Source organism: Duganella sp. HH101 (assembly GCF_001758795.1).
Lineage (GTDB): Bacteria > Pseudomonadota > Gammaproteobacteria > Burkholderiales > Burkholderiaceae_D > Rugamonas > Rugamonas rivuli.
Window position 1 is genome coordinate 1 of record NZ_LRON01000004.1, and the last position, 55902, is coordinate 55902.

The 55902-nt window shown below is 66.2% G+C and carries 52 protein-coding genes and 1 pseudogene (1 of these 53 only partly in view); 41 read left to right on the top strand and 12 right to left on the bottom strand.

What is annotated here, in order from left to right:
- Positions 1-137: 137 nt before the first annotated feature.
- Together DUGA2_RS07535 and DUGA2_RS07540 are read right to left on the bottom strand one after the other, a co-directional pair.
- Positions 138-731 (bottom strand): hypothetical protein, encoded by a 594-nt coding sequence (locus DUGA2_RS07535; RefSeq protein WP_070268405.1) that lies wholly within the window; start codon positions 729-731, stop codon positions 138-140.
- Positions 721-2145, bottom strand: a complete 1425-nt coding sequence (locus tag DUGA2_RS07540; protein ID WP_070268407.1) for a sensor histidine kinase KdpD — start codon at positions 2143-2145, stop codon at positions 721-723. The genes DUGA2_RS07535 and DUGA2_RS07540 overlap by 11 nt, the downstream gene beginning before the upstream one ends.
- A gap of 178 nt (positions 2146-2323) precedes the next feature.
- On the opposite strand from DUGA2_RS07540, the gene DUGA2_RS07545 reads away from it, so the two are divergent.
- Positions 2324-4234: a methyl-accepting chemotaxis protein gene (locus tag DUGA2_RS07545; protein WP_070268408.1), complete on the top strand. Its 1911-nt coding sequence runs from the start codon at positions 2324-2326 to the stop codon at positions 4232-4234.
- Here DUGA2_RS07545 and clpP read toward each other — a convergent pair.
- Positions 4231-4857: an ATP-dependent Clp endopeptidase proteolytic subunit ClpP gene (clpP, locus tag DUGA2_RS07550; protein WP_070268410.1), complete on the bottom strand. Its 627-nt coding sequence runs from the start codon at positions 4855-4857 to the stop codon at positions 4231-4233. The two genes, DUGA2_RS07545 and clpP, sit on opposite strands and share 4 nt — an antisense overlap.
- Before the next feature lie 145 nt (positions 4858-5002).
- Here clpP and DUGA2_RS07555 point away from each other — a divergent pair, with 145 nt between their 5' ends.
- The 3 genes from DUGA2_RS07555 to DUGA2_RS07565 all read left to right on the top strand — a co-directional run bounded on the left by DUGA2_RS07555 (position 5003) and on the right by DUGA2_RS07565 (position 7550).
- Positions 5003-5677, top strand: coding sequence for a sigma-70 family RNA polymerase sigma factor (locus DUGA2_RS07555; protein ID WP_070268412.1), 675 nt, complete (start codon positions 5003-5005; stop codon positions 5675-5677).
- A 155-nt stretch (positions 5678-5832) separates the two neighbouring features.
- Positions 5833-7080, top strand: a complete 1248-nt coding sequence (locus DUGA2_RS07560; protein ID WP_229214626.1) for an alpha/beta fold hydrolase — start codon at positions 5833-5835, stop codon at positions 7078-7080.
- Positions 7081-7136: 56 nt separating this feature from the next.
- The gene (locus tag DUGA2_RS07565; protein WP_168167772.1) at positions 7137-7550 is read left to right on the top strand and encodes a CPBP family glutamic-type intramembrane protease; all 414 of its coding nucleotides are present in this window, start codon (positions 7137-7139) and stop codon (positions 7548-7550) included.
- A 24-nt stretch (positions 7551-7574) separates the two neighbouring features.
- Here DUGA2_RS07565 and DUGA2_RS07570 read toward each other — a convergent pair whose 3' ends face one another.
- From DUGA2_RS07570 to DUGA2_RS07580, 3 genes are all read right to left on the bottom strand, one after another.
- A complete protein-coding gene (locus DUGA2_RS07570) occupies positions 7575-7916 on the bottom strand; it encodes a ribonuclease E inhibitor RraB (protein ID WP_070268419.1) in 342 nt (113 codons plus the stop codon).
- 137 nt (positions 7917-8053) lie between these two features.
- A complete protein-coding gene (locus DUGA2_RS07575) occupies positions 8054-9553 on the bottom strand; it encodes a sensor histidine kinase (RefSeq protein ID WP_070269060.1) in 1500 nt (499 codons plus the stop codon).
- Between the two features lie 23 nt (positions 9554-9576).
- Positions 9577-10308 carry a response regulator gene (locus DUGA2_RS07580; protein WP_070268422.1) on the bottom strand — a complete coding sequence of 244 codons (732 nt, stop codon included), beginning with the start codon at positions 10306-10308 and terminating at the stop codon, positions 9577-9579.
- 217 nt (positions 10309-10525) lie between these two features.
- Here DUGA2_RS07580 and DUGA2_RS07585 point away from each other — a divergent pair, with 217 nt between their 5' ends.
- The 26 genes and pseudogenes from DUGA2_RS07585 to DUGA2_RS07710 all read left to right on the top strand — a co-directional run bounded on the left by DUGA2_RS07585 (position 10526) and on the right by DUGA2_RS07710 (position 35123).
- On the top strand, positions 10526-11593 hold the full coding sequence (locus DUGA2_RS07585) for a porin (protein WP_070268424.1): 1068 nt from the start codon (positions 10526-10528) through the stop codon (positions 11591-11593).
- An 87-nt stretch (positions 11594-11680) separates the two neighbouring features.
- Positions 11681-12653, top strand: a pseudogene (locus DUGA2_RS07590) (Bug family tripartite tricarboxylate transporter substrate binding protein).
- Between the two features lie 32 nt (positions 12654-12685).
- Positions 12686-13774, top strand: coding sequence for an ABC transporter substrate-binding protein (locus tag DUGA2_RS07595; RefSeq protein ID WP_070268426.1), 1089 nt, complete (start codon positions 12686-12688; stop codon positions 13772-13774).
- Positions 13775-13859: 85 nt separating this feature from the next.
- Positions 13860-15635, top strand: coding sequence for an iron ABC transporter permease (locus DUGA2_RS07600; RefSeq protein WP_070268428.1), 1776 nt, complete (start codon positions 13860-13862; stop codon positions 15633-15635).
- Between the two features lie 26 nt (positions 15636-15661).
- Positions 15662-16732: an ABC transporter ATP-binding protein gene (locus DUGA2_RS07605; RefSeq protein ID WP_070268430.1), complete on the top strand. Its 1071-nt coding sequence runs from the start codon at positions 15662-15664 to the stop codon at positions 16730-16732.
- A gap of 338 nt (positions 16733-17070) precedes the next feature.
- Entirely contained in the window at positions 17071-17802 is a 732-nt protein-coding gene (locus tag DUGA2_RS07610; RefSeq protein ID WP_070268432.1) for a beta-ketoacyl synthase chain length factor, read from the top strand.
- Entirely contained in the window at positions 17795-18580 is a 786-nt protein-coding gene (locus DUGA2_RS07615) for a 1-acyl-sn-glycerol-3-phosphate acyltransferase (RefSeq protein ID WP_070268433.1), read from the top strand. The genes DUGA2_RS07610 and DUGA2_RS07615 overlap by 8 nt, the downstream gene beginning before the upstream one ends.
- Positions 18573-18827 (top strand): phosphopantetheine-binding protein, encoded by a 255-nt coding sequence (locus DUGA2_RS07620; protein ID WP_043481206.1) that lies wholly within the window; start codon positions 18573-18575, stop codon positions 18825-18827. Before DUGA2_RS07615 ends, DUGA2_RS07620 begins: the two co-directional genes overlap by 8 nt.
- A gap of 11 nt (positions 18828-18838) precedes the next feature.
- Positions 18839-19108, top strand: coding sequence for an acyl carrier protein (locus DUGA2_RS07625; protein ID WP_070268435.1), 270 nt, complete (start codon positions 18839-18841; stop codon positions 19106-19108).
- A 5-nt stretch (positions 19109-19113) separates the two neighbouring features.
- The gene (locus tag DUGA2_RS07630) at positions 19114-19659 is read left to right on the top strand and encodes a hypothetical protein (protein WP_070268437.1); all 546 of its coding nucleotides are present in this window, start codon (positions 19114-19116) and stop codon (positions 19657-19659) included.
- The gene (locus tag DUGA2_RS07635) at positions 19652-21400 is read left to right on the top strand and encodes an AMP-binding protein (protein ID WP_070268439.1); all 1749 of its coding nucleotides are present in this window, start codon (positions 19652-19654) and stop codon (positions 21398-21400) included. The genes DUGA2_RS07630 and DUGA2_RS07635 overlap by 8 nt, the downstream gene beginning before the upstream one ends.
- Positions 21393-22142 carry a glycosyltransferase family 2 protein gene (locus DUGA2_RS07640; protein ID WP_070268440.1) on the top strand — a complete coding sequence of 250 codons (750 nt, stop codon included), beginning with the start codon at positions 21393-21395 and terminating at the stop codon, positions 22140-22142. The genes DUGA2_RS07635 and DUGA2_RS07640 overlap by 8 nt, the downstream gene beginning before the upstream one ends.
- Positions 22139-23086, top strand: a complete 948-nt coding sequence (locus DUGA2_RS07645) for an acyltransferase (protein ID WP_141753212.1) — start codon at positions 22139-22141, stop codon at positions 23084-23086. The genes DUGA2_RS07640 and DUGA2_RS07645 overlap by 4 nt, the downstream gene beginning before the upstream one ends.
- A complete protein-coding gene (hutH, locus tag DUGA2_RS07650; protein ID WP_070268444.1) occupies positions 23073-24644 on the top strand; it encodes a histidine ammonia-lyase in 1572 nt (523 codons plus the stop codon). The genes DUGA2_RS07645 and hutH overlap by 14 nt, the downstream gene beginning before the upstream one ends.
- Positions 24631-25065 carry a thioesterase family protein gene (locus DUGA2_RS07655; RefSeq protein ID WP_070268446.1) on the top strand — a complete coding sequence of 145 codons (435 nt, stop codon included), beginning with the start codon at positions 24631-24633 and terminating at the stop codon, positions 25063-25065. Before hutH ends, DUGA2_RS07655 begins: the two co-directional genes overlap by 14 nt.
- The gene (locus DUGA2_RS07660; RefSeq protein ID WP_070268448.1) at positions 25062-25670 is read left to right on the top strand and encodes an outer membrane lipoprotein carrier protein LolA; all 609 of its coding nucleotides are present in this window, start codon (positions 25062-25064) and stop codon (positions 25668-25670) included. Before DUGA2_RS07655 ends, DUGA2_RS07660 begins: the two co-directional genes overlap by 4 nt.
- The gene (locus DUGA2_RS07665; protein ID WP_070268450.1) at positions 25667-28018 is read left to right on the top strand and encodes an MMPL family transporter; all 2352 of its coding nucleotides are present in this window, start codon (positions 25667-25669) and stop codon (positions 28016-28018) included. The genes DUGA2_RS07660 and DUGA2_RS07665 overlap by 4 nt, the downstream gene beginning before the upstream one ends.
- Positions 28019-28022: 4 nt before the next feature.
- Positions 28023-29261, top strand: coding sequence for an NAD(P)/FAD-dependent oxidoreductase (locus DUGA2_RS07670; protein WP_070268452.1), 1239 nt, complete (start codon positions 28023-28025; stop codon positions 29259-29261).
- On the top strand, positions 29246-29815 hold the full coding sequence (locus DUGA2_RS07675; protein ID WP_083296246.1) for a DUF3261 domain-containing protein: 570 nt from the start codon (positions 29246-29248) through the stop codon (positions 29813-29815). Before DUGA2_RS07670 ends, DUGA2_RS07675 begins: the two co-directional genes overlap by 16 nt.
- 9 nt (positions 29816-29824) lie before the next feature.
- Positions 29825-31009 carry a beta-ketoacyl-ACP synthase gene (locus DUGA2_RS07680; RefSeq protein WP_083296247.1) on the top strand — a complete coding sequence of 395 codons (1185 nt, stop codon included), beginning with the start codon at positions 29825-29827 and terminating at the stop codon, positions 31007-31009.
- The gene (locus tag DUGA2_RS07685; protein WP_070268453.1) at positions 31006-31467 is read left to right on the top strand and encodes a hotdog family protein; all 462 of its coding nucleotides are present in this window, start codon (positions 31006-31008) and stop codon (positions 31465-31467) included. Before DUGA2_RS07680 ends, DUGA2_RS07685 begins: the two co-directional genes overlap by 4 nt.
- Complete coding sequence (fabG, locus tag DUGA2_RS07690) at positions 31464-32201, top strand: 3-oxoacyl-ACP reductase FabG (protein WP_008450808.1); 738 nt, start codon at positions 31464-31466, stop codon at positions 32199-32201. The genes DUGA2_RS07685 and fabG overlap by 4 nt, the downstream gene beginning before the upstream one ends.
- Positions 32198-33430, top strand: a complete 1233-nt coding sequence (locus tag DUGA2_RS07695) for a beta-ketoacyl-ACP synthase (RefSeq protein WP_070268455.1) — start codon at positions 32198-32200, stop codon at positions 33428-33430. The genes fabG and DUGA2_RS07695 overlap by 4 nt, the downstream gene beginning before the upstream one ends.
- 10 nt (positions 33431-33440) lie before the next feature.
- Complete coding sequence (locus DUGA2_RS07700) at positions 33441-33884, top strand: excinuclease ATPase subunit (protein ID WP_070269065.1); 444 nt, start codon at positions 33441-33443, stop codon at positions 33882-33884.
- A gap of 34 nt (positions 33885-33918) precedes the next feature.
- Complete coding sequence (locus tag DUGA2_RS07705; RefSeq protein ID WP_070268456.1) at positions 33919-34506, top strand: hypothetical protein; 588 nt, start codon at positions 33919-33921, stop codon at positions 34504-34506.
- Positions 34503-35123 (top strand): 4'-phosphopantetheinyl transferase superfamily protein, encoded by a 621-nt coding sequence (locus tag DUGA2_RS07710; RefSeq protein WP_070268458.1) that lies wholly within the window; start codon positions 34503-34505, stop codon positions 35121-35123. Before DUGA2_RS07705 ends, DUGA2_RS07710 begins: the two co-directional genes overlap by 4 nt.
- On the opposite strand, the gene DUGA2_RS07715 is transcribed toward DUGA2_RS07710, so the two are convergent.
- A complete protein-coding gene (locus DUGA2_RS07715; RefSeq protein ID WP_070268460.1) occupies positions 35124-35981 on the bottom strand; it encodes a polysaccharide deacetylase family protein in 858 nt (285 codons plus the stop codon). It abuts the gene before it with no gap.
- A 104-nt stretch (positions 35982-36085) separates the two neighbouring features.
- Between DUGA2_RS07715 and DUGA2_RS07720 the strand changes: the two genes are divergently transcribed.
- Positions 36086-36814: a class I SAM-dependent methyltransferase gene (locus DUGA2_RS07720; RefSeq protein ID WP_070268461.1), complete on the top strand. Its 729-nt coding sequence runs from the start codon at positions 36086-36088 to the stop codon at positions 36812-36814.
- A gap of 81 nt (positions 36815-36895) precedes the next feature.
- Here the strand turns inward: DUGA2_RS07720 and DUGA2_RS07725 are convergent, their stop codons facing one another.
- Together DUGA2_RS07725 and DUGA2_RS07730 are read right to left on the bottom strand one after the other, a co-directional pair.
- Positions 36896-37453 (bottom strand): outer membrane beta-barrel protein, encoded by a 558-nt coding sequence (locus tag DUGA2_RS07725; protein ID WP_070268463.1) that lies wholly within the window; start codon positions 37451-37453, stop codon positions 36896-36898.
- Between the two features lie 135 nt (positions 37454-37588).
- Positions 37589-38221, bottom strand: coding sequence for an energy transducer TonB (locus tag DUGA2_RS07730; protein WP_229214628.1), 633 nt, complete (start codon positions 38219-38221; stop codon positions 37589-37591).
- Between the two features lie 152 nt (positions 38222-38373).
- Here DUGA2_RS07730 and DUGA2_RS07735 point away from each other — a divergent pair, with 152 nt between their 5' ends.
- The 6 genes from DUGA2_RS07735 to DUGA2_RS07760 all read left to right on the top strand — a co-directional run bounded on the left by DUGA2_RS07735 (position 38374) and on the right by DUGA2_RS07760 (position 44002).
- Entirely contained in the window at positions 38374-39012 is a 639-nt protein-coding gene (locus tag DUGA2_RS07735) for a response regulator transcription factor (RefSeq protein ID WP_083296248.1), read from the top strand.
- Positions 39013-39016: 4 nt separating this feature from the next.
- On the top strand, positions 39017-40303 hold the full coding sequence (locus tag DUGA2_RS07740) for an ATP-binding protein (protein ID WP_070268469.1): 1287 nt from the start codon (positions 39017-39019) through the stop codon (positions 40301-40303).
- A gap of 42 nt (positions 40304-40345) precedes the next feature.
- The gene (locus tag DUGA2_RS07745) at positions 40346-40573 is read left to right on the top strand and encodes a hypothetical protein (RefSeq protein WP_070268471.1); all 228 of its coding nucleotides are present in this window, start codon (positions 40346-40348) and stop codon (positions 40571-40573) included.
- Positions 40570-41139: a hypothetical protein gene (locus DUGA2_RS07750; RefSeq protein ID WP_070268472.1), complete on the top strand. Its 570-nt coding sequence runs from the start codon at positions 40570-40572 to the stop codon at positions 41137-41139. The genes DUGA2_RS07745 and DUGA2_RS07750 overlap by 4 nt, the downstream gene beginning before the upstream one ends.
- A 104-nt stretch (positions 41140-41243) precedes the next feature.
- Positions 41244-43157, top strand: a complete 1914-nt coding sequence (locus DUGA2_RS07755; protein ID WP_070269067.1) for an MFS transporter — start codon at positions 41244-41246, stop codon at positions 43155-43157.
- Positions 43158-43258: 101 nt separating this feature from the next.
- On the top strand, positions 43259-44002 hold the full coding sequence (locus DUGA2_RS07760; protein WP_229214629.1) for a hypothetical protein: 744 nt from the start codon (positions 43259-43261) through the stop codon (positions 44000-44002).
- Between the two features lie 13 nt (positions 44003-44015).
- Here DUGA2_RS07760 and DUGA2_RS07765 read toward each other — a convergent pair whose 3' ends face one another.
- From DUGA2_RS07765 to DUGA2_RS07775, 3 genes are all read right to left on the bottom strand, one after another.
- On the bottom strand, positions 44016-45542 hold the full coding sequence (locus tag DUGA2_RS07765) for a response regulator (protein ID WP_070269071.1): 1527 nt from the start codon (positions 45540-45542) through the stop codon (positions 44016-44018).
- Between the two features lie 5 nt (positions 45543-45547).
- Positions 45548-47038 (bottom strand): ATPase domain-containing protein, encoded by a 1491-nt coding sequence (locus DUGA2_RS07770; RefSeq protein WP_070268474.1) that lies wholly within the window; start codon positions 47036-47038, stop codon positions 45548-45550.
- 140 nt (positions 47039-47178) lie between these two features.
- Entirely contained in the window at positions 47179-49332 is a 2154-nt protein-coding gene (locus DUGA2_RS07775) for a diguanylate cyclase domain-containing protein (protein ID WP_070268475.1), read from the bottom strand.
- A gap of 198 nt (positions 49333-49530) precedes the next feature.
- Here DUGA2_RS07775 and DUGA2_RS07780 point away from each other — a divergent pair, with 198 nt between their 5' ends.
- The 4 genes from DUGA2_RS07780 to DUGA2_RS07795 all read left to right on the top strand — a co-directional run.
- The gene (locus tag DUGA2_RS07780; RefSeq protein ID WP_070268477.1) at positions 49531-50724 is read left to right on the top strand and encodes an efflux RND transporter periplasmic adaptor subunit; all 1194 of its coding nucleotides are present in this window, start codon (positions 49531-49533) and stop codon (positions 50722-50724) included.
- 12 nt (positions 50725-50736) lie between these two features.
- Entirely contained in the window at positions 50737-53871 is a 3135-nt protein-coding gene (locus tag DUGA2_RS07785; RefSeq protein WP_070268478.1) for an efflux RND transporter permease subunit, read from the top strand.
- Positions 53872-53885: 14 nt separating this feature from the next.
- Positions 53886-55307, top strand: a complete 1422-nt coding sequence (adeC, locus tag DUGA2_RS07790) for an AdeC/AdeK/OprM family multidrug efflux complex outer membrane factor (RefSeq protein ID WP_070268480.1) — start codon at positions 53886-53888, stop codon at positions 55305-55307.
- 119 nt (positions 55308-55426) lie between these two features.
- Positions 55427-55902: the 5' portion of a TetR/AcrR family transcriptional regulator gene (locus tag DUGA2_RS07795; RefSeq protein ID WP_070268482.1), read on the top strand. The gene runs 142 nt beyond the window's last position; the window shows 476 of its 618 coding nt (coding positions 1-476); the start codon lies at positions 55427-55429; its stop codon lies beyond the right edge, outside the window.

Here is a 55902-nt window from a genome sequence, read left to right on the forward strand (position 1 = left end):
CAGCAGGTGGGCGCCCCGGCCGGCGTCGGCGCTGCGCGGGGCGCCGCTGTCGCGCTCGCGGGTCAGCGAGCCCGGCTCGCGCCGCTGGCCGCCCGCCGCCGGATCGGCGCCGGTCGCCATGTCATCGGCGCGGGCGCTCATTTGATCACCGCCTGCGGCCCGACCGCCGGACGGGCCGGCAGCGTGCGCTCGATGGTCTTCAAGCCTTCCAGCATCTCGTTGAGCTGGTCGATGCGGCGCTGGCTGTCCTTTTGCTGCAAGGCCAGCTTGTCGGCATGCTCGGCCAGCCGCCGCGTCTCGGCACAATTGCTGGACAATAGTTGCGCCAGCGCCTTGAACGGCTGCGCCTCGGTCTCGGTGGCGGTGGCCACGCTGTCGAGCAGCGCCTGGGCGCGCGCCAGGTCGCCGCTGCCGCGCGTCAGCATCAGCACCATGCCCATCTGGATCGCCACGCGCGGGCTGCGCTGTTGCAGGCCCAGGCCGCTCAACTCTTTCAGCATATCGCCCTGCGTCATCTTGCGCAGTTGCAGGTGATAGCTGAGCAGCGGCCCGACCTCGTCCGGCGGCGGTGGCGGCGGCAGTTCGACGATGACCGGTGGCGGCGGCAGCGTCACCTCGGCCGGCGTGGGCAGCGTGGGGCGGGGCGTGGTCAGCGTGCAGGCGGCCAGCGACAGGCTGAGCATCAGCAGCAGCCAGCGGCGCCCGGCATGGGGAGTGAAATCACAGGTCATAAGGCAATTCGATTCGGAAATGCGCGCCTCGTTCGGAGGACAGCAGTTGCAGGGCGCCGCCATGGGCGGCGACGTATTCGTACACGATGGACAGGCCGATGCCGTTGCCCCGGCGCGCACCGGGCGGCTGGCGCGCGCCCTGGTAAAACGGTTCGAAGATGCGGGCCGCGTCGTCCGGCGCCACGCCCGGCCCCTGGTCGAGGCAGTCGATGCGCAGCTTGCCGCCGGCCTCGGCGAGATGGAAGGCCACCTGTCCGCCGTGCGGACTGAAGCGCACCGCGTTCGACAACAGGTTGCCGACCGCGACCGCCAGCTTCTCGGCGTCGACGGCGATCGGCGCGGCCGTGCCCTCGATGGCGACGCTCAGCCCGGCGGCCTGCCATTGCAGGCGCTGGGTGGCGACGGTTTGCGTCACCAGCGCCGCCATGTCGGTCGGTTCGCGCTGCAGATGGTGGGCGTCGAAGGTGGCCGCGTTGTAGCGCAGCAGCGCTTCGATCTGCGATTGCAGCGCCGCCGTGTTCTGGTTGAGGATGCCGGCGATCTCGCGCTGGTTGGGCGACAGCGCGCCGGCCACGCCGTCCTCCAGCAAGGCCACGCCTTCGCGCAGCGCCGCCAGCGGCGTTTTCAGCTCGTGCGAGATGTGGCGCAGGAAGCGCGCCTTGTCCGCCTCCAGGTCCGACAGCCGCTGGCGCAGCCAGTTCAGCTGCTGGCCCACGCGCTGCAAGTCGCTGGGGCCGCGCACGGCGATGGGCTGGTCGTAGCGGTTCTCGCCCAGGCGGTCGATGGCGGACTCGATCTGCGCCAGCGGACGCGACAGCCACAGCCCGAAGCCGCCCGCCAGCAGCGCCGCCAGCACGATGGACGCCATCACTTGCCCCTTGAGCACGCCGCGACGCTGGTCCAGCTCGCTCAACAGCACGCTGTTGCGGCGCTCCACTTCCAGCTTGACCTCGTCGGCCAGCTCGGCGTTCACCGACGGCAGCGGCGCCAGCACTTTTTCCAGCGCCTGCTGGCGCGCGCTGGAACGCGGCCGGGCGGGCGCCTGCAGGATGGCCCAGGCCTGCTCGCCGGCACGGCGCCAACGGTCGAAGGTGGCGGGCGGCGTGTAGGGCAGGGCGGCGGCCACCGCGTCCAGCGCCGCGCGCGCCTCGCGCCAGGCGTCGGCGTAGCGCGTGCGGAAGGCGGGATCGTCCAGCACCAGGAACTGGCGCGCGCTGCGCGCCATCGCGACGCTGCGCTCGGCAAGTTGTTGGGTGTTTTCGGTCAGTGCCAGGGCGTGGCGTCCGCTGTCGCGGCTGTGGGCGGCGAGCCGGTCCAGTGTCCACAACGCGTGCAGCGAGGCCGCGCTCAGCAGCACGGCGATCAGCAGGAAGACGCCCAGCAGCAGCTGGCGAAACGAAAGTTTCGTTAGCATCGTCGTTAATTAGTCTCTATATGGTCTGAATGATAAGGTGAAAGCGGCCTTACGGCCTGTTCGATTGGTTGCGTTGTTGTTCGGCACGGAAGCGGAATATTATGTTGCGCATGGCAACACTATTCGATTACGCTGATTTACAAATGTAGTTGTGCCGATTTAACCTTTGGGGAGTGTCATGGCTAGTCTTCTGCGGCGTTTGTCGATCCAGCAAAAACTGATGCTCAGCATGGCGGCCTGCCTGCTGCTGTTCCTGGCGATCTCTGCCACGCTGAGCGTGGTCATGACGGGCAACAGCATCCGCGAGCGGGTGGTCAACCAGGAGCTGCCGGCCGAGGTGGGCGAGATCCGCAACGACATCCTGCGCCAGATCGGCGAACCGCTGGCGGCCACCATGTCGGTCAGCGGCAATACCTTCCTGCTGGACTGGGAAAAGGCGGGCTTGCCGGACAGCGGCGTGCCGGCCTGGATCGCCTATTCGGCCAACATCCGCAAGACCATGAAGGCGGCCGCCGTCTCGTGGGTCTCCGGCAGCACCGGCAAGTATTTCGACGACAAGGGCTATAACCGCACGCTGGACAAGGGCGCGGCGGCCGACCAGTGGTTCTACGGCTTCCTGGCCAGCGGCAAGCCGTATTCGCTGAACCTGGACAAGGAGCCGGGCGCGACCACCTACAACGTCTTCATCAACACCCGCTTCGATACCGGCGACGGCAAGATCGGCGTCGCCAGCCTGGGGCTGTCGGTCAACAAGCTGGCCGAGAACATCCGCAGCTACAAGGTCGGCGAGTCCGGCTTCGTCTACCTGGTGCGGCCGAACGGCATGCTGATCGTGCACCGCGAGACCGCGCTGGCGGACGGCCAGCACTTCATGAAGGATCTGCCGGGCTTCAATGCCGAGCTCAGCACCAAGCTGCTGGGCGGCCAGACCTACGCCAGCGCCAGTTATTCGGCGCCGGGCGGCAAGCGCCTGGTGGCCTCGTCCTTCGTGCCGGAGTTGAACATGTATGTGATCGCCGAAGTGCCGGAGTCCGAAGTGCTGGGCGCGGTGACGCGCTCGGTGACGATCTCGGCGCTGGTGGGCGGCCTGGTGGGCGGCGGCATCGGCCTGTTCGTGGTGTTCCTGGTCAGCCGCGCGATCGCCGCGCCGGTGGCGCGCGCCGCGCAGATGCTGGGCGAGATCGCCGACGGCAATGGCGACTTGAGCCGCCGCATGCCGGTCGAGAGCGAGGACGAGGTGGGCGCGCTGGCCGATGGCTTCAACCGTTTCGTATCATCGCTGAACGCGACGATACGCAAGGTGCGCGACAGTACGGAAACCATCGCCACGGCATCGAGCGAGATCGCCAGCGGCAACCTGGATCTGTCGTCGCGGACCGAGGCGCAGGCCTCCAGCCTGGAGGAGACGGCCTCGGCGATGGAAGAGCTGACCGCGACCGTGACGCAGAACGCGGAAAGCGCCAAGCACGCCAACCAGCTGGTGCAGTCGGCGTCCGGCTATGCGACCGAGGGCGGCGAGGTGGTGGGCCGCGTGGTGCAGACCATGGTGTCGATCAAGGATAGTTCGCGCAAGATCGTCGACATCATCGCCGTCATCGACGGCATCGCCTTCCAGACCAATATCCTGGCCTTGAACGCGGCGGTGGAAGCGGCGCGCGCCGGCGAGCAGGGGCGTGGCTTCGCGGTGGTGGCGTCCGAGGTGCGCAACCTGGCGCAGCGCTCGGCCAGCGCGGCCAAGGAAATCAAGGAACTGATCAGCGATTCGGTGGTGAAGGTCGATGCGGGCAGCGTGCTGGTGGACGAGGCCGGCGTCACGATGAGCAAGATCGTCTCGTCGGTGGAGCAAGTGACCAGCATCATGGGCGAGATCGTCGCCGCCAGCCACGAGCAGAGCGAAGGCATCGCCCAGGTCAACCTGGCGGTGACGGAAATCGACAGCACCACGCAGCAGAACGCCGCGCTGGTGGAGGAGGCAGCGGCGGCGGCGGGCTCCTTGCAGGATCAGGCCGCCAACCTGGCGGAAGTGGTCAGCGTGTTCAAGCTGGAAGAGGCGCCGCGCGCCGCGTCATCGCGGCTGGCGCTGCGCTAGGTAGCGTTCCAGGCCTGGTCGCGGGACGTCAGCACGCGGTCGATCAGGCCGTATTCGGCGCCCTGCTGGGCCGACATGTAGTGGTCGCGGTCTGAATCCTTTTCGATCCGCGCCAGCGACTGGCCGGTGCGTTCGGCGTAGATGGTGTTGAGGCGGTGGCGCTGGTACAGCACTTCGCGCGCCTGGATCTCGATGTCGGACGCCACGCCCTGCGATCCGCCGTGCGGCTGGTGCATCATGATGCGGGCGTTGGGCAAGGCGTAGCGCTTGCCGATGGCGCCCGCCGCCAGCAGGAAGGAACCCATGCTGGCGGCGAAGCCCGTGCACAGCGTCGACACGTCCGGCTTGATGAACTGCATCGTGTCGTACACCGCCATACCGGCGTACACCGAGCCGCCCGGCGAATTGATGTACAGCGAAATATCCTTGCCGGGATCGTCCGATTCCAGGAACAGCAGTTGCGCGACGATCAGGTTGGCCGATTGCTCGGTTACTTCTCCCACCAGGAAGATCACGCGCTCCTTCAGCAGGCGTGAATAGATGTCGAACGCGCGCTCGCCGCGTGCCGTGTGTTCGATGACGGTGGGTACCAGGCCGAGCGCCAGCGGAGTATGCGAAGTCATGATGGTCCTTTTGCGATAGAGTTGGGTATCGCTTGACGTTTGCCGGCCGGCGCCGTGTGACAATAAAAAAAATATATCGCCGGCGTGTCACACTTGGGCCCTGCCGGGCGTCAAGTGGCACCAGCCCCATACAAGGAGATTCCCCATGTTCAGCATTGCCGACACCGATGGCGCCATGTTCGAGCGGCTGCGTCCGCGCCTGAAGGCGATCAGCTGCCGCATCGTCGGCAGCGAGGCGGAAGCCGAGGACATCGTGCAGGATTGTTTTCTCAAATGGCGGCTCGCCGAGCAGCGCGCGCTGGCGACGCCGGCCGCCTGGCTGACCACCGTCGTACAGCATCAATCGATCGACCGGCTGCGCAAGCGCGCGCGGGATGCCGCGACGGCGCACGCGGCCATGGAGCTGGCGGCCGGTGCGGCGGCCGAGACGCCCGAAGAGGGCTTGCTGCGGCGCGCCGAACTGGGCGAGGCGCTGGCCCGTTTGCTGGCCTGCCTGTCGCCGTCCGAGCGGCTGGCGGTGGTGCTGCACGATGTATTCGAATGCGAACATGCCGAGATTGCGGCCAGGCTCGGCATCAAGACGGCGAGCGCCCGCCAGCATCTTGCGCGGGCCCGCAGGCGCTTGCGCGAGGACGAGGCGCCGCCGGGCGAAAAACTGTGCCGCGAACTGCTGCGCCGCTTCCAGGCCGCGATCAACGGCCTGGACGTGCCGTCGATGATCATGCTGCTCGGCGACGAGCAGCCGGTGTCGGTGCTGGCCCCGCGCCGCGTGCAGACATGCGCCAACGATGCGTCATACGCGCTGATGCTGGCGGCTTAGACTACCTGAGCAGAAAGACGGCTTGCAGCCGCGGATCCAGGGGCGCGGGGTTTCTTGTGCAGGTAGGGAAGAGGGCTTTCCATTGTGCACCGAGTTGAGGTAAGCTTGTAAATTAACCAACTCACTCGGAGCGTCGATTGAAGAAGCCGTTTTCCATGAAATATGCTGCCGCTGCGCTGCTGTGCGCTTTCGCCTGGGCGCCAACGGCGGGCGCCGCGACCGGCGATCAGCCGGAGGGTGTCAACATCGGCGCCTACCACGTCGATGCGGTTAGCGCGGGCAGCGGCCCGTACACCGTGATTTTCGAATCGGGCTTCGCCAGCGACCTGTCGGTCTGGCGGCGGGTGGCGCCGGAGATCGCCAAGTCGGCCAAGGTGTTCGTCTACTCGCGTGCCGGCATCGGCAAATCCGATGCGCGTCCCGAAGCGCGCACGCCGCAGCGCAGTGCCGCCGAATTCGAACAGGTGATCGAAGCCGCGCACCTTGCGCCGCCGTTCATCCTGGTCGGCCATTCGTATGGCGGCTACCTGATCCGCCTGTTCGCCCAGCGCCATCCGGAACAGGTGGCAGGCATGGTGTTTGTCGACGCCAGCATGGAGCGCTTCGACACCGAGCTGAAAAAGATCAACGCCGCCAAGGTGGCGCAAGACCAGAAGTATCTCGATACGCTGACGCCGGCACCGCTGAAGGCGGAGAGCAAGCTGGTGGACGAGGCCTTTGCCGCCGCCAGCCTGCTGCCCGCGCCGAAGCTGCCCGACGTGCCGGCCGTGGTGCTGACATCGACGATGGTGCGCGAGCAGCCGGAGTTCTTCATGCACACGGTGCCTGCGGTGGCGGTGTGGCGTTCGCTGCATGAGCAGCTGTTCACGCAGTTCTCCAGCGGCAGCCATGTCGTAACCGCCAACAGCGGACACAATATCCACCTGGAGGAACCGGCGCTGGTGGCCGGCGCCATTCAGCAGGTGATCGCCAGCGCGACGGAAAAGGAGCAGCGCCGCGTGCGCAAGCTGGCGCAGGAAAAGCTGCTGGGCACCCTGGATCGCGCCGGCGCGCTGCTGCAATCGAAGCGCGACGGCGAGGCCGGACTGTTGGTGGCGAGCGCGCTGAAGGAGAGCGGCTATGGCGAGAACGAGATCAACGGCCTGGGATATACGATGCTGGGCAAGCGCAAGCAACCGCAGGTCGCGGCGCTGGTCATGAAGTTCAACGCCGATACCTTCCCGACGTCGGCCAACGCGCATGACAGCTATGGCGAACTGCTGCTCGAATTGAAGCAGCCCTTGCAGGCCAAGGCGCAGTTCCAGCAGGCGATCGCGCTGGGCGCGGCCGGCGGCAAAAGCCCGCAGGCGATGGAAGGCTACCGGGGCAACCTGGCGAAAGCGGAGAAGGCGTTGGCCCAGTGAGCCTGGGCAGGATGGCTGGCGGCGTAATCTGGGGCTGCGTCTCGTTTGCGTGCGCCATGCTGGTTCTGTTTGTCCTCAAGGTTTTCGTCCCCTTGGCGCTATGGGGCGCCAACGCTGGAGGCGGCGCTCTCAATGCCAGCCTGGCCATGCAAATCATGGCGGCACTGGTCTGGGCGCCGCTGTTTGAAACCTTTGTGGGGCAGTTGCTGCCGCAGGAAGTGCTCAGGCGATTTTCCGTGCCGCCCGGGTTTTGCATAGCGATAGGTTCTGCGCTATGGGCAATGGGGCATTACTTGAACGGCGGCGCCGCGCACGGCGTCTTGGCGCTGTTCTCCGGGGCGATATTCACGTTTATTTACCTGCGCTACCGCAGATGCGGATTGGCCGCCGGTTACTGGACGACGGCCATCGCCCACTTGACGCATAACGCCCTCGTACTCGTGGCAGCTTCTTACTTTCCGAGTTTATAACGGACTTCGCTGCGGCGCGGGGGATCAGACGGCTGGGCCGACGTCCATGCCGTCGTAGGATTCGAGCTGGTGCTCTTCGGCGAACTGGTAGAGTTCCTGGTTGCGGACGTGCAGCGTATCGGCGGTGTGGTGCTCGACTTTTTCAACGTGCAGCCACCACAGCGCTGGTACGCTGGCTTCCGGCTTGGAGTCGTAGATGCCGACGATCTGATAGCCCTGGGCCTTCAGTTTGGCCGAGACGCCTTCCAGTTTGCTCTTGGTCGGGTCGGCGAAGAAATAGCCCCACAACAGCGGCTTCGAAATATCCCACGGCGCGTTCTTCTTCATGTCGGCAAACAGCTCGACCATGTCTTCTTTGGTGATCATGTACTTAATCCTTCTTGCGGTGATAGAACGACACGCCCGCTCTTTCGATGTGGCCCAGTAGTTCCAGGGTGTCGATCCGGTCGCGGATCGACAAATTACGTTGTAGGCCGTATTTTACCGCAGCGGCGGTGGGGAGGTCAGGCGGGAGGGAAGGTGACGGTGACTTTCAGGCCCTGGCCGCCGGCCGCTTCGTCCAGCGCGATGCTGGCGCCGTGCAGGGTGGCGATGTCGCGCACGATGGCCAGCCCCAGTCCTGCGCCGCCGGGATTACGCTCCAGCGTCGCGGCGGCGCGATAGAAGGGCGCGAAGACCCGTTCGCGCTCGGCGGCGGCGATGCCGTGGCCGCTGTCTTCCACTTCCAACATCACGCCGCCCGTGCCTGTGCCGGGCCGCACCCGCAGCGTCACCGTGCCGCCCTGCGGCGTGTAGCGCAGCGCGTTGTCCACCAGGTTGGCGATCAGTTCATGCAGCAGCAAGGCCTGGCCCCGCACCACGCACTCGCTGTCCGCCTCCAGCGACAGGTCGATCTGCTTGGCCACCGCCGCCATCGCCATCTCCAGCCCCACCTGGCGCGCAATGTCGCGCAGCGACGCCGGCTCCGACTGGGCCGCCGCGCCGTCGGCGTCGCCGCCGTGTTCGATGCGCGCCAATGTCAGCAGGCGGTTGGCCAGGTTGACGGTGGAATCGGTGGTGGCGGCGATGCTGTGCACGATCTCGCGCAGCGCCGCCCGCATGGCCTGCGGATCGGCGTTCGGCCGGTCGCATTCGCGCAGCGCCAGTTCGGCCTGGGTCTTGAGCACCGTCAGCGGCGTGCGCAGCTGGTGCGAGGCGTCGGCGATGAAGCGGCGCTGGCTGCTGATTAAAATCTGCAGCCGCGAGCGCGAGCTGTTCATCGCCGCCACCAGCGGCCGCACTTCCTTGTGCACCAGCGTCGGATCGACATCGGAGGAGTCGTTCAGCTTGCGCGTCTCCACCGCGATCTTCAGGCGCATCAACGGTTGCAGCACCAGCCGCACGGCGAACCACACCAGCAGCGCCACCGCCAGCAGCAGCAAGGCCTGCCATGCCAGCGTATCGAACAGGATCTGGTTCGACAGGCCGCGCCGCGCCTCCAGCGTCTCGCCGACCTGGATCAGCGCGATGCCGCGCATCGAATCGTCGTACACCGGCTGCAGCAGCGCGGCGATGCGCACCGGCTGGCCGTTGTAGTTGGCGTGATAGAAGCGCACCAGCGCCGGATAGGCCTCCGAGCGCGGCACATTGGCCGGCACCGGCGGCAGGTCGGCGTAGCCGGAAACGGTCTCGCCCTTGATGCCGGTGACTTTGTAGTAGATGCGGCCCAGCGTATCGGTCTCGAAGCTGTCCAGCGCCACGTAGGGCACGTCCGCCACCACCTTGCCGTCGACGATGGACACGCGCTCCGCCAGCGCCCGCGTGGAGGCCAGCAGCGAGCGGTCGTAGGCGACATCGGCCGCGTCCAGCGCGTTGCGGTAGACCGAGATGGTGTTGAGCGCCACCAGCACCAGCAAAGGCCCCAGCAGCCAGCGCAGCAGCTGGCCGCGCAGGCTGCCGAGCGGTGGGGCGCCCGGCAGGGCGCCCGGTCCGAAGCGGCGCGCCAGTCGGCCCAGCAGCGGCATGCGGCGCGGCGCCCCGCTCAACGTCAGTCGCCCTTGGCGCCGCCGGCCGGCGCAGGGGCGGGCGCGGCCGCAGGCCGCGGTTGCAGCAGGTAGCCGATGCCGCGCAGTGTCGTGATGACGGCGGCGTCCGGCGCGGCGATGTCGAGCTTCTTGCGCACGCGGTGGATATACAGCTCGATCGCATCGAGGTTGGCGTCGTCCGCCAGCGCGAACACTTCGTCGAACAGCTTCTCCTTGGAGACTGCGCGGCCGGAGCGCGTGATCAGCGTCTCCAGCACCGCGTGCTCGCGCGGCGTCAGCGCCAGCGCGGTGCCGGCGTAGGTGAACATGCGGGTGACGGTGTCGAAACTGAGCGCGCCGCAGCTGTGCACCAGCGCCTCGTTGCCCACGCTGCGGCGCAGCAGGGCCTTGACGCGCGCCTCCAGCTCGGCCAGTTCGAAAGGCTTGGCCAGGTAATCGTCGGCGCCCAGGTTCAGGCCCTGCACGCGGTCTTCCAGGCCGCCGCGCGCAGTCAGTATCAGCACGGGAGTCTGGCCGCGCGGGCCGCCGCGTGCCCGCAGGCGCTTGAGCACTTCCAGGCCGTCCATGCGCGGCAAGGTCAGGTCGAGGATGAGCAGCGCGTAGTCCTGGGTGTGCAGCAGGGCGTCGGCGTCGGCGCCGTTGTCGGCGCATTCCACCGTCAGATTGGCGTCGCGCAGGGCTTTGGACAGCCAATGTGATAGCTCGGTGTGGTCTTCAACTAACAGAATGCGCATAAATTCTTGCCAACAATATGAAATAAGTTCAGTGTAAGGCCAGAATCATGGTCTCAGCCGCCCCAAAAGGGAAGCCCTTACCTGATTTGTGGTGCATGGGCGACAGGACGCCATGCCGAAGCAGCCGTGAAAGGTAATTGAAAGGAAGTGACTCCTATAGTGACATCCTGATTGCGAAATCAGGCATCACCAATAACTATATCCTCTGGAGACCTACATGAAGAAAACCTCGTTGACCCTCGCTATCATGGCATTGGCGGCAGCCGCCGGCGGCGCCGCACACGCCCAATCGAACGTGCAGGTCTACGGTTTGCTGGACGTTGGCGTGGAAACCGCCAACAAGAAAACGCCAACCGGCGGCAGCATGACCAGCGTAATCTCGGGCGGCATGAACACGTCGCGCTGGGGCTTGCGCGGCACCGAAGACCTGGGCGGCGGCTTGAAAGCCGTGTTCAACCTGGAAGGCGGCATCCTGATGGACACCGGCGCCGCGGACGGCCCGCTGTTCAAGCGCCAGGCCAACGTCGGCCTGGAAGGCGCCTTCGGCCGCGTGATCATCGGCCGTTCCTTCACCAGCGTGTACGACACCGTGATCTCCTTCGACCCGATGGGCTTCGCGCCTTACTACTCGTGGGCGACCTCGGGCCCGGCCACCGGTCCTAGCAAATACGGCTTCACCACCCAGTACGACAACATCATCAAGTACACCGGCACCGCCGGCGACTTCAAGTTCAGCGCCAACTACGGCGCCGGCGAACAGACCACCGGCGCGCAGGACAGCGCCAAGGTCGGCATGTCCGGTGTCTACAAGATCGGCGCTGTCAACCTGATGGCGACCTGGGAGCGCAACAACGGCAACACCGTTCCAGCCACCGGCAACCGCGACAAGAACACCGTCTGGCACCTGGGCGCGAACTATGAAAACGGTCCGGTGAAACTGTGGGGCGTGATGCGCGACTACAAACTGGTGGCCGGCAAGGCGCTCACTCCTGACGTCAAGGCCACCACCACCTGGGCCGGCATCGCCTACAAGACCAACGACGTGACCACGCTGACCGGCGCGATCTACCACGTCAACGTCAAGAACGTCGCCTCCGGCAAGGACGCCGATCCAACCATGTACGTGGCGCGCTATCGCTACGCTCTGTCCAAACGCACCGACCTGCATGTGTCGGCTGCCTATGCCAAGGCCAAGAATGGCCAGCTGACCGGCCTGTCGCGTGACGATGCCGGCTACGGCGACACCCAGCGCGGCGTCACCGTCGGCATGCAGCACCGCTTCTAAGCCGAAGAATGGAACGCGGCATTTTGCAAAAAATGCCGCGTTCTGAAAGCGCTTTGAAAGCTTCACCGTTCTAAGATACCTAACAAGATGACTAAAGTTTTGCTGGCTTTGATTGCCGCGCTCCTTTTGTGCGCGGCAGCGCAGGCGGCAAGCCTGGAGTGCATCGTACCGTCCAAGCCGGGCGGCGCAATGGACCTCACTTGCAAGCTGGCGCAAAAGGGTTTGCAGGGCTTGCGCGGCACGCCGAAGCCGCCGCCGTCGGATATGCACATCAGCTATCTGCCGGGCGGTATCGGCGCGGTGGCCTGGCATTCGCTGGTGTCGCAGCGGCGCGCGGAACCGAACACGCTGGTGGCTTTTTCGGGCGGCTCGCTGCTCAATCTGGCGCAGGGCAAGTTCGGCAAGGCCAAGGCTTCCGATGTGCGCTGGGTGGCCGCGCTGGGCGCCGACTACGGCATGATCGCGGTGCGCGCCGATTCGCCCTACAAGACGCTGGGCGAGCTGGTGGCGGCGCTGAAGGATCATCCGGAAAAAGTGCTGATCGGCGTTTCAGGCACCATCGGCAGCCAGGACTGGCTGAAGATGGCGATGGTGGTCAAGACCGCCGGCGTCGATCCCAAGGTGCTGCGTTTCGGTGGCGCTGGAGGGCGGCGGCGAGGCCTTCACCGCGATGCACGCGAACTATGTGCAGGTGGTGTCCGGCGACGCCAGCGAGGCGACGCTGTACGCCGCAGGCGGCAATACAAGGGTGCTGGCGATACTGGCCGAGCACCGCCTGCCGGGCGTGTTGGCGAATGTGCCGACGGCGCGCGAGCAGGGCATCGATGTGGTGTGGCCCATCATCCGCGGCGTATGGATGGGGCCACAGGTGTCGGATGCGGATTACCAGCACTGGGTGTCGAACTTCGACCGCGTGCTGGCCAGTCCCCAGTTTGCGCAGATGCGCGCGGCGTCGGGCCTGTTCCCATTCGGACTGACCGGCGATGCGCTGGCAGCATATGTAAAAAAGGCCGTAGACGATTACGGCAGGCGCGCCGCCGAACTCGGTCTGGTGCGCTGATCACCAATATATCAATAACGACGGAGACTATCATGATGTTGAAAACCACCTTGGCCGCTGCATGCGCCACCCTGTTTGCCGGCGCGGCCTTTGCACAGGTTCCCGCCGGTTATCCCGCCGACTACCAGAAGATCATCGACGCCGCCAAGAAGGAAGGCAAGCTGGTAATGTACGGCGCCACCGACAGCAAGGCCACGCAGCCGCTGATCAAGGACTTCAACGCGCTGTACCCGGGCATCACCGTCGAATACAACGACATGAACTCCACCGAGGTATACAACCGTTTCATCTCCGAAGTGGCGGCCGGCGGCAACACCGCCGACGCCATGTGGTCGTCGGCGATGGACTTGCAGATGCGCCTGGCCTCCGACGGCTACGCGCTCAAATACAAATCGGTCGAATCGGCCAAGATCCCCGGCTGGGCCATCTGGGACGACCAGGCCTACGGCACCACGTTCGAGCCGGCCGCCATCGTCTACAACAAGCGCCTGGTGGACGCCAAGGAAGTGCCGCAGACGCACGGCGACTTCGCCAAGCTGATCGTGCAGCCGAAATTCAAGGACAAGGTGACGACCTACGACATCGAGAAATCCGGCGTCGGCTTCATGTTCATGACCCAGGACGCGCGCGAGAATCCGAAGTTCCTGGAACTGGAAAACGCCTTCGGCGAAGCCAAGGTGCGCGTGCAATCGTCCACCGGCACCATGATGGAGCGCATCTCGTCGGGCGAGAACCTGATCGGCTACAACGTGCTGGGCTCCTACGCGCTGGTGCGCGCCAAGGCCGATCCTTCGATCGGCGTGGTGCTGCCCAAGGATTACACGCTGATCATGTCGCGCGTCTTCTTCATCAACAAGGCCGCCAAGAACGTCAACGCCGCCAAGCTGTGGCTGGACTACATGCTGTCGCACCGCGGCCAGACCATCATCGCCAACGACTCCAAGCTGTTCGCGATCCGCGCCGACGTCACCGGCGAAACCACGTCGGCGGACCTGATCAAGCAGATCGGCAAGGACAACGTCAAGCCGGTGCCGGTCCATCCTATCGTGCTGCAGTTCCTGGGGCCGGCCAAGCGCATGGCCTTCCTCAAGCAGTGGAAAGAAACCGCAGGCAAGAAGTAATCGCTGACAGGCCAGCCCGCACGCCGCGCGCAATCGCCGCGCCCCGTGCGGGCCGCAACATCCCATCCGCCTCATCGGAAATACTATGCAAACTCTGACACTCCAAGGCTCCGGCCGGCGCAGCATCAACTGGACGCGCGGCGTCGTGGTGACGCTGGCCGCCATCGCCATCTTCCTGCCGCTGCTGCTGATTTTCTACCAAAGCTTTTTGAACGCGCCGTTCTTCATGCCCGCCAAGGAGCTGGGCCTGGACGCCTACCGCTTCATCTTCGAAGACCCCGATTTCTCGGTGGCGTTCAAGAACGCCTTCCTGCTGGCCGCCGGCCTGACCGCCATCGCCGTGCCGCTGGGCGGCATGCTGGCCTTCCTGATGATACGCACCGACCTGCCGGGCCGCGGCTTCATCACGCCGATGCTGCTGGTGCCCATCTTCGTCTCGCCGATGGTGATGGGCTTCGGCTACGTGGTCTCGATGGGACCCGTCGGCTTCTACTCGCTGTGGGCCAAGGACATCCTCGGCTTCATCCCGTGGAATATCTACTCCTTCACCAGCATCGTGGTGATCGCCGGCCTGACCCACGTGCCGCACGTCTACCTGTACGCCTCGTCCGCGCTGAAAAGCCTGGGCTCCGACGTCGAGGAAGCGGCGCGCGTCACCGGCGCCTCGCCGCTGCAGGTGATGTTCAACGTATCGCTGCCGATGATCACGCCGGCGCTGGCCTATGCCGCCGTGCTGGTGTTCTTCCTCGGCTTCGAGGTGTTCGGCCTGGTGCTGGTGCTGGGCGATCCGGAAGGCCACCTGGTGCTGGCCACCTATCTGTACAAGCTGACCAACAAACTGGGCACGCCTTCGTACCACCTGATGGCCGCCGTCGCCGTCTGCCTGGTGATGGTGACGATGCCGCTGGTGATGATACAGCGCTGGCTGCTCAAGTCGGCCAACAAGTTCGTTTCGATCAAGGGCAAGGGCGCGCGCTCCAAGGCCATGCCGCTCGGTAAATGGAAATGGCTGGCCTTCGCGCTGATCTTCGCCTGGCTGATGTTCACCATCATCATGCCGATGTCGGGCATCGTGTTGCGCTCCTTCGTGCAGTACTGGGGCGAGGGCGTCAACCTGCGCGACGTGCTGACGCTGCAGCACTTCCGTGAAATCATGGAACAGCCGGCGCTGATGCGCGGCATCCTCAACACCGTCCTGATCGGCGTGATCGGCGGCGCCCTGGCGGTGATCTGCTACTGCGCCATCGCGCTGGCCATGCACCGCAAGCCGGACGGCATCACCCGCTTCCTGGACTACAGCGTGCTGGTGCCGCGCGCCGTGCCTGGCCTGCTGGCCGGCCTGTCCTTCCTGTGGGTATTCCTGTTCGTCCCGAGCTGGCTCGATGGCATGTTGAAGGGCATGGACAACGGCGCGGCCCTGTGGCTGAGCGAGCATGCGATACCGCTGCTGCGCTCCGTGCGTTCGACCATCTTCGCCTTGTGGCTGGCGTATTCGGTGGTGTGGCTGGCCTACGGCATGCGCCTGATCTCCACCGCGCTGCTGCAGGTGGGGCCGGAGCTGGAGGAGGCGGCGCGCGCGGTCGGCGCATCGCGCGGCCAGGTCACGCGCGACGTCACCGTGCCGCTGGTGAAGTATGGCCTGCTGGGCGCGTGGCTGATGGTGTTCCTGATCTTCGAACGCGAATATTCCACCGGCGTGTACCTGCTGTCGCCGGGCACCGAGGTGATAGGCGCGATGCTGGTGTCGCTGTGGGCCACCGGCTCCACCGACCTGGTGGCGGCGCTATCGTTCATTAACATTTCGCTGGTGGCCATCGGCCTGGGCGTCGCCCTGCGCTTCGGTGTGAAGCTGCATAACTGATAAAAATTATGAAACGAGACCTCATCATGAATGAACTGACCGTCAACGACCTGCACCTGGACTACGGCACCGGCGCCCACGCCAACCAGATTCTGAAGGGCGTGTCCATGCACCTGCAAAAAGGCGAAGTGGTGGCGCTGCTCGGGCCTTCGGGCAGCGGCAAGACCACGCTGCTGCGCGCGGTGGCGGGCCTGGAAAGCCCGAAGCAGGGCACCATCGCCATCGGCGACCGCAATGTGTTCGACGGCGCGAAGAACTTCGAGATGGCGGCCGAGCACCGCAACCTGGGCCTGGTGTTCCAGTCCTACGCGCTGTGGCCGCACAAGACCGTGTTCGACAACGTCGCCTATGGCCTCAAGCTGCGCAAGATGGGCAGCAGCGAGATCAAGGACAAGGTCGCGGACGTGCTGAAGAACCTGGGCCTGGGCCATCTGGCCGAGCGCTTCCCGCACCAGCTGTCGGGCGGCCAGCAGCAGCGCGTGGCGATCGCGCGCGCGCTGGTGTACAACCCGCCGGTGATCCTGCTGGACGAACCGCTGTCCAACCTGGACGCCAAGCTGCGCGAGGAGGCACGCGCCTTCCTGCGCGAGCTGATCGTGCGACTGGGCCTGTCGGCGCTGATGGTCACGCACGACCAGGCCGAGGCGATGGCGATCTCGGACCGCATCCTCTTGCTCAACAACGGCAAGATCGAACAGCAAGGCACGCCGCAAAGCATGTACGAAACGCCGGACACGCTGTTCACGGCCGAATTCATGGGCAGTAACAACCGCCTGCCGGCCAAGGTGGTGCAGCGCGACGGCGCCAACGTCATGCTCGATATCGGCGGCGCGAAACTGCAGGGCATCGCGCGCGGCGCCGGCAGCGGCGAGCCGTCGACCATCATCCGCGTGGAGGAAGTGAAGGTCAGCGCCACGCCGGTGGAGAATGCGATCGAGCTGCCGCTGCTGACCTGCATGTACCTGGGCGACCGCTTCGAATGCCTGTTCAAGAGCGAGGGCGGACCGGAAATGAGCTTGCGCGCCTACTCCAAGCACAGGCTGGAGGCGGGCAAGTATTGGCTGCAACTGCCGGCCGACAAGCTCTGGGTGTTCTGACCCGCAAGACGTCCCGGGCGGCCGCGCAGGCGGGCCCCGGGGCGCTCCCCGCTTTCGCATTCCCCGCGAGACACGCACTCAACAGTGCGGAATTATTTTTCCCTCCGCCGCATTTGCTTTCTTCTGCCAAAAAACGTGATCTTTGGAGAGAATCTGCACTATGGAATGCACAAAATAAGAAGAGAAACGACAGAAAAGTTGCCCTGAGTCCATTTATTTGAGGTGGCGGCAAGAACTGTCGTTTATAATTTGAAAAGTACGTCGGCTGGCGGTTCTGCGGCATGTGAGCATGAGGTCGTACCTTCTTTTTATCTCAAAGCTCTGGATTATTTAACAACATGCGTACGAATGGTGTCAGTTTTTCTATCTCCCGCCATGCCGAATGGGCGCCTGGCCTGACCGGCCCCGAGGCTTGGCAGCAATGGGCGCAAGCGCCGTTCGCCATCCAGCCCGGTGAAGAGCCGGGCGTCAGGGCGATGCCGGCCATGCTGCGCCGCCGTGCCGGTTTTCTCGGCAAGATGGCGCTGGAAGTCGCCTACCAATGCCTGGATGGACGCACCGATATTCCGACGGTTTTCTGCTCGCGCCATGGCGAGGTCGCGCGGTCCCTGGACTTGCTGTCCGACCTGGCGCGCGGCGAACCGCTGTCGCCGACGGCGTTCAGCATGTCGGTGCACAACGCCATTGCCGGCCTGCTGAGCATCGCCCGCAGCGACCGCGCCAATCAACTGGCGCTGGCCGCCGGCGCGGCCACGATCGAGCACGCGGTCATCGAAGCCTGCGGCATGATGGCGGACGGAGCGCCCATGGTGCTGCTGGTCGCTTGCGATGGCCCTTTGCCGGCCTTGTTTGCGTCGTTCCAGGATTGCGAAGAACAGCCATATGCCTGGGCGTGGCTGTTGACGCCAGCAGGCGACGGCGCCGTGTCGCTGAGCTGGAGCGCGAGCGCCAAGGCGCCGTCCACCGGCATGCCGGCCGGCCTGGAGGTGGCGCGTTTCCAGCTGCGCGGCGCGCGGCGCCTGGAGCGCAACGATGGGCGCATGCGCTGGAGCTGGAGCCGCGATGCTTGAGCGGCTGCCGGCCAGGCTGTCGCTATACTGGCGTGTGTTCGCCACCGGTTTGAGCTTTCTGGTGTTCGGTATCGGCGGCCTGCTGCTGCGGGTGGCGGTGTTCCCGGTGCTGAATGTGCTGGTGCGCCAGCCGGAACGGCGCGTGACGGCCGCGCGCACGGTGATACGGCTGGCGTTTCGCAGCTACGTCGATTTGATGCGCGCGCTCGGCGTGCTGCGCTACGAGGTGCGCGGCATCGAGAAGCTGGACCGGGGTGGCTTGCTGATACTGGCCAACCATCCGACCTTGATCGACACCGTGTTCCTGATGGCCTTCGTGAAGAACGCCGACTGCATCGTCAAGGGCGCGCTGTGGAACAACCCGTTCACGCGCGGGCCTGTGCGGGCGGCGGGCTACATCAACAACGAGGGCGGGGCGGAACTGGTGGACGATTGCATCGCCTCTCTGCGGCGCGGCAATAACCTGATCGTGTTCCCGGAGGGGACGCGTACACCGGCCGACGGTGTGATCAGCATGAAGCGCGGCGCGGCCAACATCGCGGTGCGCGGCGCGCGCGACGTCACGCCGGTGCTGATCCGCTGCGAACCGCCCACGCTGGGCAAAGGCGAGAAGTGGTGGCGGGTGCCGCCGCGCCGCGTGCTGATACGGATAGACGTGCAGGACGACCTGGCAGTGGCGGCATGTACCGACGCCGCCGCCAGCGAGGTGATGGCGGCGCGTCAATTGACTGAATTTTTACAGAATTATTTTACCGGGAAGTGCCAAAGCCATGCTTGAACTGGAAGTGAAAGAACTGATCATCGATGTACTGCAGCTGGAGGACATCACGCCGGCCGATATCGATAGTGCGGCGCCGCTGTTCGTCGAGGGCCTGGGCCTGGACTCGATCGACGCGCTGGAGCTGGGCGTGGCCCTGCAGAAGAAGTACGGGATTTCCCTGTCCGCCGATTCGGAGGACACCCGTCGCCATTTCGCCTCGGTGCAGGCGCTGGCGGCGATGATCGACAGCCACAGAAAAAAATAAGGGAGTAGTACATGATTGATTTGAATGAAATGAGCAAGGACCAGCTGCAGGCGTGGGTGGTGGACCTGCTGGCCGAGATGTTTGAACTCGACAAGGCCGACCTGAGCGCCGAGTCGAACCTGTACGCCGACCTGGATATCGACAGCATCGACGCGGTCGACCTGGCGGTGAAGCTCAAGCAGCTGACCGGCAAGCGCCTGCAGCCGGAAGTGTTCAAGACCATCCGCACCATCGGCGACGTGGTCGATGCGCTGGCCGGCATGACGGAGCAGGCGGCGTAAGCACGATGCCGATGACTGTATTGACGGCGGCGGTGACGCTGCTGTATCCGCTGGCGATCTGGTTCGGTCATGGACAGGTGGAGCCGCGCTGGCTGGCCGGCCTGCTGCTGCTGGCCGTGGCCACGCGGCTGCCGGCGCTGAAGCTGAGCGGCGTTGCGCGCTGGTCGGTGGCGGGCGCGCTGGTGCTGATGGCCTGCGCGGCGTGGAGCAACCTGCTGCTGCCGTTGAAGCTGTATCCGGTGCTGGTCAACGCGGCGCTGCTGGCGGGCTTCGGCTACAGCCTGGCGACGCCGATGTCGGCGGTCGAGCGCATGGCGCGTTTGCGCGGCGAGGACTTCCCGCCGGTGGCGCAGGCCTATATGCGCAAGGTGACGCAGGTGTGGTGCGGCTTTTTCGTCGTCAACGGCGCCATCGCTTTCGCCACCGCGCTGTGGGCGTCGGAGGCCGTGTGGTCGCTGTACACCGGCGTGATCGCGTACGTGCTGATGGCGTTGCTGTTCGGCGCGGAGTATCTGGTGCGCCTGCGTTTCAAGCGCCTGCATCATGTCTGATCGGATTGAAAACCTGTACACGGCCATCGCGGCGCGGCCCGCCGACGGCGTGGCCGGCTGGCGTGCCGGCGCCGCCGTGGACAACGCGGGCTGGCTGGCGCGTGCGCGCGCATGGCACGCGCTGCTGCGCGGCCTGCCGGGCAGCGACTTCGCGCTCTACCTGGACGACAGCCTGGAATTCGGCGCAGCCCTGCTGGGCGCCTGGCATGCCGGCAAAACCATCTGGCTGAGCGCCGACACGCTGGAGGCCAGCTGCGCCGCCTTGCGCGGCTCGGTGGACGGTTTCCTCGGCCAGTTCCCTGCGCAGCTGCTGCCGATGCAGCCGCCCGAATCTGGCGCGGTGTCCGGCCCCGAACAAATGGATGGCCCCCTGTCCGCCGATCTGCCTGCGCTGGTGGTGTTCACCTCCGGCAGCACCGGCGCCGCGCAAGCCATCCCCAAGAAACTCTCGCAACTGGCGAGCGAGGTCGCCACCCTCGACGTGCTGTTCGGCGCCACCGCCGGCGACGCCGCCGTGCTGGCGACCGTCTCGCACCAGCATATCTACGGCCTGTTGTTCAAGGTCCTGTGGCCTTTGAGTAGCGGCCGCGCGATCCACGCGCTCAGCATCGCCTATCCGGAAGAACTGGCTGCCGCCATCGCCGCCGGCCCGTGCGTGCTGGTGGCCAGCCCGGCGCACCTGAAGCGCTTGCCGGACCATCTGGACTGGAGCGGCGCCGCGCGCGCGCTGCGCGCCGTGTTCTCGTCCGGCGGACCGTTGGCTGCGGACGCCGCGCTGGCCGCCGGAGCCCTGCTGGGCAGCGTGCCGGTGGAAGTGTATGGCAGCTCGGAGACCGGCGGCGTGGCCTGGCGCCAGCGCCGCGGCGTCGCCGACGACGCCTGGCGGCCTTTCCCCACCGTGGCCTGGCGCCTCGGCGCCGACGACACGCTGGAAGTACGGTCGCCGCACCTGGCCGACGACAACTGGCTGGCGCTGGCCGACCGCGCAGCTCGCAGCGGCGAGCAGCGCTTCCTGCTGCTGGGCCGCAGCGACCGCATCGTCAAGATCGAAGAGAAGCGCATCTCGCTGACCGCGATGGAGGCGGCGCTGCTGGCCTGCGGCCTGGCGGCCGAAGCCCGCGTTGTGCTGTGCGAGCCGGATGGCGGCGAACGCCAGCGCCTGGCGGCCTTCATCGTGGCGGCGCCGCAAGGCCGCGCGCTGCTGGCGGCCGAAGGCAAGCTAGCGCTCAACGCCCGCCTGCGCGCCGTGCTGGCCGCGACCGTGGATGCGGTCGCGCTGCCGCGCCGCTGGCGCTACCTGGACCAGATGCCGGTCAACGCCCAGGGCAAGACCACGCTGGCCGCCTTGCTGGCGCTGCTCGACGGCGACAACGGCGCGGCCGGCCGGCGTCCGCGCTTCCCGCGCACGCGCGAGCTGGAACGCGAACCGCTGCGCGTGCTGCTGGAAGTGGAAGCGCCGGCCGAGCTGCTGTACTTCGACGGCCACTTCGACGTCGCGCCCATCCTGCCGGGCGTGGTGCAGGTCGACTGGGCCATCCACTACGGCCGCCAGTATTTCAGCCTGCCGCCGCGCTTCCTGGGCGTGAACGCGCTCAAGTTCCAGCAGGTGATACAACCGGAGGCGCCGGTGCAGCTGGAGCTGCTGCACGACACGGCCAAGGGCTGCCTGCAATTCCGCTACCTGTCGGAAGCCGGGCAGCACGCCAGCGGCCGCGTCATGCTGGGAGGCGCGGATGCCTGACTTCAAACCCTGCATCGTGGTCCCGGTGTACAACCACGAACACGCGATCGGCGCGGTGCTGGACGGGCTGCTGCGCCATGGCGCGCCGTGCATCCTGGTCGACGACGGCAGCAGCGCCGCCTGCGCCGCCGTGCTGGACACGCTGGCGCTGCGGCATGCGGGCAGCGTCACGCTGGTGCGCCTGCCGCGCAACCAGGGCAAGGGCAGGGCGGTGCTGGGCGGCTTCCGTCGCGCCGCGGAACTCGGATACAGCCACGTACTGCAGATCGACGCCGACGGCCAGCACAATACCGCCGACGTGCCGGCCTTCCTGGTGCAGGCGGCCGCCCATCCGGACGCCGTCATCGCCGGCCATCCGGTCTACGACGAGTCGGTGCCCAAGGCCCGCCTGTACGGCCGCTACGCCACCCATATCTGGGTGTGGATCAATACGCTGTCGTTCGACATCAAGGATTCGATGTGCGGCTTCCGCGTCTATCCGGTTGCCCCGGTCAATGCGCTGGCGGCGCGGCGGCCCATCGGCGCGCGCATGAACTTCGATACCGACATCCTGGTGCGGCTATTCTGGGATGGCCTGCAGGTGATCAACCTGCCGACCCGCGTCAGCTATCCGTCGGACGGCGTATCGCACTTCCGCGTCTGGCGCGACAACGTGCTGATCTCGTGGATGCACACCAAGCTGTTCTTCGGCATGCTGCCGCGCATCCCGCGCCTGCTGGCGCGCAAATGGCAGGTCCGATGAGCGCGCACGGTCGGCACTGGGCCTCCATCAACGAACTGAGTTTCGTCGCCGGCATGCGGCTGCTGTTCTGGATCTGCCGCGTGTTCGGCCGCTGGCCGTTCCGCGTGGTGCTGTATCCGGTGCTGGGCTGGTACGTGCTGACCAAGCCGCTGCCGCGCCGCGCCTCCAGCGAATACCTGCGGCGCGTGGCGGACTACGACGATTTGCCGACCGGCTGGATGGGCGTGCTGCGCCACTTCGCCGCCTTCGGCGAGAGCATCCTGGACAAGATGCTGCTGTGGGGCGGTTTGTTCAAGCTCGATAGCGTGGACCTGCACGGCGACGAACTGATTAACCACGCGCTGGCGGCGGGGCGCGGCGGCCTGCTGATCTGCTCCCACCTCGGCAACCTGGAACTGTGCCGCGTGATGTCGCGCCAGCGCCGCGACATCAAGCTGACGGTGCTGGTGCATACCAAGCACGCGCAGGCCTTCAACGACATGCTGGCCCGCCTGAATCCCGACAGCCAGCTGAACCTGATGCAGGTGACGGAGATGTCGCCGGCCACGGCGATCCTGCTGTCCGAGCGCGTGGCGCGCGGCGAGTTCGTGGTCATCGCCGGCGACCGGGTGCCGGTGTCGCACAATCCGCGCGTGGCGATCGCCGACTTCCTCGGCGAGCCGGCCGCCTTCCCGGTTGGCCCCTACGTGCTGGCCAATATCCTGCAATGCCCGGTGTACCTGCTGTTCTCGACCCGCCGGGGACGCCGCTCGACCGTGCATTTCGAAGCCTTCCGCGACGCCGTGCGCATTCCGCGCCAGGGCCGCGATGCCGCCTTCGAGCAACTGGCCGCCGATTATGCGCGCCGGCTGGAGCAGCACTGCCTGAGCGCTCCGCTGCAGTGGTTTAACTTTTACGATTTCTGGCACTTACCCCAATTGGAACGTTCCGATGCACCTCGCTGACCTAGCCCAACTCAACACCACGCCGCGCACCGTGCGCTTCGACCGCAACCGCCTGACGATCGAGGACATCGTCGACATCGCGCAAGGCCGCGCCGTCGCCGAGCTGTCGGACGATCCTGCCTTCCGCGCCGCCATCGCGCGCGGCGCCGATTTCCTGGAGCGCCTGCTGCGCGAAGACGGCACCGTCTACGGCGTCACCACCGGCTACGGCGATTCCTGCACCGTGGTGGTGCCGCCGGAACTGGTGGCCGAGCTGCCGCACCACCTGTACACCTATCACGGCGTCGGCCTGGGCGAGTACTTCACGCCGCCGCAGACGCGGGCCATCCTGGCATCCCGCCTGGCGTCGCTGAGCAAAGGCTATTCCGGCGTCAGCGTCGAGCTGCTGCTGCAGATCACGCGCCTGCTCGACGCCGGCCTGCTGCCGCTGATTCCTTCCGAAGGCTCGGTCGGCGCCAGCGGCGACCTGACGCCGCTGTCCTACCTGGCGGCGGTGCTGTGCGGCGAGCGCGAAGTGTGGCGCGACGGCGTGCAGGTGCCGGCCGCCCAGGCCCTGCAGGAAGCCGGCATCACGCCGCTGCGCCTGCGGCCGAAGGAGGGCCTGGCGATCATGAACGGCACCGCCGTCATGACCGCGCTGGCCTGCATGGCCTACGACCGCGCCGAATACCTGGTCCAGCTGACCACCCGCATCACGGCCATGGCCTCGTTCGCGATGGACGGCAACGCCCACCACTTCGACGAAGTGCTGTTCTCGGTCAAGCCGCACGGCGGCATGCAGCAGGTGGCGGCGTGGCTGCGCAGCGACCTGCCGACCGACCAGTGGGAACGCAACGGCAAGCGCCTGCAGGACCGCTACTCGATCCGCTGCGCGCCGCACGTGATCGGCGTGCTGGCCGATGCGATGCCGTTCTTCCGCTCGGCCATCGAGAATGAACTCAACAGCGCCAACGACAATCCGCTGATCGACGCCGACAACGAGCGGGTGCTGCACGGCGGCCATTTCTACGGCGGCCATATCGCCTTCGCCATGGACGGCATGAAGAACGCCGTCGCCAACCTGGCCGACCTGCTGGACCGCCAGATGGCGCTGCTGGTCGACAGCCGCTACAACCACGGCCTGCCGGCCAACCTGTCCGGCGCCACCGGCGCGCGCGCGCCGATCAACCACGGCTTGAAGGCCTTGCAGATCAGCGCATCGGCATGGACTGCGGAAGCGCTCAAGCTGACCATGCCGGCCTCGGTGTTCTCGCGCTCGACCGAGTGCCACAACCAGGACAAGGTCAGCATGGGCACCATCGCCGCGCGCGACTGCCTGCGCGTGCTGGAGCTGACGGAGCAGGTCGTGGCCGCGCTGCTGATCACCGTGCGCCAGGGCGTGTGGCTGCGCTGCCAGCTCAGCCCCGAACTGCAACCGCAGGCCGCGCTGGCGGCGATGCAGGAAGCGCTGGGCGCGGACATCCGCCCGGTCGAGGAAGACCGTCGCCTGGAGCCGGACCTGCGCCTGCTGCTGGAACGCATCCGCGCCAAGGCATGGGATCTGTATGCGCCGAACTAACAAGGACAGCCGCTGGTTCGCGGAAATCGAGATGCAGGTCCAGTTCTTCGACCTGGATCCGATGGAGATCGTCTGGCACGGCCGCTACGTCAAGTACCTGGAAGTGGTGCGCTGCGCGCTGCTCGACAAGATAGGCTACAACTACCCGCAGATGAAGGAGTCCGGCTACGCCTGGCCGGTGATCGACATGCAGCTGCGCTACGTGGGGTCGGCGACGTTCGGCCAGACGCTCAAGCTGCGCGCCGATATCGTCGAGTGGGAAAACCGCCTGAAGATCGACTACCTGATCACCGACGCCGCCACCGGCAAGCGCTTGAATCGCGCCAGCACCACCATGGTCGCCGTCGATATCGCCACCAAGGAGATGTGCTTCGTGTCGCCTCCTGTGCTGTTTGAAAAATTGGGAATAGAGCCTGTATGAAGCTGATGAAATCGATCCTGCTGGCGGCCGCGATGACTGCGCTGGCCCATGCCCACGCCGCCGTGCCGGTGGCGAAGATCCAGGCCATGCTGGCCAAGCCGCCGGTGATGTGCGGCCGCTTCGACCAGAGCAAGCAGCTGGCGGGCATGAAGAAGCCGCTGGCCGCCAACGGCCGCTTCTGCGTGGTCGCGGGCAAGGGCGTGCTGTGGCGCACCCTGCAGCCTTTCCCCAGCACGCTGCGCCTGACGCGCGACGAAATCGTCAACTACCAGGGCGACCGCGTGGCGATGCGCCTGGACGCCAAGACCGAACCGACCGTCCGCATGATCAACAACGTGCTGTTCTCGCTGCTGTCCGGCGACCTGGGCCAGCTGGAGACGCTGTTCGAAGTGGACGGCACGGTCGACGCCAGCAGCTGGAGCGTGATGCTCAAGCCGCGCCAGGCGGCGCTTGAAAAAGCGATCGGCACCATCAAGCTCGATGGCGGCGCCTACGTCAAGACCATCGTCATGGGCGACGCCGCCGGCGACCGCACCACCATCGTGTTCTCGGCGATCCAGTCGGGCGAAGCCGCGATGAGCAAGGAAGAGGCGGCGCTGTTTTGACCCGCACCCGCCAACTCGCGCTGCTGTGGGCCTTTGCCGTCTGCCTGCTGCTGGGGCATAACGCCTATCTGTGGCTGGTGCAGCGCATCGTGCCGGACACCGACATCATGGCGCTGCTGCCGGTGCAGGAGCGCGATCCGCTGCTGCAGCAGTCGTTCAGCCATATGGTCGATGCGGCGCAGCAGCGCGTGGTGGTGCTGGTCGGCGCCGCCGACTGGGACGGCGCCAGGCGCGCCGCCGATGCCTACGGCGCCGTGCTCGCGGCCCGCAAGGATGTCTTCGAGGCGACGCCGATCAACGAGCAGACGCAGAGCGACTGGCTGGCACTGTTCCAGCGCCATCGCCTGGCGCTGCTGACGGCCACGCAGGAGGCGCAGCTGCGTCATCAGCCGGCGCAGTTCTGGCTCGAAGCGGCGTTGAACAAATTGTATAGCCCCTTCGGCGGCCCTAACCTCGGCTCGTGGCGTGAAGATCCGTTCGGCCTGTTCGCCGGCTGGGTGCAGGAGCGTGCGCAGGAAACCCCGGTGCGGCCGCGCGACGGCCACCTGTTCGTCGCCGATGCGCAGCGCCAGTACGTGCTGCTGCCGCTGACGCTGAAAGTACCCGCGCTGTCCATGACGGCGCAGGACACCGTGCTGCCGCTGCTGAAGCAGGCCGGCGAGGCCGCCCGCAAGGCCACGCCGCAAGTCGAATTGATACAGGCCGGCGTGATCCTGCACGCGGCCAACGCCAGCGCCCAGGCCAGCGGCGAGGTGTCCACCATCGGCATCGGCTCGCTGCTGGGCATCGTGCTGCTGATGTGGTTTGCCTTCCACTCGTTCAAGCCGATTTCGCTGATCCTGCTGTCGATCGGTATCGGCTGCCTTGGCGCGCTGTCCGTATGCTGGCTGCTGTTCGGCCGCGTACACTTGATGACGCTGGTGTTCGGCGCGAGCCTGATCGGCGTGGCGCAGGATTACGGCATCTACTTCCTGTGCAACCGCCTGGCGGCAGACGAGCAACTGGCGTCGCCGGCGCTGCTCAAGCGCCTGCTGCCCGGCCTGGGCCTGACCCTGCTGGCGGCGGTGATCGGCTACATGGGACTGGCGCTGACGCCGTTCCCCGGCCTGCGCCAGATGGCGGTGTTCTCCGCGCTCGGCCTGGTGTTCGCCTGGCTGACCGTGGTGTGCTGGTTCCCGGCGCTGATCGGCAGCCGCACGCTGAAGAGCGGGGCGCTGGTGCGCGGCTACGGCGCGGCCCTGCTGCGCTGGCCTTTGCTGCGCGCGAACCGCACCACGCTGCTGGCCGCCGTGGCGTTCGCGCTGGCGGCGGGCTACGGCATCAGCCGCCTGGGCGCCAACGACGATATCCGCCTGCTGCAAAATCCGCCCAAGCACCTGATCGCCGACCAGCTCAAGCTGAGCAAGCTGCTGGACGCGCCGACGCCGGTGCAGTACTTCCTGGTGCGCGGCGACTCCGTCGAGACGGTGCTGCAACGCGAGGAGGCGCTGAAGGCGCGGCTGGACCTGATGGCCGCCGGGCGGCGCATCTCCGGCTACCAGGCGATGTCCAACTGGGTGCCGTCCGCGCGCACGCAGGCGGGACGCCTTGCGCTGATTGAAGAAAAACTGCTGGCCGACGGCGGCCCGCTGCAAGCCATCGCCGCGCAGACCGGCGAGGACGCGCAATGGATCGCGGCCACCGCCGGCGGCCTGCGCGCGGCCGGTGCGCCGCTGACGCTGGACGACTTCCTGAAAACCCCGGCCAGCGAGCCGTGGCGCCATCTATGGCTGGGCGAAACGAACGGCGTCTACGCCAGCATCGTCGCCCTGCGCGGCCTGTCCAACGCCGCCGTGCCGCAGGTGAAGCAGGCCGCCGATGGCCTGCCGGGCGTGCAGTGGGTCGACAAGGTGGCTGAGATTTCATCGGTGCTGGGCCGCTATCGCGAGTACATGGGCTGGGTGGTGCTGGGTGCTTATGCGGTGGTGTTTGCGCTGCTGTTCCCGCGCTACCGGCGCCGTACCTGGCGCGTGCTGGCGCCGACCGCGCTGGCCAGCATCGCCACGCTGGCCTTGCTCGGCTTCGCGTCGCAAAGCCTTCAGCTGTTCCATGTGCTGGCCCTGATGCTGCTGCTGGGTGTGGGCGTCGATTACGGCATCTTCATGCAGGAGCATCCGGACCGCAGCGACCGCACGCCGTGGCTGGCGGTCGGCATGTCGGCGGCGAATACGATCCTGTCCTTCGGCTTGTTGGGCCTGAGTTCCACCCCGGCGCTGCAAGCGTTCGGCCTGACGATGCTGCTGGGGACCGCGCTGGTCTGGCTGATCGTTCCCTGTTTTGGCTCCACTAAAGAAAGCAACAATGACTGACGCAATGAACATCGAAGCCGTTGAAATCCTGATCGTCGGCGCCGGTCCCGCGGGGGCCGTGGCCGCCGCGCTGCTGCGCCAGCAGGGGCGCCAGGTGCTGGTGCTCGAACGCGAACAGTTCCCGCGCTTCTCGATCGGCGAGAGCCTGCTGCCGCAAAGCATGGAATACCTGGAGCAGGCGGGCATGTTGCAGGCCGTGGTTGAAGCGGGCTTCCAGTTCAAGAACGGCGCGGCCTTCATGCGCAACGGCTGCTACACCGATTTCGATTTTCGCGACAAGCACTCGGCCGGCTGGGGCACCACCTACCAGGTGCAGCGCGCCGACTTCGACCACGTGCTGGCCAAGGAAGCGGAGCGCTTCGGCGCCGAAGTGCGCTATCGCCATGAAGTGCTGGATATCGAACTTGGCAAGGACGGTGGGCCCGCGCTGGTGACGGTCAAGGGCGCGGACGGTGCGCAGTACCAGGTGCGCGCAGGCTTCATCCTGGACGCCAGCGGTTTCGGCCGCATCCTGCCGCGCCTCCTGGACCTGGAGACGCCGTCCAACTTCCCGGTGCGCGGCGCGATCTTCACCCACGTCGAAGACGGCATCCATGGCGGCGGTTTCGACCGCACCAAGATCCGCGTCACCGTGCACCCCAAGCATTGCAATGTCTGGTTCTGGACCATCCCGTTCGCCGGCGGCCGCTGCTCGCTCGGCGTGGTGGCGGAGACCAGCTTCCTCGACCGCTACCAGGGCAGCGCCACCGAGCGCCTGCAAGCCATCGTGGCGGAAGAGCCGTCGCTGTCGGCGCTGCTGGAGAACGCGAAGTGGGATACGCCGGCACGCCAGATCGTCGGCTACTCGGCCAACGTCGACAAGCTGTGGGGCGAGGGCTATGCCTTGCTGGGCAATGCGGGCGAGTTCCTCGATCCGGTGTTTTCGTCGGGCGTGACCATCGCCTTCAAGTCGGCCAGCCTGGCCGCCGCCGCGCTGCAGCGCCAGTTCGCCGGCGAGCAGGTGGACTGGCAGGCCGATTTCGGCGCACCGCTGCGCAAGGGCGTGGACACCTTCCGCGCCTTCGTCGAGTCGTGGTACGCCGGCGGCTTCCAGACCATCATCTTCCACGACAAGCAGCAGCCGGAGGTGCGGCGCATGATTTCGTCCATCCTGGCCGGCTATGCCTGGGACCAGAGCAACCCGTTCGTCAAGGACACGCCGCGCCGGCTGGCGGCGCTGGAGGCGATATGCGCGGCAGCGTGATGCGCTTGCGCGCGCCGGCGCTGGCGTCGGCGGTGCTGCCGCTGCTGCTGGCCGCCTGCGCCACCACGCCGCCGCCACAGGCGAGGCTGGGATTGAAGCTGGCGCCGGCGGCGCTGGGCACGTCCATCAGCGTGCAGCAGCACCTGAAGGTGGAGCGCAACGGCCGCACCGACGATCTCGATGTCGCGCTGCAGGTGGAGCCGGACGCGATCGACGTGGTGGGCCTGGCGTTCAGCCAGCGCGTGCTGACGCTGCACTACGACGGCAAGGAACTGAGCTCGTGGCGGCACGTGATGCTGCCGTCGCAGGTGCGCGCCGAAGACGTATTGGAAGACATGCAGCTGACGCTGTGGCCGGCCGAGGCGATTGCCGCCGCGCTGCCGGAAGGCTGGCGCATCGCCGAACAGGGCGCCTACCGCACCCTGTTCCTGAAGCAAGAACCGATCATGCAGATCAGCTACAGCGGAACGCCGCGCTGGAGCGGCACCGTGGTGCTGGACAATCTGCGCTATCACTATAAGCTGACGATACAGTTTGCGGCCCCTACCGACTGAGACCGAGGAATGTTGAATTTTTATCTGAACGCTTGCGGCATCATCTGCGCACTGGGCGACGGCCCGGAGCAGGTGAAGGCACGCCTGTACGCCGGCGAGACGGGACTGACGGCGACCGACCGCCATTCGCCCGGCCGCGCACTGCCGCTGGGCTGCGTGCAGACGCGGCTGCCGTCCGTCGACCATCTGCCGCTGCGCCAGCGTAGCCGCAACAACGCGCTGGCGCTGGCGGCGCTGGCGCAGATCCGTCCCCAGGTGGACGCCGCCGTCGCCCGCTACGGCGCGGACCGCGTCGGCGTGGTGATCGGCACCAGCACCTCCGGCGTCGGCGGGACCGAGCAGGCCATGGCCTGCCATGTCGCCAGCGGCGAACTGCCGCAGGACTTCCACTACGGCCAGCAGGAGATGGGATCGCCGGCCGAGATGCTGGCGCGCGAACTGGGCCTGGCCGGACCGGCCTATGTGCACTCCAGCGCATGCTCGTCGAGCGCCAAGGCCATGGCCAGCGCGGCCCGCCTGATCAAGATGGGTTTGTGCGACGCCGTGCTGACCGGCGGCGTCGATTCGCTGTGCGCGTTCACGGTGGCCGGTTTCGCCGCGCTCGATTCGGTCAGCGCGGCGCAGTGCGAGCCGATGAGCGCCAACCGCGACGGCATCAACATCGGCGAAGGCGCGGCCTTGTTCCTGATGACTACCGAGGCGGCCCCGGTGGCCCTGCTGGGTTGGGGCGAATCGTCGGACGGCCATCACATGTCGGCCCCCGACCCGGCCGGCGTCGGCGCGCGCCTGGCGATGACGCAGGCGCTGGAACGCGCCGGCGTGGTCGCGGCCCAGATCGACTACATCAATATGCACGGCACGGCGACGCGGCAGAACGACGCCATGGAGTCGGGCGTGATCGCGGCGCTGTTCGGCCACGAGGTGGCGGTCAGCTCGACCAAGCCGTTCACCGGCCACACGCTGGGCGCGGCCGCCGCCATCGAGGCGGCGCTATGCTGGCTCGCCATGCAGGACGATAACCCGCAAGGCCGGCTGCCGCCTCACTTGTGGGACGGTGTTGCCGATCCGGCGCTGCCGGTGCTGAACCTGGCGGCGCCCGGCGCGGCGCTGGGCCGTCCGCTGCGGCATGTGCTGAGCAGCTCCTTTGCGTTCGGCGGTTCCAATGCGGCGCTGCTGCTGGGGAGGACCGCATGACGATGCCCGACGTGCGCGAACTGGTGCCGCATTCCGGCCAGATGGTGCTGCTTGACCGCGTACTGAGCGCGGACACCGAGACGCTGTGCGCCGAAGTACGCATCCACGCCGGCAGCATGCTGGCCGGGGAGGGCGGTGTCGGCGCCTGGGTCGGCATCGAATACATGGCGCAGGCGATAGCCGCGCACGCAGGCTGGCTGGCGCTGCAACGCGGCGACGCGGTCAAGGTGGGCTTCCTGCTCGGATCGCGCAAGTACGCGTGCAGCGTGCCGCTGTTCGCCACCGGCAGCGTGCTGCATGTGCATGTGCAGCGCGTGCTGCAAGGTGAAAACGGCCTGGGTGCTTTTGACTGCCGCATCGATGTCGCGGACGGCGCAAGCGCGGTGGCGACGGCCACGGTGACGGTATTCCAGCCCGATAATGTCAATCAATTTCTCAAAGATGGAAACGCGGTATGAATCAGAATAAGTCCATGAGCGTGCTGGTGACGGGATCGTCGCGCGGCATCGGCAAGGCGATTGCGCTGCGCCTGGCGCGCGACGGTTACGATGTGGTGCTGCATTGCCGCAGCGCGCGCGGCGAGGCCGATGCGGTCGCGCAGCAGATCGCGGAAATGGGCCGCGCGGTGCGCGTGCTGCAGTTCGATATCGGCGACCGCGCCGCCACCGCCGCCGCGCTGGAAGCGGACATCGCGGAACATGGCTGCTACTACGGCGTGGTGTGCAACGCCGGCGTCGCGCGCGACAACGCCTTCCCTGCGATGTCCGGCGAGGACTGGGACATCGTGCTGCAAACGAACCTGGACGGCTTCTACAACGTGCTCAATCCGCTGGTGATGCCGCTGGTCCAGCGCCGCAAGCCGGGCCGCATCGTCACGCTGGCGTCGGTGTCGGGATTGATCGGCAACCGAGGACAGGTCAACTACAGCGCGGCCAAGGCCGGCATCATCGGCGCCACCAAGGCGCTGGCGCTGGAGCTGGCCAAGCGCGCCATCACCGTCAACTGCGTGGCGCCGGGATTGATCGAAACCGACATGACCAGCGAGGTGCCGATGGAAGAAGCGCTGAAGATGATACCGGCCCGCCGCATCGGCAAGCCGGAAGAGGTGGCGGCCGCGGTCAGCTTCCTGATCGGCGAGGAGGCCGGCTACATCACCCGCCAGGTCATTTCCGTCAACGGGGGGCTGGCATGAGCCGCCGCGTCGCCGTCACCGGCATGGCCGGCATCAGCCCGCTCGGCAACGACTGGGCCACGATACGCGAGCGCCTGGGGCAGTACCGCAACGCCGTCGTGCGCATGGAGGAGTGGGAGGACTATGAAGGCCTGAACACGCGCCTCGGCGCACCGGCAGCACCGTTCCCGCTGACCGAGCGCTATAACCGCAAGGCGATCCGCAGCATGGGCCGCGTCGCCCTGATGGCCACGCGCGCCAGCGAACTGGCGCTGGCCGACGCCGGCCTGCTGGAGCATCCGCTGCTCAAGGGCGGCGACATGGGCGTCTCCTTCGGCTCGTCGGCCGGCACGCCGAGCGCCATCGGCGATTTCGGCCGCATGATGGAAGAGCGCACCACCAAGGGCATCAACGCCACCACCTACATCAAGATGATGGCGCATACGGCGCCGGTGAACATCGGCGTCTTCTTCGGCATCACCGGCCGCGTCATCACCACTTCCAGCGCCTGCACCTCCGGCAGCCAGGGCATAGGCTACGCCTACGAGGCTATCCGCGGCGGCAAGCAGCTGGCGATGGTGGCCGGCGGCGCAGAGGAACTGTGCGCCACCGAGGCGGCGGTGTTCGACACGCTGTTCGCCACCAGCACCCGCAACGACGCCGGCCATACCACGCCAAGGCCGTTCGACGGCGGCCGCGACGGACTGGTGATCGGCGAGGGCGCGGGCTGCCTGATCCTGGAGGATCTGGACCATGCGCAGGCGCGCGGCGCCGCGATCCACGCGGAGCTGGTCGGCTTCGGCACCAACAGCGACGGCTGCCATGTCACCCAGCCGAATGCGGCCACCATGCAGAAGGCGATGCAGCTGGCCTTGCAGGACGCCGGCCTGCAGCCGTCGGACATCGGCTACATCAACGCGCACGGCACCGGCACGCACCAGGGCGACATCGCCGAGTCGCAGGCGACGCTGGCGGTGTTCGGCGGCGGCACGCCTATCAGCTCCCTCAAGAGCTACATGGGCCATACGCTGGGCGCCTGCGGCGCGCTGGAAGCCTGGATCAGCATCGAGATGATGCGCGAGGGCTGGTTTGCACCGACCATCAATCTGGACGCAGTCGATCCGGCGTGCGCAGCGCTGGATTACATCGCCGGCGAAGGCCGGCAGCTGAAGTGCGAGTACGTGATGTCGAATAACTTCGCTTTCGGCGGCATAAACACGTCGCTGATTTTTAAACGGTACGTCAAATAGGATGGTGATGATGAAAAAACTGAGTTCCGCGCTGGCATTGCTGGTATTGGCCGCAGCACCGCTGTATGCATCGGCCGCAGATACGATGGTCAAGCTGCCGATCGCCGGCGCCATGGGCGCCAACAACGCGCAGCAGCGCCTGGACGCTGGCGTGAAGTTCTACTTCGCCGACCAGCCTACGCCGGCAGTGCAAACCAAGATCACCAGCGACAGGACCAGCCTGCGCACCAATGGCTTCGGCAAGTCCACCGAGAAGGCCTGTAATTGGGTGTTCCTGTCGGCGATGCTGTCGCTGCAGAAGCGCGCGCAGGAACTGGGCGCCGACGGCGTGGTCAACATCGTCAGCAATTTCAACGACAAGGAAATGGCCAGCCAGACCGAGTTCGAATGCGCGGACGGCGCCATCATGGCCGGCGTCGCGTTCAAAGCCGATTTCGTCCGGTTCGCCAAATAGTTTTACCGATACGCCCACTCAAAGAAAGATCGCCATGAATAAAAATATCCGTAACGCCGTGCTGGCGGCCGCCATGGGCGGAGCCCTGCTGATGACCGGCTGTGCGACCAAGATCAAGGCGAGCAGCGTCCAGAACCCACCGCCGAAGGAAGCTTTCGCCGGCTACGGCCGCATCGAAGTGAAGCCTGTGGTATTCAAGGCCGGCTATGTCGGCGATGCATCCGGCCTGGCCAAGATCGACGAGAACTTCCGCGCCGACCTGGCGGCGCCGCTGGCGGAGTGGAACAAGCGCCCGGCCAATGGCCGCACGCTGGTGATCGAGCCGGTGGTCGACGAACTGTCGTTCAAGCATGGCGCCAAGCGCGTGCTGCTCGGACCTTTGGCCGGCAGCTCGGGTGTTCTGATGCACGTGGCTATCCACGACGCCAACGGCAACGTGATCGCCAATCCGGAATTCTTCCAGCGTGCCGGTGCGATGGGCGCCGGCTTCACGTTCGGCGTGCATGACAACATGATGCTGACGCGCGTGGGCAAGATGGCGGCCGGCTACGTGATGGCCAACTACGACAAGGCAGTAGGCGGCCCGACCGGCGCCGACGACCAGGCGACCGCGCAGAAATGATGGCCGCCGCCTTGCTCTGGATGGCCGATGTCGACGGCGTGGCGGATGAAGATCTGCCGCGCCTGTGCGACTGGCTGTCGGCGAGCGAGATGGCGCGCTACCGGCGCTTTGTCCGCACCCAGCGGCAGCGCCAGTTTGTCGCCGGCCGGGTGCTGGCGCGGATGGCGCTGGGTTCCCTGCTGGGCGTGGCGCCGCGCGATGTGGTGCTGGAGGACAGGCCCGGCCTGGCGCCGTTGCTGCAGTCTCCGGCGCCGCGCGGCGGCCTGCCGGGTTTCAGCATCGCGCACAGCGGCCGCTGGGTGGCGTGCGCGGTCAGCGGGCAGACCGCGTTGGGACTGGATATCGAAATGCGCGATCCGCAGCGCGATCTTGCGGCATTGGCGGCGCAAGCCTTCGATGAGGACGAGATGGCGCAGTGGGCGCGTTTGCAGGAATTGGATGAGGCGCGACGCGTAGCCGGTTTCTACGGCTTGTGGAGCGCGAAGGAAGCCCGCTTCAAGCTGGGCGCGGCGGCGGCGCATAGCGTGGCGCTGCCGCACGAAGAACTATCGGTGGTGCTGTGCAGCGCGCTGCCGCTGAAGGCGCCGCCGGCGATAGCGCTGATTACCTTGCCCTGATCACTGCCACAGCCAGCCCCACAGGCCGGGCAGGCGCTGTTTGGCGGCAGGGTCGTCGACGGTGCGGGCCAGCGCGGCGCGCTCCAGTTCCGCGCGGTCGTCGTAGAACGGTTTGTCGGCCAGCGGCATGTCGAGTTCGCGCGCGACGTCGAGCAGGATGTCCAGGTATTCCTGGATGTGGCGCGAGGTGTAGGTGTTCACGTCGTGGAAGGTGACGACCACCGGCGTGCTGCCGTCCACCGCCGGCATGGCGCCTGCGGCCCAGCGTACGCGGGTCTCGGCCAGGTGCGTGAGCATGTTGGAGCGCTTATGCCAGCTGAAGTTGATGCCGTAGATTTTGCCGTCGTTGGCATTCAGGTCGGTGAGCAGCATGTGCATGCCGTGGCGGTGGTAGGAGTCCAGCGTGCCGGCGTCGTAGGCCCAGAACGGCGGGCGCACCAGCTTGGGCGCGACGCCGGTGACGGCGGTCAGGTCGTCGACGCCGCGCTGCATCGATTCGTCCAGCGTGTCGCGGCCCATGAAGCGGTGGTTGGAATGGAAGGTGGTGGCGCTGTGCAGCGCGACCACGTGGCCTTCGTCGTGCTCGCGCCGTATCAGGGCGCGGCCCACGTCCGTGCCGCCGCCGTTCCAGGCGCGGGTCTGGGTGAAGAAGACGGCCTTGATGTGGTCCTGCAGAGGATTGCTGGCCAGCGTTTCGAGGATATGCACGGTCGGATTGTCGCTGCTGGCGGCGGCCGGCCCGTCGTCGAACGTCAGCAGGAAGCGCACCGGCGCGGGCGGCGCGTCCTGCGCCGCGGCGGGGGCGTTCAGCAGCAGCGCACACAAAACAGGCAGCAAGCGGAAAAGATGGACTGGCACGGGCAATCGGCATGGCGTTCAAGGCAGGACCGGTATTGTACGTTGGTTTGCCGCCAGGGTCGCTTTTTTGACATTTTATAAACTATGGAACAACAAAGGGTTTTATGAGCGCCAACCTGGATTTACTACAGCCACCGGCGGAGCCGCATGTGCCGGAGACGGCGTTCGGCAAATGGTTTCTACGCACCGAGACCTGGACGGTGCATGTGCTGGAGCGCGCGCTGGCGGACTTGCAGCGCCTGATGCCGGCCGACCAGCCGCGCGAGTTCGGCGTGGTGGCGGACGTGGGCTGCGGCTTCGGCCGCTCGCTCGGCAAGCTGCACCAGCGCTACGCGCCGCAGCGCCTGGTCGGCATGGATATCGATCCCGAGATGCTGCAGGAATCGGCCAGGGAAGTGGCGGCGCTGGGCATCGCCGCCGAGTTTATCTGCTGCTCCAGCTCCAACATCAAGCTGGAAGACGACTCGGTCGACCTGCTGTTCTGTCACCAGACCTTCCACCACCTGATCGACCAGGAGCGCGCCATCGCGGAGTTCTACCGCGTGCTGAAGCCGGGCGGCGTGCTGCTGTTCGCGGAATCGACCCGGCGCTACATCCACTCGTGGATCATCCGCCTGCTGTTCCGCCATCCGATGGATGTGCAGAAGACCGCGCCGGAGTACCTGGCCATGGTGCGTTCCGCCGGCTTCTCCGTGCCGGATAGTGCGGTGTCCTATCCCTTCCTGTGGTGGAGCCGCGAAGACCTGGGCCTGATGGAGACGGCGCTGCGCATCAAGCCGGCGGCCGTGCGCGAGGAAACGCTGATCAACCTGGTCGCGGTCAAGCCGCGCTAGAATGTTAAAAAGCCCCAGCGGCCCGGACGCGATCAAGATCGCGCCCGGTGCCGCTGGGGCTTTTTTTGGGTGTGGGTTAGCTTAGAAGCTGTAACGCACGCCAGCCGAGAACATGTCGGCTTTGACGTTGGCCGAACCGTCTTTGGCGACCTTGCCGAAGTTTTCGTATTCAGCAACGAAGCTCACTTGCTTGTTCAGCGCGAACGCCGCGCCAACGCTGATGTATGGCGTGGTGCGGTTTTCGGTGCCGGACTCGAAGGTCTTGCCGTATTTGGCGGTCACTTTTTCGTGGGCGGTTGCAACGCCCAGTTTGCCGAACAGCGAGAACTGTTCGTTCAGCGGCAGGGTGCCGGTGGCGGCGACGTAGAGAGCGGATGGCTTGGAGGTCAGCGTTGCGCCGTTGCCCGAAACCGATACTTCACGCAGGTCTGCGTAGCCGATTTCGGCGCCGAAATTCGTGTTGTAGTTGAAACCGCCAACCAGCTTGTAAGCGGTGGTGCTTTCTTTGAACGATGCGATACCGACGTCCGCTTTTTGTTCTGCACGGCCGATGTTGCCGCCGACGTAGTAGCCTTCAGCCTGAACTGCCAGTGGAGCGGCCAGAGCGGCGATCATTGCGATCATGGTGATTTTTTTCATTGTTGTTTCCTTTAGTTGCTAAATTTAGTGGCTAAAAAGGCGAAACGGAATACCAGGCCAACGCCGGGGATTCCGTTTCGCGAGGGCAACATTATACACTTTGATACCAAATCCGGCAAGTCGTCTCAAACTAGCTTAATCATCCAGGCTCCAGACGTACTGCATCCTGGTCCAGGATTGCTGGGGCACGCCGTCCAGCGTGCCCGGCTTGAACTTGCACAGGCCCAGGCCGACCTGGGCAGCGCGGTCCAGGTCGCGGAAGCCGCTGGATTTTTCCACTTTTGAATCGGCCACGCGGCCATCGGTGCCGATCAGCAGGGCCAGCGTGACGGTGCCGGTATCGCCGTTGCGCAGGGCGCTCTTCGGATAGTCCGGCTTGGCGCAGGCCTTGGCGTCCACCACGGCCGCCACCAGTTGCGGAGCCGCCTTGACCACTGTCTTCTCGCCAGGTTCGGCGATGCCGGTCTGCGGCGGCCGGGCCGGCGGTTGCTCCGTCAGCGGCCGCGCCGTCACCGGCGGCGGGTTGGTGGGCACCACCGGCGTTTCCATCTGCGGCACGAAGATCTCCGGCGGGGCCAGCTTGGGCAGCGGCACGTCGGGCGGCAGCACCTGCGGCGGCGGCGGCACGGGCGCGGTCGGCGTCAGGTCGATCACCGATTCCTTGACCTTGAACACCGTCAGCTTGGAGCCATGCAGGAAGGCGGCCAGCAGCGCCACGTGCAGAACGGCCACGACCGTCAGACCGGTGAGATTCTTTTTCTGGTGCATAAAGTGCTCCTTGGTGGTGGTGGATATTGCCATGTGTTGGAAGTATACTATGCTATGTCATAGCAAAATAAAAGGAAATTTGAGGAATATTTTGCGCCGGGCCGGTGTGTTATGCTTCCACCATCGGGTAGTAAATATTCCAGGAGGTAGTAGTGAAAAAAATACGGGTGATGCTGGCGGACGACCATCCGATCGTGATGACGGGCTTTGCGATGTCGCTGGAAGGGCAGGGGCTGGACGTGGTGGCGCGGGCGCGCACGCCGGAAGAGGCGGTGGCCCAGTACCGCGAGCACAAGCCGGACGTGGCCGTGCTCGACCTGCGCTTCGGCGAGCAGCTGACCGGCCTGGACGCTGCCAAACAGATCCTGGCCCAGGCGCCGGACGCCGCCATCGTCTTCCTCAGCCAGTTCGACCAGGACAGCCTGATCAAGGAAACCTACCGCCTCGGCGGCCGCGCCTTCATGACCAAGGATTGCGATCCGGCCGACCTGGCGGCGGCCGTGCGCCGCGCGCATGACGGCGAGCTGTACTTCCTGCCGCATATCGCCGAGCGGCTGGCCAACCTGTCGGTGCGCGGCGATGCGTCGCCGCAGTCGCAGCTGGACGAGCGCGCGCTGGAAATCTTCACGCTGATGGCCGAGGGACTGACCAACGCGGAGATCGCCGAGAAGCTCGATGTCTCCACCAAGACCATCAGCAACATCAGCCAGGCGGTGAAGGAGAAGCTGGGCGTGCACCGGCCGGCCTATATCACGCGGCTGGCCGTCAAGCACGGATTGATCGAGCCGTAGGCGCATGCGCTTCGACTTCTGGCGCCACTGGAGCGTGCGCGCGCGGCTGCTGTGCGTCACCGTCATCCCGCTGGCGTATATGTTCTGCACCTTCGTCTGGTACGCCTATCATTCGCGGCTGTCCGAAGTGCGCGAGGAGATGGCCGAGCGCGGCCCGCTGGTGGCCAAGGTGCTGGCCGAGAGCAGTGAATTCAGCCTGCTGTCGCATCGCTATGACGACCTGCGGCTCACCATCAATGGCTTGCTGCAGTCGGACGCCAGCATCGACCGCATCGAGGTGCTGGACGCGCAGCGGCATGAGCTGGTGCAGGCGTCGACCCGCGCGCCGGGCCGGCCGGACGCCCGCTACTACGAGGCGCCCATCCTCAAGCGGCTGATGTTCGTCACCATGCTGGCGGCCGACGGCAAGCCCTATCTGAAGGACAAGCCGGCTGGCAGCAGTGTCGCCGTCGAGACCATGGGCTATGTGCGGGTGACGATGTCGCCGTCGGCGATGCTGGTCAAGCAGACGCGCCGTTTTTATGTCGAGCTGCTGGTGGCCAGCATGGGTTTGCTGGTGTGCGCGGTGCTGGCGTGGCAGCTGTCGCAGGGCTTGAACGAGTCGCTGCAGGCGTCGATGCACAAGCTGCGCGCGGCCGATGCCGAGAAGCGCCGCCTGATCCGCAAGGTCAATACCGCCGTCGAGGATGAGCGCAAGAGCATCGCGCTGGAGATCCACGATGAATTGAACGCGACGCTGATCGCGGCCCGGCTGGAGGCGCAGCGCATCGTCGACGTCAGCCCGGCGGGCGAGGTGCGCGAGCGTGCGCAGTCCATCATCACGCTGGCGCTGGGGCTCTACAACAGCGGCCGCACGCTGGTGCGCCGGCTGCGCCCCGAGGTGCTGGACATGCTGGGACTGGACGGCGCGGTGGAGGAGATGGTGCGCCACCACGACCGCGCCGGCTGCCGTTTCACCTTCCGGGCCGAGGGCGATTTCGCGCGGCTGGAAAGCGGCATCGGCATCTCGGCCTACCGCATCATGCAGGAGGCGCTGTCCAACATCGCCAAGCACGCCCGCGCCACGCAGGCGACGGTGGCGCTGTCGCTGGACGCGCAAGGGCTGCGCATGGAGATCGCCGACAACGGTATCGGTTTCGATAATGCCTTGGTCTCGTCCGGCATCGGCATCGTGGGTATGCGCGAGCGGGTCGCCGCATTCGACGGGCGCATCGAGGTCGCCACCGCCATCGGCGCCGGTACGCGCATCGTCATTTTCTTGCCCCACGTGATCGTGCTGCAATCCACCTGAATCGGTGTATAGTAAAACGGTGACATCAACGCGAGATTCATCATGGAAACCGCAGTCGCCGCCGATACCGCCAGCCAGCAACTGAATCAGTTGCTGGCGGCTTATTCGGAAGGCCGGATCAGTCGCCGTGAGCTGGAGCAATCCAGCGGACTGTGGTTTGGCGAGATACTGGCCGCACTGGCCGAGCGTGGCCTGCCGTTGCCGCGCGTCGATACGAGAGTGCACTTCAGCGCGGCGCAGCGCCATCTGTTCACGCAGGTGTTCGGATGAACATCGCCTTGATCGTGACCGACGCCGGCCCATTGATCACGCTGGCCGTGGCTGATGCACTCGATACGCTGACCATGCTGGGTGTGCGCGTCGTCATTCCGGATATGGTCCGCTTCGAAGTGACGCGCCATGCCGGCAAGCCGGGCGCGCAGGAATTCCTGGCATGGCTGGATCTCAACGGCGATGTCGTGGAAATTGGCGATACCGAAGAATATGCCGAGTTCTCCGCTTTGCTGGCCTTGAATCCTGCGCTGCGCACGCGCAATCGCGGCGAAATGGCTGCGGCCGAGATCCTGGCACGCGAACTGTCGGGCGGCATCGACGCCGGCCTGCTGCTGTTTGAAGATTCGGACGTCCGCAAGACCAACTTCCTGGTGCGTATCCCCGACAACGTTTTGATCCTGTCGACATCCACGTTCCTGCACGGCCTGCAGCGCCGGAAACTGATACCTGACGCCGAAATGATCCTGGACCGCGCCACCGCGATCCGGGGCCCGACGGCGCGTGCCTCCGGGGCGCTGGCCAGCAGCGGCGCGGAAGATATCCTGAACGACTGGCTGGATTGATCTGCCGCTATGTCATTGCCCATTGGCATGTTCGTGCAGAACGTCATGAGGTTATAATCCGCTCAATCTTTCCGTAACACCCACCAGAACGGATGCCGCACGATATGAGCCAGCCCAATCAGTTTTCCCTGTTGACGCAACGCCGCTTCGCGCCGTTTTTCTGGACCCAGTTCCTCGGCGCGTTCAACGATAACCTGTTCAAGACCGCGCTGGTGGTGATGCTGACCTTCGATGCGCTCAGCTGGACCACGCTGTCGCCGTCGCTGATCACCAACCTGATCCCCGGCCTGTTCATCCTGCCCTACGTGCTGTTCTCGGCCACCGCCGGCCAGCTGGCCGACAAGTTCGAGAAGTCCGGCCTGACGCGCTTCGTCAAGTGGCTGGAGGTGGCCATCATGTGCATCGCCGGCGTCGGCTGGATGACGCACACCCTGTGGCTGCTGGTGACGGCGGTGGTCGGCATGGGCATCCACTCCACGCTGTTCGGCCCCGTCAAATATGCCTACCTGCCGCAGCAGCTCAAGCCCGATGAACTCATCGGCGGCAACGGCGTCACCGAGATGGGCACCTTCGTCGGCATCCTGCTCGGCGAGATCCTGGGCGCGGTGCTGGTGGTGCAAAAGCCCAACGGCATCGTCTTCGAAGCCGTCGCCACCATCGCCGTGGCGCTGCTTGGCCTGATCGCCAGCTACCGCATCCCCAACGCGCCGGCGCCGGTACCTGAACTTAAAGTGAGCTGGAACTTCGTCGGCGAATCCATCCGCAACATCAACTTCTCGCGCAAGAACCGCGTGGTGTTCCTGTCCATGCTGGGCAACTCGTGGTTCTGGTTCTACGGCGCGCTGGTGCTGGCGCAGTTCCCGGTGTACGCCAAGGATTACCTGCACGGCGACCACAGCGTGTTCGTGCTGCTGCTGACGGTGTTCTCGCTGGGCGTGGGCAGCGGCTCGCTGCTGTGCGAACGCCTGTCCGGCCGCAAGGTGGAAATCGGCCTGGTGCCGTTCGGCTCCATCGGCCTGTCGTTGTTCGGCGCCGACCTGTACTTGTCCAGCAACGCCTACGCCGCGGCGGCCGCCAGCGCCGCGCTGGCGGCCGGCCCGCATCTCGACGCCTTCGCGATGATGGCGCAGCACGGCATGTGGCGCATCCTGTTCGATGTGCTGATGATCGGCATGTTCGGCGGCTTCTTCATCGTGCCGCTGTTCGCGCTGATCCAGACCCGCTGCGATCCGGCCCACATGTCGCGCACCATCGCCGGCATGAACATCCTCAACGCGCTGTTCATGGTGGCGGCGGCCGGCCTGGCCATCGTGCTGCTGGGGCAGGGCTGCACGATCCCGCAGCTGTTCCTGGTGACGGCGCTGCTCAACGCGGTGGTGGCGGTGTACATCTTCTCGCTGGTGCCGGAGTTCCTGATGCGCTTCCTGGCGTGGATGCTGATCCACACCGTGCACCGCGTGCGCACCATCGACGCCGACCGCATTCCGGCCGAAGGCGCGGCGGTGCTGGTGTGTAACCACGTCAGCTACGTCGACGCCATCGTCATCGGCGCGGCCAGCCCGCGCCCGATCCGCTTCGTGATGGACCACCGCATCTTCAAGCTGCCGCTGCTGGGCTGGATCTTCCGCACCGCGCGCGCGATCCCGATCGCGCCGGCCAAGGAAGACCCGTGGCTGATGGAGAAGGCCTATGTCGACATCGCGCAGGCGCTGCACGACGGCGACCTGGTATGCATCTTCCCCGAAGGCCGGCTGACCACCACCGGCGAGATCAATGAGTTCAAGGGCGGCGTGGCCAAGATCGTCGAACGCACCAAGGTGCCGGTGATCCCGATGGCGCTGCGCGGGCTGTGGGGCCATCTGCTGAGCCGCAGCGATGACAATGTGTTCGAGCGCGCCTTCCGCACCGGCCTGCGTTCGCGCCTGGCGCTGGCGGTCGGCACGCCGGTGGCGCCGCACGACGTGACGCCGGAAGGCTTGAAGGAGCGCGTGCTGGCGCTGCGCGGCGACTGGAAGTAGGGTTTGCTTACGGGTGGTTACAAAGTAGTTATTTAAAGATACAAGTTTTCTTTAGAATAAGTCGCTGTCTGACCAAGACATCTCACACTCTAGGGGAAACCATGCACGCACAAAAAAAACTATTCGCCGCACTGGCTGTCGCCGGCGCCTTCACGCTGGCCGGCTGCGGCGGTGGAGACTTCATTCCCGTCCCGAACTTCTTTCCGGACTATGGGACGCCGGTGGCGTCGACGGTGACGATCGATTTCAATAACGGCATCGACGGCTGGACCACCGACGTCGCCGACTACTACGACAACGACAGGCCGACCGAAGTGGCGTCGGGCTGGAAGGATTTGCCGGCGCCGCTGACCGGCAAGGGCTACTACCTGGCTTCGCATAACAACAGCGACGACGTGCTGACCTACGCCAGGCGCCAGCTGGACGGCTTCGTGAAGCACGCGAAGTATCTCGTCACCTTCGAGATGCGCTACGCGACCGATGCGGCCACCGGCTGCATGGGCGTTGGCGGCTCGCGCGGCGAGAGCGTGTGGATGGTGGCCTCGGCCGGCTACGATTACATCAAGACCGTGCAGCAGTCGAACGGCAGCTATCGCGTGAACCTGGACCGCGGCAACCAGGGCGCCTCCGGCCCACAGGGCAAGGTGCTGGGCACGCAGGGTGTCGAAGGGCTGAGCTGCTCCGGCGGCAAGTGGGCCAGCACCACGCGCAAGTCGAGCGAAGCGATCGAGGTGACAGCCGACAAGGACGGCCGCATCTGGATCATGCTGGGCACCGATTCCGGCTTCGAGGGCACCAACGCCGTCTACCTGCAAGGCGCGACGGTCAACATCCGGCCCCTCTGATAAAGCACGCGCGTCAGCGCGCCGCCTGCACCTGCTCGCGGTTCTGGCGCGCGCCGGCCAGGCGGATGATCTGCTCCAGCTCCACCGGCTTGACCAGGTGATGGTCGAAGCCCGCCTCGCCGGTGCGGCGGCGGGCGTCGCTCTGGCCCCAGCCGGTCAGCGCGATCATCAGGATGCGTTCCGTGCCGGGACGCTGGCGTATCGCCCGCGCGGTTTCGTAGCCGTCCATGCCGGGCATGCCGAGGTCCATGACGATCATGTCCGGCATCGCCTCGGCCGTCGCCGCGATGGCGCTGGCGCCGTCGTACACGGCGCGCGCGTCGAAGCCGTCGATCTCCAGCAGCGCCGCCAGCGAATCGGCGGCGTCGCGGTTGTCGTCCACCACCAGCACCTGCATCTTGCGGCCGTCGGCGCCGTTGGCGGCCAACTGCGGCGCCGCATTGCGCGCCGCGTTGCTGACCACCGGCAGGCGGATCTCGAATTCGCTGCCATGCCCCGGCCCGTCGCTGTGCGCCTCCACCGAGCCGCCGTGCATCTCGGCGAACTGGCGGGCCAGGCTAAGGCCTATCCCCAGGCCGCTGGAGAACTGGCCGGCGACGGTCTTGCTTTGCTCGAACATGCGGAAGATGCGCGCGATCGCCTCCGCATCGAGCCCGATGCCGCTGTCGCGCAGCGTCACCCGCAGCTCGTCGCCATTGCGTTGCGCCCGCACCACCACGTTGCCGCCCTGCGGCGTGAACTTGACGGCGTTCGACAGGATGTTGGCGAAGATCTGCACCACGCGCGCATAGTCGGCGTAGATCATGATCTCTTCCGCCGGCAGCTGCCAGGCGATGTGGATGCGCTTGGCGCCGGCGGCCTGCAGGCAAAGCTCGTTGACGTGGTTCATCACGGCGCTGAGCGAGACCAGCTGCGGCTGCAGCTTGATCTTGCCGCTGGTGATGCGGGCCACGTCCAGCAGGTCGTCCACCAGCCGCGTCAACAGGCGCACCTGGCGCTCCACCATGTCGCGGATGCGCGCCACCGGCGCCGCGTCGGGATACATATGCGTCAGCAGCGAGACCGAGGTGCGGATCGGCGCCAGCGGATTGCGCAGCTCGTGCCCCAGGCTGGCGAGGAACTCGTCCTTGCGCCGCGCCGCCTCGCGCACCTGGTACTGCTTGCTGCGCGCGCGCAGCGTCGCGTGCAGGGCGGTGATCAGCGCCAGCGAGCGCACCGGCCGCTCCATCAGGCTCAGGTTGCCCAGGCCGGCCACGGCCTGGCGCACCGTCGCCGAATCGGCGCCGCGATGGGTCAGCAGGATGATGGGCAGGTCCGACCAGTCGGGCTGGCGCTCGACGCATTCGAGCAGCAGCTTGTAGCCGCCCGGCGCCAGCGCCTCCTCCACCGTCAGCACGGCGCCCGCGCCCAGCTCCAGCTGCGCCGCCAGCTCGGCCAGCGAGCGGCAGACGTGGCTGTCGATCGCCGCCATCGCCAGCACCTTGGCCGCCAGCGGGGCGTCCTGGCCGATCGGGGCGTAGATCAGGATGCGCGTTTCCATCGCGTTCAATCGGCCGCCTGGCCGGCGCCCGGCGCGTCATAGGTGGGCACGCCGGTCAGGATGCCGTGGAAGTCCTTCAGCACCGGGCCGACTTCGATGCCGCCGCTGCCGATGTGGAAGCGGCGGATGGTGCGTTCGTGCGCGCTGCCGCGCTTCTTGAACACGGAGATCGCCTGCCGCACCTCGCCCTGCGCCTCGAAGTAGCGCAGCATGATGACGTTGTCGGCGATGTAGCTGGCGTCGACCTTGGTGGTCATGCCGCTGCCTATCATGCCCTGCTGGACGCCGACGATGATGCTGACCACGCCGCGCTGGCCCAGGTAGGTCAGCAGCTCGTGCAGGTAGATCGCGAGGAAGCGTTCGTCCGGCACCGCGTTCAGGTAGCCGTTCAGGCTATCGATGACCACCACGCGCGCGCCGCGCTCCACCGCCTGCATCACCGCGTGCGAGAACTGGCCCGGCGCCAGCTCGGCCGGGTCGATCTGCTGTATCGTCAGCAGGTCGCGTTCGATGGCCTCGTTCAGGTGCAGGCCCAGGCCGGCCGCGCGGTTCAGCATATTGTTGCGCGCCTCTTCGAACAGGAACATCGCGCACCGCTCGCCGCGCTGGGTGGCGGCGTGCACGAACTGCGCCGCCAGCGTCGACTTGCCGGTGCCGGGCGGGCCGGAGATCAGGGTGCTCATGCCTTCTTCGAGGCCGCCGCCGATCTGCTGGTCCAGCGCCGGCAGGCCGCTCGACAACTGGCGCCGCTTGCTGGCCACGCGGGTCGCGGCCGCCACCAGGCGCGGGAAGATGTGCAGCCCGCCGCTGATGATCTTGTAGTCGTGGGCGCCGCCGTGGAAGGCGATGCCGCGGTATTTGACCACGCGCAGGCGGCGCCGGTCGGTGCCGTAGGCCTGGTCGGCCAGGTCCAGCGTCAGCACCGCGTGCGCCACGCTGCGCACCTGCAGGTCGGTGCTGAGGGCGGTGCGGTCGTCGAGGAAGATGGTGGTGCAGTTGCGGCGCGTGAGGTACTGCTTGAGCGCGAGCACCTGGCGGCGGTAGCGCAGCGGGCTCTCCGCCAGCAACTGCAGCTCGGACAGCGAATCGAGCACCACGCGGCGCGGCTTGTATTTGTCGATGGCGCTGACGATGCGCTGGGTGGTGCTGCCAAGTTCGATCTCGGATGGATGGAAGATGGTGTACTGCTGTTCGGGGTCGAGCACGTCCTCGTTGGGCAGGATCTCTTCGATGTGGATGCCCTCCATGGTCCAGCCGTGCGAGCTGGCGACGCTGAGCAGTTCGACGGCGGTTTCGGCCAGCGTGATGTACAGCACCGATTCGCCCAGGCGCGCGCCCTCGTTGAGGAACTGCAGCGCCAGCGTGGTCTTGCCGGTGCCGGGCTCGCCCTCGACCAGGTACAGGCGGTCGCGGGTCAGGCCGCCGGCCAGGACTTCATCCAGCCCGGGCACGCCGGACGAGATAAACAGGTTGGTGATGCTGTTTTGGGTTTGCATAACGGCGATCCGAAAAAGGTGCCGTGGGCCGGATGCCACGGCTGATTTTCGGCTGATACTACCTGAATTGGGCGGGGCTGGATTTTCGATAGCAAGCGTGCGTACGCTAGCGTACATAAGGCTGCGGCAGCGGCGGCGGGTCAGCGCCGCGCGCGCTGTTGCAGGCTTTGCTGCTTGTTGAGGTACATGGCGCGGTCGGCGCGGCCGAGCAGCATTTCGATATCCTGCGGGTCGTCCGGGTGGTGGATGGCGATGCCGATGCTGGCGCTCAGCGAGACGGTGGCGGTCTTCAGCGTGAACGGCTGCTGCAGCGCCGGGTGCAGCTTGTCGGCGGTTTCCTGGGCGGCGGCGTCGCTGTGCAGGTTCTCCAGGATGACGACAAATTCGTCGCCGGCCAGCCGGCCCACGGTATCGGTCTTGCGCACGATGTGCTGCACGCGGTCGGCGAACTGGCGCAGCAGCTCGTCGCCTTCCTCGTGGCCGTAGCGGTCGTTGATCTGCTTGAAGCGGTCGAGGTCCAGGAAGAACACGGCGCAGCTCTGGCGCAGGCGGTTGGCGCGCTGGATCGCCTCGGTCAGCGCGGCCATCAGCGCGCGGCGGTTGGGCAGGCCGGTCAGCGTGTCGCGCAGCGCCATCGCCTCCATCGATGCGAACAGCGACTTGCGCTCGCTGATGTCGTGCAGGAAGGCGATGAACAGGTGGCCGCTGCTGCGTGGCACATAGGCCAGCGACACTTCCACCGGCAGTTCCTGGCCGGCGCGGTTGTGCAGCGTCAGTTCGATGCGGCGGTTGAGCACCGTGTCGGCGTCGCTCTCGGCCAGCTGGCGCATATCGCGCTCGTAGGCGCGGCGCAGCAGCGGCGGTAGCACCATGGCCGCCAGCGGCTGGCCGATCACTTCGGCGCGGGTCCAGCCCATCAGCTTCTCGGCCTGGCGGTTCCAGTCCAGCACCACGCCGCCCGGATCGAGGGCGATGAAGGCGTCATGGGCGTTGTCGAGAATGGCCCGCAGCTCGGCGGCGCGTTCCTGCAGCAGCAGTTGCGTGCTTTGTTCCTGCGCCAGCGCGCGCTCCAGCAGCAGCGCCTTGCGGGCGATTTCGCGGGTGCGTTCGGCCACCGTCGATTCCAGCTGCTCGTTCATGCCGCGCAGCGTGGACAGGTGGCTTTGCTCGTTGCGCACCAGGTCGGCCAGCGCGCGCGACAGCACCTGCGCCTCGTGGAAGCTGTCGACCAGAGGGATCGCCGGCAGCGCGTCCGGCGCGGTATTGGCCGGCGCGGCGGAACGCGCCTCGATGTTCTTGCTGAGCGCATTGAGCGGGCGCGTCAGGCGCCGCGCCGCCGCCGACGCGGCCAGCGCCATGGCGCCGCCGAGGATGGCGCCCAGCAGCAGGATCTGGCGTTCCAGCGCGCGCGCGCCGGCCAGCGCCACGTCTTCCGGCTGGCGCACCAGCACCGACCAGGTCAGCGTGGCGGGATCGTTCGGATTGCCGGTGCGCGAGAAGCCGGTCAGGTAGCTTTTGCCGTCGGCCCAGGTTTCCTTCAGCGAGCCGGGCACGCCCGACTGCGACAGCGCCAGGCTGGTGGTGTTGAGGGTTTTCTCTTCCATGCCCTTGGGGCCCAGCATCACGGTGCCGTCGCCGCGCACCACGATGATGTCGGCCGAGTACTGCTTGTCGGCCGGCGCCAGGATGGTCTGCACCAGGCGCCGCGCCCAGCCCCAGCTCATGTGCACGCACAGCACGCCGCGGTAGCTGCCGTCCGAACGCAGCACCGGGCCGGCGGCGTCGACGAAGCGCCACGGGTCGGCGCTGTAGGGCAGTTTTTTTCCGAGCAGGGTGGCGGGGTGGAAGTCGCCGGCGTACAGCTTGTCGTGGCCGCCCTTGAACCAGGCGCGCCCGCTGACATCCTGGCCTTCGAGCAGGCCCTGGGTGGCGGCGTAGACGCTGCCGTCCGGATTGGCCAGGCCGATCCAGGCGTAGTCGGGGAAGGTCTTTTGCAGGCTTTCCAGCACCTGGCGGATTTCTGCGGGGGACGTGGCGTCGCGGATCTGCGGCAGCTCGGTCAGCAGCTGGACGTCGCCGGTGGCCTTCTGCACCACGCGGTTGAGCGCATCGCGCATCTGCCACGACAGCTGCTGCAGCCGCTGGCCCGCTTCGCGCTCGGCGTAGTCGATGGCGAAGTGATCGACCAGCACCAGCAGCGACAACACCGACATCAGCACCGTCGCAGCGACGCCCACCGTCACCAGCGTGGTGAGGCGAGGCCGTGCCGTGCTTTTGGTAAGCGGCGTAATCATGAGCGCGGGCCGAAAAATGATGTCCTGAAGTAATTAATTGATTGTAGCACCGGCCATGGCGCGTGCCTCTGCCACCCCGAGAAATTGATTGCCGGGAGCCACGTTCTACCTTGCACTGCACAAAAAAGTTGCTTGACTTAATTAGAATGATCGTTCATTCTACGCTTTATGCACATTTTTTATACAGAAAGTCCCACTATGGAAGCTCTTTTCTGCAGGACAGCTGCCCTGATCACCGCAACCGTGCTGATTGCCGGTTGCTCCAAATCCACGACCGAAGCACCGGGCGCTAAAGGCGCACCGGTGGCGGAAGTGGGCGTTTTTAAAGTGGCGCCGGAAGCGCTGCAGATCACGACCGAACTGCCGGGCCGCACCGCCGCCTTCCAGGTGGCCGAAGTGCGCCCGCAGGTCAGCGGCCTGATTCAGAAACGCCTGTTTGTCGAAGGCGCCGACGTCAAGGCCGGCGTCGCGCTGTACCAGATCGACGCGGCCAGCTACCAGGCCGCCTACAACTCGGCCAAGGCCGCGCTGGCGAAGGCCAAGGCCAACCTGATGACCAGCGGCCCGAAAGTGGCGCGCTACAAGGATCTGGTGGCGATCGAAGGCGTGAGCCGCCAGGACTACGACGACGCCGTCGCCGCCAACGAGCAGGCCAAGGCCGATGTGGAATCGGCCGCCGCCGCGCTGGAGCAGGCGGCGATCAACCTCAAATACACGCATGTCGATGCGCCGATCAGTGGCCGCATCAGCCGCTCGACCGTGACGCCGGGCGCGCTGGTGACGGCCAACCAGGCCGCCGCGCTGACCACCGTGCAGCAGCTCGATCCGATCTACGTCGACGTGACGCAGTCGAGCGAAGACCTGCTGCGCCTCAAGCGCGAGATGGAAAGCGGCGGCTTGAAGCAGTCCGGCGGCCAGGCCAAGGTCACGCTGCTGCTGGCGGACGGCAGCAAGTACGCGGAAAGCGGCAAGCTGCAGTTCTCCGATGTGACGGTGGACCCGGGCACCGGCAACGTCACGCTGCGCGCGCTGTTCCCGAATCCCAAGCACGATCTGCTGCCCGGCATGTTCGTGCGTGCGGTGCTGGAATCCGGCGTCAACGAGCAGGCCATCGCCGTGCCGCAGCAGGGCGTGACGCGCAACCCGAAAGGCGAAGCGACCGCGCTGGTGCTGAACAAGGAAGGCAAGGTCGAACAGCGCATGCTGGTCACGGGCGGCACGCTGGGTAACAAGTGGCTGGTCAAGTCCGGCCTGAGCGCGGGCGATCTGCTGATCGTCGAAGGCGTGCAGAAGGTCAAGCCGGGTGCACCGGCCAATGCCGCCAAGCCCGCCGCAGCGCCGGCTGCCGTCGCTGGCGGCGCCATGCCGTCCAGCGCCAAGAGCGCCCAATAAAGGAGCATCGTCATGTCACGTTTCTTTATTGACCGCCCGATCTTCGCGTGGGTCGTCGCCATCGTCATCATGCTTGCGGGCGTGATCGCGATTCTCGGCCTGCCGATATCGCAGTATCCAAGCATCGCGCCGCCGTCGATTTCGATCAGCGGCTCCTACCCGGGCGCCTCCGCCAAGACGGTGGAAGACGCCGTCACCCAGGTCATCGAACAGAAGATGAAGGGCATCGACGGCTTGCGCTACATGTCCTCGTCGAGCGACGGCACCGGCGGCATCAGCATCACGCTGACCTTCAAGAGCGGCACCAACCCGGACATCGCCCAGGTGCAGGTGCAGAACAAGCTGCAACTGGCGACGCCGCTGCTGCCCGCCATCGTTACGCAGCAAGGCCTGGTGGTGGCCAAGGCCACCAAGAACTTCCTGATGGTGCTGGGCTTCGTGTCCGAAGACGGCAGCATGAAGCAGGCCGACCTGGGCGACTACGTGGCCGCCAACGTCATCGATCCGCTGAGCCGCGTGCAGGGCGTGGGCGACGTGACGCTGTTCGGCGCCCAGTATGCGATGCGCATCTGGCTCGATCCGGCCAAGCTGCAAAGCTACCAGTTGACGCCGGCCGACGTGACCGCCGCGATCACCGCGCAGAACACCGAGGTGTCCGCCGGTGAGCTGGGCGGCGCACCGGCCGTGCCGGGCCAGCAGCTCAACGCTACCGTATCGGCGCAGAGCCGCCTGCAGACGCCGGAGCAGTTCGGCGCGATCCTGCTGAAGACCGCGTCCAACGGCGCCACCGTGCGCCTGCGCGACGTGGCCCGCATGGAGCTGGGCAGCGAGAACTACAACGTGCTGGCGCGCTACAACGGCAAGCCTGCCACCGGTGTCGCGATCAAACTGGCCACCGGCGCCAACGCGCTGGAAACCGCCAACGCCGTCAAGGCCAAGATCGCATTGATGGAGAAGCAGTTCCCGAACGGGATGAAGGCCGTCGTGGCGTTCGACACCACGCCGTTCGTCAAGCTGTCGATCGAGGAAGTGGTCAAGACGCTGGTGGAAGCGGTGATCCTGGTGTTCCTGGTGATGTATTTGTTCCTGCAAAACTTCCGCGCCACGCTGATCCCGACGATGGCGGTGCCGGTCGTACTGCTGGGTACCTTCGCCATCCTGTCGGCGCTGGGCTATTCGATCAATACGCTGACCATGTTCGCGGTGGTGCTGGCGATCGGCCTGCTGGTTGATGACGCCATCGTCGTGGTGGAGAACGTCGAACGCGTGATGACGGAAGAGGGCTTGTCGCCTATCGAGGCCACACGCAAATCGATGGGCCAGATCAGCGGCGCGCTGGTGGGTATCGCCATGGTGCTGTCGGCGGTGTTCGTGCCGATGGCCTTCTTCAGCGGCTCCACTGGTGTGATTTACCGCCAGTTCTCGATCACCATCGTTTCGGCGATGGTGCTGTCGGTGGTGGTGGCGATGGTCTTTACGCCGGCCTTGTGCGCGACCTTGCTCAAGCCTGTGGCCAAGGGCCATACGGCGATCAACACCGGCTTCTTCGGCTGGTTCAACCGCAGCTTCGAACGCAGCAGCATGAAGTACCAGGGCTGGGTCGGCGCACTGCTGAACCGCAGCGGACGCTCGCTGGTGATGTACGCGCTGCTGCTTGGAGTGCTGGCCTTCGTGTTCGTGCGCCTGCCGACTTCCTTCCTGCCGGAAGAGGACCAGGGCGTGCTGTTCTCGCAGATCCAGCTGCCGACCGGCGCGACGCAACAGCGCACGCTGAAGGTGATCGAGAAAGTCGAGCAGCATTTCCTGAACGAAGAGAAGGATTCGGTAGCGTCGGTGTTTGCGGTGGCTGGCTTCAGCTTCAGCGGCAACGGCCAGAACACCGGTATCGCCTTCGTCCGCATGAAGGACTGGGCGGAACGCAAGAGCGCCGACCAGCGCGTGAAAGCGATTGTCGGCCGCGCCATGGGCAGCTTCTCGCAGATCAAGGATGCGATGGTGTTCGCCTTCGCGCCGCCTGCGGTGCTGGAACTGGGTAACGCCAGCGGCTTCGATTTGCAGCTGCAGGATCAGGGCGGCGTCGGCCACGATGCGCTGATGGCTGCGCGTAACCAGATGCTGGGCATGGCCGCGAAAAACCCGGTGCTGATGGCGGTCCGTCCGAACGGACAGGAAGACACGCCGCAGTACAAGATCACCGTCGACCAGCAGAAGGCCGCGGCCCTCGGCCTGTCCATCGCCGATGTGAACAAGGTGCTGAGCACCGCCTGGGGGAGCGCCTACGTCAACGACTTCGTCGACCGTGGCCGCGTGAAGAAGGTGTACATGCAGGGCCAGCCCGATTCGCGCATGTCGCCGGAAGACCTGGGCAAATGGTTTGTCCGCAACGCCGACGGCGAGATGGTGCCTTTCTCGGCCTTCTCGAGCGGCAAGTGGGTGTATGCGTCGCCGCGCCTGGAGCGCTACAACGGCCTGCCGTCCACCGAGATCCTCGGCATGCCGGCGCCGGGCCAGAGCTCGGGCGCCGCGATGGCGGAGATCGAAAAGATGGCGGCCCAGCTGCCGCCGGGCATCGGCTTCGAATGGACCGGCCTGTCGACGGAAGAACGCGACTCCGGCTCGCAGACCACGCAGCTGTATGCGATCTCGATCCTGATCGTGTTCCTGTGCCTGGCCGCGCTGTATGAAAGCTGGTCGATTCCGTTCTCGGTGCTGCTGGTGGTGCCGCTGGGTGTGATCGGCACGGTGCTGGCGACGTTCGTGTTCAAGCTGTCGAACGACGTGTACTTCCAGGTCGGCTTGCTGACCGTGGTGGGCCTGGCGGCGAAGAACGCGATCCTGATCGTGGAGTTCGCGAAGGAGTTGCAGGAGCAGGGCGTGGAACTGAAGCAGGCGACCTTGCAGGCCGTGCGTCTGCGCTTGCGTCCTATCCTGATGACGTCCATCGCCTTCGGCCTCGGCGTGCTGCCGCTGGCGATCAGCAGCGGCGCCGGTTCCGGCAGCCAGAATGCGATCGGCGTCGGCGTGTTGGGCGGGATGCTGTCGGCTACCTTCCTGGGCATCTTCTTTGTGCCGGTGTTCTTTGTGCTGGTGCGCGGTTTCTTTAGTAAAAAGGCCGCCGCTCCAGCTGCTGCTGTGGAGGCGCATTAATTGTGGACAAACTCATGAAAAAATCCTTACTCACGATGGCGGCGCTGGCGATGTTGGCCGGTTGCAGCCTGGCGCCGGTGTATGAACGTCCGGCGCAACCGGTGGCGCAAGCCTGGCCGGCCGGCGACGCCTACAAAGGCGTGCCTGCTGCGGCGGCCGACGCCAAGCCGGTATCCGAAATCCAGTGGCGCGAATACTTTGCCGACGAACGCCTGCGCAAGGTGATCGCGCTGGCGCTGGCCAACAACCGCGACCTGCGCGTTTCGGTGCTCAACATCGAGAAGGCCAAGGCGCAGTACAACATCGACAGCGCGGCGTTGCTGCCCAAGCTGTCGGCCAACGTCAGCCAGAATGCGTCGCGCACGCCGTCCAACATGACCGGCACCGGCGAGGCGGCCATCAACCGCCAGTACAGCGGCGGCCTGGCGATGGCGTCGTATGAGCTGGACTTCTTCGGCAAGGTGCGCAACCTGTCGGAGGCCGGCTTGCAGACCTACCTCGGCACCGAGGAAGCGCGCCGCGCGCAGCAGATCACGCTGGTGGCCGAAGTGGCCAACGCCTATCTGACGCTGATCGCCGACCAGCAGCGCCTGAAGCTGGCGGCGGAAACGCTGCAAAGCCAGCAGACGTCCTATGACCTGAGCAAGAAGCGCTTCGATTCCGGCGTCACTTCCGGCGTCGACATGTATGAAGCGCAGACCAGCGTGGAAGCGGCGCGCGGCGACATGGCGGTCTACACCGCGCAAGTGGCGCTGGACCAGAACGCGTTGACGCTGCTGGTCGGCGGCAGCGTGCCTGCGGACTTGCTGCCTGCCGGTGAACCTGGCGCGGTGACGCAGATGGCGGCGATCCCCGCCGGCCTGCCGTCCGACCTGCTGCAAGACCGTCCCGATGTGCAGGAAGCGGAGCGCGCGCTGCGTGCGGCCAACGCCAACATCGGCGTGGCGCGCGCGGCCTTCTTCCCGAGTATCTCGCTGACGGCTTCGGGCGGCAGCGCGAGCAACAGCTTGTCCGGCTTGTTCAAGGCTGGTTCGTCGACGTGGAGTTTTATCCCGCAGATCAACCTGCCGATCTTCGACGGTGGCGTCAACCGCGCCAATCTGAACATCGCCAAGGCCAACCGCGACATCTCGGTGGCGCAGTACGAGAAGGCGATCCAGGTGGCGTTCCGCGAAGTGGCCGACGCACTGGCACAGCGCGGCACGCTGGACCAGCGCATCGCCGCGCAGCAGGCCCTGGTCGATGCGGCCGAGAAGAGCTTCCGCATCCACGAGGCGCGCTATCGCAAGGGCGCGGACTCCTATCTGAACGCGCTGGTGTCGCAGCGCGCGCTGTACGCTGCGCAGCAGGGCCTGATCACGGCGCGGCTGGGCAAATCTAGCAACGCCGTCACCTTGTACAAGGTGCTGGGCGGCGGCTGGCAGCCGGAAGTCTAAGCCGGTGGAGGGCGTGGATTGTTGCGCGCCCGCCGCCTTTGACTGCCGGTTAATTGACAAAAGCAGCCCGCTTCGCCACAGTACCGCCTCAGGCAAGCCCGTTCCCCAAGGAAGACCCCATGACCACAGCCCCCACCGCAAAACGACGCACAGACCCGGAACGGGCGCAGAACCGGCGCAACCAGGTGCTGGAGGCGGCCGCCGTATGCTTCGCGCGCAGCGGCTTCCATGGGGCCAGCATGTCCGAGATCTCCAAGCAGGCGGGCATGAGCGCCGGCCATATCTACAACTACTTCGACAGCAAGGACGCCATCATCCTGGCCTTTGTCGACCGCGAGGCCGAATACGTGTCCGGATTGCTGCGCGACCTGGCGACGCGCGACGATCCGCTGGAGGCGATACTGGAAGATGCTCCCATCCACATCGACGAGTCGCTTGACCCGCAGCCGTGGACCGTGCCGCTGGAGATGTTCGCCGAAGCGTCGCGCAATCCGGTGATCGCGGCCAAGCTGCGCGAGAACGAAGAGGTCTCGCGCGCGCAGCTGCGCGCGCTGGTCAAGAGCGGCCGTGAAAGCCGCCAGCTGCCGGTGGACGA

What these genes read in the sequence shown, in the direction of transcription:
- DUGA2_RS07585 (WP_070268424.1), top strand. Translation starts at nt 10,526, where the DNA reads ATGAAGAAAACCTCGTTGACCCTCGCTATCATGGCATTGGCGGCAGCC.
- DUGA2_RS07620 (WP_043481206.1), top strand. Translation starts at nt 18,573, where the DNA reads ATGCTTGAACTGGAAGTGAAAGAACTGATCATCGATGTACTGCAGCTG.
- DUGA2_RS07565 (WP_168167772.1), top strand. Translation starts at nt 7,137, where the DNA reads ATGCTGGTTCTGTTTGTCCTCAAGGTTTTCGTCCCCTTGGCGCTATGG.
- DUGA2_RS07710 (WP_070268458.1), top strand. Translation starts at nt 34,503, where the DNA reads ATGATGGCCGCCGCCTTGCTCTGGATGGCCGATGTCGACGGCGTGGCG.
- DUGA2_RS07630 (WP_070268437.1), top strand. Translation starts at nt 19,114, where the DNA reads ATGCCGATGACTGTATTGACGGCGGCGGTGACGCTGCTGTATCCGCTG.
- DUGA2_RS07780 (WP_070268477.1), top strand. Translation starts at nt 49,531, where the DNA reads ATGGAAGCTCTTTTCTGCAGGACAGCTGCCCTGATCACCGCAACCGTG.
- DUGA2_RS07605 (WP_070268430.1), top strand. Translation starts at nt 15,662, where the DNA reads ATGAATGAACTGACCGTCAACGACCTGCACCTGGACTACGGCACCGGC.
- DUGA2_RS07700 (WP_070269065.1), top strand. Translation starts at nt 33,441, where the DNA reads ATGAAAAAACTGAGTTCCGCGCTGGCATTGCTGGTATTGGCCGCAGCA.
- DUGA2_RS07560 (WP_229214626.1), top strand. Translation starts at nt 5,833, where the DNA reads ATGAAATATGCTGCCGCTGCGCTGCTGTGCGCTTTCGCCTGGGCGCCA.
- DUGA2_RS07785 (WP_070268478.1), top strand. Translation starts at nt 50,737, where the DNA reads ATGTCACGTTTCTTTATTGACCGCCCGATCTTCGCGTGGGTCGTCGCC.
- DUGA2_RS07575 (WP_070269060.1), bottom strand. Translation starts at nt 9,553, where the DNA reads ATGCCGCTGCTGGGCCGACTGGCGCGCCGCTTCGGACCGGGCGCCCTG.
- DUGA2_RS07765 (WP_070269071.1), bottom strand. Translation starts at nt 45,542, where the DNA reads ATGGAAACGCGCATCCTGATCTACGCCCCGATCGGCCAGGACGCCCCG.
- DUGA2_RS07685 (WP_070268453.1), top strand. Translation starts at nt 31,006, where the DNA reads ATGACGATGCCCGACGTGCGCGAACTGGTGCCGCATTCCGGCCAGATG.
- DUGA2_RS07570 (WP_070268419.1), bottom strand. Translation starts at nt 7,916, where the DNA reads ATGATCACCAAAGAAGACATGGTCGAGCTGTTTGCCGACATGAAGAAG.
- DUGA2_RS07615 (WP_070268433.1), top strand. Translation starts at nt 17,795, where the DNA reads ATGCTTGAGCGGCTGCCGGCCAGGCTGTCGCTATACTGGCGTGTGTTC.
- DUGA2_RS07640 (WP_070268440.1), top strand. Translation starts at nt 21,393, where the DNA reads ATGCCTGACTTCAAACCCTGCATCGTGGTCCCGGTGTACAACCACGAA.
- DUGA2_RS07555 (WP_070268412.1), top strand. Translation starts at nt 5,003, where the DNA reads ATGTTCAGCATTGCCGACACCGATGGCGCCATGTTCGAGCGGCTGCGT.
- DUGA2_RS07695 (WP_070268455.1), top strand. Translation starts at nt 32,198, where the DNA reads ATGAGCCGCCGCGTCGCCGTCACCGGCATGGCCGGCATCAGCCCGCTC.
- DUGA2_RS07750 (WP_070268472.1), top strand. Translation starts at nt 40,570, where the DNA reads ATGAACATCGCCTTGATCGTGACCGACGCCGGCCCATTGATCACGCTG.
- DUGA2_RS07770 (WP_070268474.1), bottom strand. Translation starts at nt 47,038, where the DNA reads ATGCAAACCCAAAACAGCATCACCAACCTGTTTATCTCGTCCGGCGTG.
- DUGA2_RS07625 (WP_070268435.1), top strand. Translation starts at nt 18,839, where the DNA reads ATGATTGATTTGAATGAAATGAGCAAGGACCAGCTGCAGGCGTGGGTG.
- fabG (WP_008450808.1), top strand. Translation starts at nt 31,464, where the DNA reads ATGAATCAGAATAAGTCCATGAGCGTGCTGGTGACGGGATCGTCGCGC.
- DUGA2_RS07745 (WP_070268471.1), top strand. Translation starts at nt 40,346, where the DNA reads ATGGAAACCGCAGTCGCCGCCGATACCGCCAGCCAGCAACTGAATCAG.
- DUGA2_RS07545 (WP_070268408.1), top strand. Translation starts at nt 2,324, where the DNA reads ATGGCTAGTCTTCTGCGGCGTTTGTCGATCCAGCAAAAACTGATGCTC.
- DUGA2_RS07600 (WP_070268428.1), top strand. Translation starts at nt 13,860, where the DNA reads ATGCAAACTCTGACACTCCAAGGCTCCGGCCGGCGCAGCATCAACTGG.
- DUGA2_RS07730 (WP_229214628.1), bottom strand. Translation starts at nt 38,221, where the DNA reads ATGCACCAGAAAAAGAATCTCACCGGTCTGACGGTCGTGGCCGTTCTG.
- DUGA2_RS07610 (WP_070268432.1), top strand. Translation starts at nt 17,071, where the DNA reads ATGCGTACGAATGGTGTCAGTTTTTCTATCTCCCGCCATGCCGAATGG.
- DUGA2_RS07720 (WP_070268461.1), top strand. Translation starts at nt 36,086, where the DNA reads ATGAGCGCCAACCTGGATTTACTACAGCCACCGGCGGAGCCGCATGTG.
- clpP (WP_070268410.1), bottom strand. Translation starts at nt 4,857, where the DNA reads ATGACTTCGCATACTCCGCTGGCGCTCGGCCTGGTACCCACCGTCATC.
- DUGA2_RS07580 (WP_070268422.1), bottom strand. Translation starts at nt 10,308, where the DNA reads ATGCGCATTCTGTTAGTTGAAGACCACACCGAGCTATCACATTGGCTG.
- DUGA2_RS07535 (WP_070268405.1), bottom strand. Translation starts at nt 731, where the DNA reads ATGACCTGTGATTTCACTCCCCATGCCGGGCGCCGCTGGCTGCTGCTG.
- DUGA2_RS07760 (WP_229214629.1), top strand. Translation starts at nt 43,259, where the DNA reads ATGCACGCACAAAAAAAACTATTCGCCGCACTGGCTGTCGCCGGCGCC.
- DUGA2_RS07540 (WP_070268407.1), bottom strand. Translation starts at nt 2,145, where the DNA reads ATGCTAACGAAACTTTCGTTTCGCCAGCTGCTGCTGGGCGTCTTCCTG.
- DUGA2_RS07740 (WP_070268469.1), top strand. Translation starts at nt 39,017, where the DNA reads ATGCGCTTCGACTTCTGGCGCCACTGGAGCGTGCGCGCGCGGCTGCTG.
- DUGA2_RS07655 (WP_070268446.1), top strand. Translation starts at nt 24,631, where the DNA reads ATGCGCCGAACTAACAAGGACAGCCGCTGGTTCGCGGAAATCGAGATG.
- DUGA2_RS07755 (WP_070269067.1), top strand. Translation starts at nt 41,244, where the DNA reads ATGAGCCAGCCCAATCAGTTTTCCCTGTTGACGCAACGCCGCTTCGCG.
- DUGA2_RS07660 (WP_070268448.1), top strand. Translation starts at nt 25,062, where the DNA reads ATGAAGCTGATGAAATCGATCCTGCTGGCGGCCGCGATGACTGCGCTG.
- adeC (WP_070268480.1), top strand. Translation starts at nt 53,886, where the DNA reads ATGAAAAAATCCTTACTCACGATGGCGGCGCTGGCGATGTTGGCCGGT.
- DUGA2_RS07680 (WP_083296247.1), top strand. Translation starts at nt 29,825, where the DNA reads ATGTTGAATTTTTATCTGAACGCTTGCGGCATCATCTGCGCACTGGGC.
- DUGA2_RS07705 (WP_070268456.1), top strand. Translation starts at nt 33,919, where the DNA reads ATGAATAAAAATATCCGTAACGCCGTGCTGGCGGCCGCCATGGGCGGA.
- DUGA2_RS07775 (WP_070268475.1), bottom strand. Translation starts at nt 49,332, where the DNA reads ATGATTACGCCGCTTACCAAAAGCACGGCACGGCCTCGCCTCACCACG.
- DUGA2_RS07595 (WP_070268426.1), top strand. Translation starts at nt 12,686, where the DNA reads ATGATGTTGAAAACCACCTTGGCCGCTGCATGCGCCACCCTGTTTGCC.
- DUGA2_RS07675 (WP_083296246.1), top strand. Translation starts at nt 29,246, where the DNA reads ATGCGCGGCAGCGTGATGCGCTTGCGCGCGCCGGCGCTGGCGTCGGCG.
- hutH (WP_070268444.1), top strand. Translation starts at nt 23,073, where the DNA reads ATGCACCTCGCTGACCTAGCCCAACTCAACACCACGCCGCGCACCGTG.
- DUGA2_RS07635 (WP_070268439.1), top strand. Translation starts at nt 19,652, where the DNA reads ATGTCTGATCGGATTGAAAACCTGTACACGGCCATCGCGGCGCGGCCC.
- DUGA2_RS07645 (WP_141753212.1), top strand. Translation starts at nt 22,139, where the DNA reads ATGAGCGCGCACGGTCGGCACTGGGCCTCCATCAACGAACTGAGTTTC.
- DUGA2_RS07670 (WP_070268452.1), top strand. Translation starts at nt 28,023, where the DNA reads ATGAACATCGAAGCCGTTGAAATCCTGATCGTCGGCGCCGGTCCCGCG.
- DUGA2_RS07725 (WP_070268463.1), bottom strand. Translation starts at nt 37,453, where the DNA reads ATGAAAAAAATCACCATGATCGCAATGATCGCCGCTCTGGCCGCTCCA.